The 57,671-nt window shown below is 37.1% G+C and carries 46 protein-coding genes, 3 tRNA genes and 1 pseudogene (1 of these 50 running past the window's edge); 41 read left to right on the top strand and 9 right to left on the bottom strand.

Annotated features, from left to right (window positions below; translation table 11 throughout):
• Together bafA and ndk are read left to right on the top strand one after the other, a co-directional pair.
• Positions 1 to 1,339, top strand: the 3' portion of a protein-coding gene (gene bafA / locus ACFIMM_RS05010; protein WP_375682457.1) for a BafA family autotransporter. Its footprint begins 1,250 nt before the window's first position; only the last 1,339 of its 2,589 coding nucleotides appear in the window; its start codon lies off the left edge, out of view; it ends in the stop codon at positions 1,337 to 1,339.
• A gap of 268 nt (positions 1,340 to 1,607) precedes the next feature.
• Complete coding sequence (ndk, locus tag ACFIMM_RS05005; RefSeq protein ID WP_375668193.1) at positions 1,608 to 2,030, top strand: nucleoside-diphosphate kinase; 423 nt, start codon at positions 1,608 to 1,610, stop codon at positions 2,028 to 2,030.
• A gap of 329 nt (positions 2,031 to 2,359) precedes the next feature.
• Here ndk and pgsA read toward each other — a convergent pair whose 3' ends face one another.
• The 3 genes from pgsA to ACFIMM_RS04990 all read right to left on the bottom strand — a co-directional run bounded on the left by pgsA (position 2,360) and on the right by ACFIMM_RS04990 (position 6,251).
• The gene (gene pgsA / locus ACFIMM_RS05000; protein ID WP_273723320.1) at positions 2,360 to 2,941 is read right to left on the bottom strand and encodes a CDP-diacylglycerol--glycerol-3-phosphate 3-phosphatidyltransferase; all 582 of its coding nucleotides are present in this window, start codon (positions 2,939 to 2,941) and stop codon (positions 2,360 to 2,362) included.
• 72 nt (positions 2,942 to 3,013) lie between these two features.
• Positions 3,014 to 4,993: an excinuclease ABC subunit UvrC gene (uvrC, locus tag ACFIMM_RS04995; protein ID WP_375674492.1), complete on the bottom strand. Its 1,980-nt coding sequence runs from the start codon at positions 4,991 to 4,993 to the stop codon at positions 3,014 to 3,016.
• Positions 4,994 to 5,387: 394 nt separating this feature from the next.
• Positions 5,388 to 6,251 (bottom strand): 23S rRNA (adenine(2030)-N(6))-methyltransferase RlmJ, encoded by an 864-nt coding sequence (locus tag ACFIMM_RS04990; RefSeq protein WP_375682456.1) that lies wholly within the window; start codon positions 6,249 to 6,251, stop codon positions 5,388 to 5,390.
• A gap of 1,633 nt (positions 6,252 to 7,884) precedes the next feature.
• On the opposite strand from ACFIMM_RS04990, the gene tatA reads away from it, so the two are divergent.
• From tatA to ACFIMM_RS04945, 9 genes are all read left to right on the top strand, one after another.
• Entirely contained in the window at positions 7,885 to 8,187 is a 303-nt protein-coding gene (gene tatA, locus ACFIMM_RS04985) for a twin-arginine translocase TatA/TatE family subunit (RefSeq protein WP_375612915.1), read from the top strand.
• 55 nt (positions 8,188 to 8,242) lie between these two features.
• Positions 8,243 to 8,647: a twin-arginine translocase subunit TatB gene (locus tag ACFIMM_RS04980; RefSeq protein WP_375638106.1), complete on the top strand. Its 405-nt coding sequence runs from the start codon at positions 8,243 to 8,245 to the stop codon at positions 8,645 to 8,647.
• The gene (tatC, locus tag ACFIMM_RS04975) at positions 8,644 to 9,426 is read left to right on the top strand and encodes a twin-arginine translocase subunit TatC (RefSeq protein ID WP_375612913.1); all 783 of its coding nucleotides are present in this window, start codon (positions 8,644 to 8,646) and stop codon (positions 9,424 to 9,426) included. Before ACFIMM_RS04980 ends, tatC begins: the two co-directional genes overlap by 4 nt.
• 61 nt (positions 9,427 to 9,487) lie before the next feature.
• Positions 9,488 to 10,765, top strand: a complete 1,278-nt coding sequence (serS, locus tag ACFIMM_RS04970) for a serine--tRNA ligase (protein ID WP_375612912.1) — start codon at positions 9,488 to 9,490, stop codon at positions 10,763 to 10,765.
• A gap of 133 nt (positions 10,766 to 10,898) precedes the next feature.
• A complete protein-coding gene (locus tag ACFIMM_RS04965) occupies positions 10,899 to 11,558 on the top strand; it encodes a protein-L-isoaspartate(D-aspartate) O-methyltransferase (protein ID WP_273791164.1) in 660 nt (219 codons plus the stop codon).
• A gap of 155 nt (positions 11,559 to 11,713) precedes the next feature.
• The gene (locus tag ACFIMM_RS04960) at positions 11,714 to 12,895 is read left to right on the top strand and encodes a peptidoglycan DD-metalloendopeptidase family protein (RefSeq protein WP_375611257.1); all 1,182 of its coding nucleotides are present in this window, start codon (positions 11,714 to 11,716) and stop codon (positions 12,893 to 12,895) included.
• 685 nt (positions 12,896 to 13,580) lie between these two features.
• The gene (gene yajC, locus ACFIMM_RS04955; RefSeq protein WP_375692648.1) at positions 13,581 to 14,033 is read left to right on the top strand and encodes a preprotein translocase subunit YajC; all 453 of its coding nucleotides are present in this window, start codon (positions 13,581 to 13,583) and stop codon (positions 14,031 to 14,033) included.
• 462 nt (positions 14,034 to 14,495) lie between these two features.
• Positions 14,496 to 14,882 (top strand): Mth938-like domain-containing protein, encoded by a 387-nt coding sequence (locus ACFIMM_RS04950; protein ID WP_375681186.1) that lies wholly within the window; start codon positions 14,496 to 14,498, stop codon positions 14,880 to 14,882.
• Positions 14,883 to 15,760: 878 nt separating this feature from the next.
• Positions 15,761 to 16,621: a phytoene/squalene synthase family protein gene (locus ACFIMM_RS04945; RefSeq protein WP_375692647.1), complete on the top strand. Its 861-nt coding sequence runs from the start codon at positions 15,761 to 15,763 to the stop codon at positions 16,619 to 16,621.
• A 912-nt stretch (positions 16,622 to 17,533) separates the two neighbouring features.
• Here the strand turns inward: ACFIMM_RS04945 and ACFIMM_RS04940 are convergent.
• Positions 17,534 to 19,423: a peptidyl-prolyl cis-trans isomerase gene (locus tag ACFIMM_RS04940; protein WP_375682455.1), complete on the bottom strand. Its 1,890-nt coding sequence runs from the start codon at positions 19,421 to 19,423 to the stop codon at positions 17,534 to 17,536.
• Positions 19,424 to 19,577: 154 nt separating this feature from the next.
• Between ACFIMM_RS04940 and tpiA the strand changes: the two genes are divergently transcribed.
• The 13 genes from tpiA to ACFIMM_RS04875 all read left to right on the top strand — a co-directional run bounded on the left by tpiA (position 19,578) and on the right by ACFIMM_RS04875 (position 33,507).
• Entirely contained in the window at positions 19,578 to 20,342 is a 765-nt protein-coding gene (gene tpiA, locus ACFIMM_RS04935) for a triose-phosphate isomerase (protein ID WP_375612907.1), read from the top strand.
• A gap of 82 nt (positions 20,343 to 20,424) precedes the next feature.
• The gene (gene secG / locus ACFIMM_RS04930; protein WP_375612906.1) at positions 20,425 to 20,877 is read left to right on the top strand and encodes a preprotein translocase subunit SecG; all 453 of its coding nucleotides are present in this window, start codon (positions 20,425 to 20,427) and stop codon (positions 20,875 to 20,877) included.
• A gap of 129 nt (positions 20,878 to 21,006) precedes the next feature.
• Positions 21,007 to 22,635 carry a CTP synthase gene (locus ACFIMM_RS04925; protein ID WP_375611264.1) on the top strand — a complete coding sequence of 543 codons (1,629 nt, stop codon included), beginning with the start codon at positions 21,007 to 21,009 and terminating at the stop codon, positions 22,633 to 22,635.
• A gap of 36 nt (positions 22,636 to 22,671) precedes the next feature.
• Positions 22,672 to 23,508, top strand: a complete 837-nt coding sequence (gene kdsA / locus ACFIMM_RS04920; RefSeq protein ID WP_273791141.1) for a 3-deoxy-8-phosphooctulonate synthase — start codon at positions 22,672 to 22,674, stop codon at positions 23,506 to 23,508.
• A 71-nt stretch (positions 23,509 to 23,579) separates the two neighbouring features.
• Positions 23,580 to 24,851 (top strand): phosphopyruvate hydratase, encoded by a 1,272-nt coding sequence (eno, locus tag ACFIMM_RS04915; RefSeq protein ID WP_375682454.1) that lies wholly within the window; start codon positions 23,580 to 23,582, stop codon positions 24,849 to 24,851.
• A gap of 111 nt (positions 24,852 to 24,962) precedes the next feature.
• Entirely contained in the window at positions 24,963 to 25,370 is a 408-nt protein-coding gene (locus ACFIMM_RS04910; protein WP_375612903.1) for a TM2 domain-containing protein, read from the top strand.
• A 729-nt stretch (positions 25,371 to 26,099) separates the two neighbouring features.
• The gene (locus ACFIMM_RS04905) at positions 26,100 to 26,411 is read left to right on the top strand and encodes a septum formation initiator family protein (protein WP_375612902.1); all 312 of its coding nucleotides are present in this window, start codon (positions 26,100 to 26,102) and stop codon (positions 26,409 to 26,411) included.
• Positions 26,412 to 26,546: 135 nt separating this feature from the next.
• Entirely contained in the window at positions 26,547 to 27,587 is a 1,041-nt protein-coding gene (gene pdhA, locus ACFIMM_RS04900; RefSeq protein WP_375682453.1) for a pyruvate dehydrogenase (acetyl-transferring) E1 component subunit alpha, read from the top strand.
• A 16-nt stretch (positions 27,588 to 27,603) separates the two neighbouring features.
• On the top strand, positions 27,604 to 28,971 hold the full coding sequence (locus ACFIMM_RS04895; RefSeq protein WP_375682452.1) for a pyruvate dehydrogenase complex E1 component subunit beta: 1,368 nt from the start codon (positions 27,604 to 27,606) through the stop codon (positions 28,969 to 28,971).
• Between the two features lie 14 nt (positions 28,972 to 28,985).
• Positions 28,986 to 30,329, top strand: a complete 1,344-nt coding sequence (locus ACFIMM_RS04890; protein ID WP_375681190.1) for a pyruvate dehydrogenase complex dihydrolipoamide acetyltransferase — start codon at positions 28,986 to 28,988, stop codon at positions 30,327 to 30,329.
• Between the two features lie 223 nt (positions 30,330 to 30,552).
• On the top strand, positions 30,553 to 32,013 hold the full coding sequence (gene lpdA, locus ACFIMM_RS04885; protein WP_375681191.1) for a dihydrolipoyl dehydrogenase: 1,461 nt from the start codon (positions 30,553 to 30,555) through the stop codon (positions 32,011 to 32,013).
• Positions 32,014 to 32,080: 67 nt separating this feature from the next.
• Positions 32,081 to 33,043, top strand: coding sequence for a lipoyl synthase (gene lipA, locus ACFIMM_RS04880; RefSeq protein ID WP_375682451.1), 963 nt, complete (start codon positions 32,081 to 32,083; stop codon positions 33,041 to 33,043).
• A gap of 2 nt (positions 33,044 to 33,045) precedes the next feature.
• Positions 33,046 to 33,507: a type II toxin-antitoxin system RatA family toxin gene (locus ACFIMM_RS04875; protein WP_273791149.1), complete on the top strand. Its 462-nt coding sequence runs from the start codon at positions 33,046 to 33,048 to the stop codon at positions 33,505 to 33,507.
• A gap of 599 nt (positions 33,508 to 34,106) precedes the next feature.
• Here ACFIMM_RS04875 and ACFIMM_RS04870 read toward each other — a convergent pair.
• Genes ACFIMM_RS04870 through rirA form a run of 3 tightly spaced genes read right to left on the bottom strand, consistent with a single transcriptional unit; the run spans position 34,107 to position 36,250 of the window.
• A complete protein-coding gene (locus ACFIMM_RS04870) occupies positions 34,107 to 34,595 on the bottom strand; it encodes a CinA family protein (protein WP_375628982.1) in 489 nt (162 codons plus the stop codon).
• Positions 34,592 to 35,782, bottom strand: a complete 1,191-nt coding sequence (locus ACFIMM_RS04865) for a bifunctional 2-C-methyl-D-erythritol 4-phosphate cytidylyltransferase/2-C-methyl-D-erythritol 2,4-cyclodiphosphate synthase (protein ID WP_375613044.1) — start codon at positions 35,780 to 35,782, stop codon at positions 34,592 to 34,594. Before ACFIMM_RS04865 ends, ACFIMM_RS04870 begins: the two co-directional genes overlap by 4 nt.
• A 24-nt stretch (positions 35,783 to 35,806) precedes the next feature.
• Positions 35,807 to 36,250, bottom strand: a complete 444-nt coding sequence (rirA, locus tag ACFIMM_RS04860; RefSeq protein ID WP_375682450.1) for an iron-responsive transcriptional regulator RirA — start codon at positions 36,248 to 36,250, stop codon at positions 35,807 to 35,809.
• A gap of 172 nt (positions 36,251 to 36,422) precedes the next feature.
• Between rirA and ACFIMM_RS04855 the strand changes: the two genes are divergently transcribed.
• The 8 genes from ACFIMM_RS04855 (at position 36,423) to ACFIMM_RS04820 (ending at position 47,606) form a co-directional block, all read left to right on the top strand.
• A complete protein-coding gene (locus tag ACFIMM_RS04855) occupies positions 36,423 to 38,690 on the top strand; it encodes an ATP-binding protein (RefSeq protein WP_375692646.1) in 2,268 nt (755 codons plus the stop codon).
• Between the two features lies 1 nt (position 38,691).
• Positions 38,692 to 40,050 (top strand): sigma-54-dependent transcriptional regulator, encoded by a 1,359-nt coding sequence (locus ACFIMM_RS04850; RefSeq protein ID WP_375611278.1) that lies wholly within the window; start codon positions 38,692 to 38,694, stop codon positions 40,048 to 40,050.
• A gap of 4 nt (positions 40,051 to 40,054) precedes the next feature.
• Positions 40,055 to 41,431, top strand: a complete 1,377-nt coding sequence (trkA, locus tag ACFIMM_RS04845) for a Trk system potassium transporter TrkA (RefSeq protein ID WP_375611279.1) — start codon at positions 40,055 to 40,057, stop codon at positions 41,429 to 41,431.
• A 10-nt stretch (positions 41,432 to 41,441) separates the two neighbouring features.
• On the top strand, positions 41,442 to 42,251 hold the full coding sequence (locus ACFIMM_RS04840; RefSeq protein ID WP_375682449.1) for a hypothetical protein: 810 nt from the start codon (positions 41,442 to 41,444) through the stop codon (positions 42,249 to 42,251).
• A 147-nt stretch (positions 42,252 to 42,398) separates the two neighbouring features.
• Entirely contained in the window at positions 42,399 to 43,031 is a 633-nt protein-coding gene (gene clpP, locus ACFIMM_RS04835; RefSeq protein WP_375611281.1) for an ATP-dependent Clp endopeptidase proteolytic subunit ClpP, read from the top strand.
• 182 nt (positions 43,032 to 43,213) lie between these two features.
• Complete coding sequence (gene clpX, locus ACFIMM_RS04830; protein WP_273723371.1) at positions 43,214 to 44,488, top strand: ATP-dependent Clp protease ATP-binding subunit ClpX; 1,275 nt, start codon at positions 43,214 to 43,216, stop codon at positions 44,486 to 44,488.
• Positions 44,489 to 44,671: 183 nt separating this feature from the next.
• Positions 44,672 to 47,098 carry an endopeptidase La gene (gene lon / locus ACFIMM_RS04825; protein WP_375628987.1) on the top strand — a complete coding sequence of 809 codons (2,427 nt, stop codon included), beginning with the start codon at positions 44,672 to 44,674 and terminating at the stop codon, positions 47,096 to 47,098.
• Positions 47,099 to 47,327: 229 nt separating this feature from the next.
• Positions 47,328 to 47,606, top strand: coding sequence for an HU family DNA-binding protein (locus tag ACFIMM_RS04820; RefSeq protein ID WP_375611283.1), 279 nt, complete (start codon positions 47,328 to 47,330; stop codon positions 47,604 to 47,606).
• Between the two features lie 1,056 nt (positions 47,607 to 48,662).
• On the opposite strand, the gene trmFO is transcribed toward ACFIMM_RS04820, so the two are convergent.
• Positions 48,663 to 50,075: a methylenetetrahydrofolate--tRNA-(uracil(54)-C(5))-methyltransferase (FADH(2)-oxidizing) TrmFO gene (trmFO, locus tag ACFIMM_RS04815; protein WP_375682448.1), complete on the bottom strand. Its 1,413-nt coding sequence runs from the start codon at positions 50,073 to 50,075 to the stop codon at positions 48,663 to 48,665.
• Between the two features lie 134 nt (positions 50,076 to 50,209).
• Between trmFO and ACFIMM_RS04810 the strand changes: the two genes are divergently transcribed.
• The 6 genes from ACFIMM_RS04810 to ACFIMM_RS04785 all read left to right on the top strand — a co-directional run bounded on the left by ACFIMM_RS04810 (position 50,210) and on the right by ACFIMM_RS04785 (position 56,188).
• Positions 50,210 to 50,292, top strand: a tRNA-Leu gene (locus ACFIMM_RS04810).
• A 135-nt stretch (positions 50,293 to 50,427) separates the two neighbouring features.
• On the top strand, positions 50,428 to 51,855 hold the full coding sequence (tig, locus tag ACFIMM_RS04805; RefSeq protein WP_375638121.1) for a trigger factor: 1,428 nt from the start codon (positions 50,428 to 50,430) through the stop codon (positions 51,853 to 51,855).
• Between the two features lie 130 nt (positions 51,856 to 51,985).
• Positions 51,986 to 53,485: an Asp-tRNA(Asn)/Glu-tRNA(Gln) amidotransferase subunit GatB gene (gene gatB / locus ACFIMM_RS04800; protein WP_375638122.1), complete on the top strand. Its 1,500-nt coding sequence runs from the start codon at positions 51,986 to 51,988 to the stop codon at positions 53,483 to 53,485.
• Between the two features lie 181 nt (positions 53,486 to 53,666).
• The gene (locus ACFIMM_RS04795; RefSeq protein WP_375638123.1) at positions 53,667 to 54,065 is read left to right on the top strand and encodes an NADH:ubiquinone oxidoreductase subunit NDUFA12; all 399 of its coding nucleotides are present in this window, start codon (positions 53,667 to 53,669) and stop codon (positions 54,063 to 54,065) included.
• 141 nt (positions 54,066 to 54,206) lie between these two features.
• Positions 54,207 to 54,581 (top strand): DUF2155 domain-containing protein, encoded by a 375-nt coding sequence (locus tag ACFIMM_RS04790; RefSeq protein WP_375692645.1) that lies wholly within the window; start codon positions 54,207 to 54,209, stop codon positions 54,579 to 54,581.
• A gap of 875 nt (positions 54,582 to 55,456) precedes the next feature.
• Entirely contained in the window at positions 55,457 to 56,188 is a 732-nt protein-coding gene (locus tag ACFIMM_RS04785) for a rhomboid family intramembrane serine protease (protein ID WP_375692644.1), read from the top strand.
• On the opposite strand, the gene ACFIMM_RS04780 is transcribed toward ACFIMM_RS04785, so the two are convergent.
• Entirely contained in the window at positions 56,185 to 57,015 is an 831-nt protein-coding gene (locus ACFIMM_RS04780) for a TrmH family RNA methyltransferase (RefSeq protein ID WP_375612889.1), read from the bottom strand. The genes ACFIMM_RS04785 and ACFIMM_RS04780 overlap by 4 nt on opposite strands.
• 205 nt (positions 57,016 to 57,220) lie before the next feature.
• On the opposite strand from ACFIMM_RS04780, the gene ACFIMM_RS04775 reads away from it, so the two are divergent.
• From ACFIMM_RS04775 to ACFIMM_RS04765, 3 genes and pseudogenes are all read left to right on the top strand, one after another.
• Positions 57,221 to 57,304: transfer RNA gene (locus tag ACFIMM_RS04775), tRNA-Tyr, on the top strand.
• A gap of 31 nt (positions 57,305 to 57,335) precedes the next feature.
• A tRNA-Gly gene (locus ACFIMM_RS04770) sits at positions 57,336 to 57,409 on the top strand.
• A 182-nt stretch (positions 57,410 to 57,591) separates the two neighbouring features.
• Positions 57,592 to 57,671 (top strand): annotated as a pseudogene (locus ACFIMM_RS04765) (elongation factor Tu); the annotation flags it as partial.

Here is a 57,671-nt window from a genome sequence, read left to right as displayed (position 1 = left end):
GTATTTAAGTAGAGCTTCTGGAGATACGGAAGGTTCTAATTCTGAAGTAGAGTGTGTGAATAAGAAAGCGAAGATTCCTCTTGCATTGTCTGCTGATACGGGTATACAGTCTGATCAAGGGGCTTCTTCTGAAGGAAAAAATACCGGTCCTCGTCCACTTACTAAAAAACAGCCATCTAAACCACGACCTCCACGTCATTTAAGAGGGGCACAGAATGTCTCTAGTGTTTCTGTATCTCCCTCTCAAGAAAATCAGACTCTTGTAGCGTTTCCTCTATCAGGTCTTCATCCTTTTTCTGATGAAAAACAACAAACTGCTGTTTCAACCTCTTCTCAATCTTTAGCCGATCAAATGATTTTACGTCCAGTTCATAAAGAACACCCTTTTCTACAATTGAGTGAGAAACTTTCAGTTTCTCACTTTTTGACCACTCCCTCTACAGATGCGGTATTGTCTATGTCTGTGGCGCCAGCGATGGTTTTTCAAAATGAAATGCAAACCGTACGTGCGGGAAGAGGAATTCTAGATAAAAGTAAAAAGAATACGGCTTTATGGACCTATGCGATTAAATCTAAAGAGAGTGTTGCTACAGAGCATATAGATTTTAAACTGGATCAGACCGGTATCGTTTTGGGGATCAATGGTTTAAGCGAGTGGGAAAATGGAGAGTTTTATATAGGTGGTTTTGGCAGTTATGATCGTGCTCGTGTTGCGCATGCACGGGGGGGTAACAGTGGAATCAATACTTATGGTATTGGCGCTTATGTCACTTATTTTGATCATAGTGGATGGTATCTCGATGGTATTTTAAAATACAATCATTATCAAAATACTCTAAAAGCCGTTTCAACGAATGGTTTAGAGATTGAAGGAACATATACTCAAAGGGCATTGGGAACTTCCTTTGAAGCTGGTTATCGACTTAAGACGTCAAAGAACAGTTGGTTACAGCCTTATGGACAATTTACATGGTTACAAGTTGAGGGTAAAGAAATCAAGTTATCGAATGATATGACAGGTGACATGCGTCCATTCACTTCATTACGCAGTGAGGTTGGCTTATCTTTAGGATATGAATTTGGTTTTCACATGGATTCCTCATCGCTTGCGTATATTACAGCAGCATGGTTGCGTGAGAATAAAGATGACAATCAAACGTTAATTAATCAACGGCATTCATTTACCACGGACTTATCAGGGAATGCAGGTAAATTAGGAATAGGTTTAAGCAGTTTAGTGAGTGAGAAGTTAAAGTTATATGGTGAGGCCCATTATATTAAAGGGCGTAAAACAAAACAGTCCTTTCAGGGTATTTTAGGTGTACGCTATAGTTTCTAACGACATGGTTATTTTTTGATTGATTTCAATGATAATTTTGATAGGAAGCATTTAAGATTATGAAAGAAGATTCAATATTTATTGAGATTCTGTAGCGTATCTTTATGATGGGATGAGCAATTGCAGGTATTTTTATTAAAGTTTTCTTTATAATTTATTCTATGTTTTTGAGAATTTGTGTAGATTTTTGCAGAGTCACTTGGCAAAGGGCTCCTTGCTCGCTATAGAAATGGCTAGAAAATATTATAAATGAAATAAAGGTGGTTAAATGGCTTTAGAGCGTACTTTTTCGATGATTAAACCAGACGCAACCCGTCGTAATTTGACTGGCGCAATTACTAAAATGCTTGAGGATGCGGAGCTACGTGTTATTGCGTCTAAACGTGTCTGGATGAGCAAACGTGAGGCTGAAAAATTTTATGCTGTTCATAAAGAACGTCCTTTTTTTAGTGAATTGGTTGAATTCATGTCTTCTGGTCCAACCGTTGTACAAGTTTTGGAAGGTGAAAATGCAATAGCTAAAAACCGTGAAGTAATGGGGGCTACGAATCCTAGTAATGCAGAAGAAGGGACAATTCGTAAGGTTCATGCTTTATCGATTGGCGAAAATTCTGTCCATGGATCCGATAGTGCTGAAACGGCAAAAACAGAAATCGCCTTTTGGTTTCCTGAGGTAGAAATTGTTGGTTAATAAAGCGTTTATAATAATAAAGCGTATATAAGAAGCAAAAATCCGAAACACTATGTTTCGGTTTTTTGCTTATAAGATTATAGATTTTTTTGAAAGCATATAGAGCATTAATCGTTTTTTTAGCTTTTAATATTACAGCTGCTTTTACGAAAATATAAAGCCTATTTACTCTTTTTTGAATAGCTTTTATCTACACGTCCCCCTTATTTGTAATGTGCAAAACAGTGTTTGATTGATTTATCATTAATAAAAATAAATCAATCTTATGCTATTCTTATCTCTTATTTAAGTACAAAAAGATAAATTATCATTATAAATCTCCATACTCTTCATAGGATAACGTGTTTTAAACCTGCACGAAAATAATCCCACCCTGTCCACAATGTAAGGAGGGCAGAAATCCACAACATAGTAATGCCAAACTCTACTGTGTAAGGGAAAATTTTATTACCGGCTGGTCCAGCTAAAAGAAATACAATAGCGATCATCTGTACAAAAGTTTTCCATTTTGCAAGACGAGAGACAGGAACACTAACTTTTAACTCAGCCAAATATTCACGTAATCCTGATACAAGAATTTCTCTGCAAAGAATGATAATAGCTGCCCATAGTGTCCACCCAGCGATGGTACTGTCTGCGGCAAGCAAGAGCAAACAAGCAGAGACGAGAAGTTTATCGGCAATTGGATCTAACATGCGACCAATATTGGATGTTTGTTCCCAAATACGAGCAAGGTAACCGTCAAGAAAGTCAGTAATGGATGCAACGATAAAAATAGAAACAGCAATCCAGCGAGTGATATCACTTGATTGTAGTCGCCCTTCTAAAAAAAAGCATGCAACAACCATTGGGACTGCAACAATTCGTGCATAAGTTAAAATATTTGGAAAAGAAAAAGTATGATTTTTCATGGAGCCATTTTTAATTCTTGTGAAAGAGAATATATTTCCTAAACGTAACAAGGCGAAGGTAATGAAACAAGCCTATTTTTCATGAAAATGGTTATAAATTTTTTGTGCAATTGTCATAGAGATTCCCGTAACTTTTTTTAAATCTTCAAATGAGGCACTAGCAACAGCTTTGGCACTTCCAAAATGATGAAGCAATGCACGCTTTCTTGTCGGACCGATATTTTCGATTTCATCAAGTGGGTTTTTGAATGTTGCTTTTTTTCGTTTTATCCTATGAGTTCCAATCGCAAAACGGTGTGCTTCATCACGCAGACGTTGCAAAAAATAGAGGATAGGATCACGTGGAGGAAGTGTAAAGGGGGGAATACCTTTTATAAAAAATCGTTCACGTCCCGCATGACGGTCAACACCTTTGGCGATTCCAACAACTGTGAAGAGATCATTTAATTGTAATTCAGCAAGTATTGCATGTACGCTGTTGATTTGTCCTTCACCACCATCGATTAAGATAAGGTCAGGCCAAATGGGAAAAAGATCATCATCTTTTATGTCATGACTTCTATTTGGCAGATCATACTCTTTGATAAGGCGTGAAAATCTTCGTTTAATCACTTCTTTCATCATGCCAAAATCATCGCCAGGCGTGATATCTGTTGAGCGAATGTTGAATTTTCGATATTGATTTTTAATAAATCCCATTTGACCAGCAACAATCATAGCTCCTACAGCATTTGTTCCCATGATATGAGAATTGTCATAGACTTCTATCCGGCGTGGAGGAACAGGTAGTTGGAATGTTTTAGCAAGACCTTGAAGCAATTTTGTATGGGTGGCTGTTTCAGAAAGCTTATGTTCAAGTGCTTCATGAGCATTGAGATAGGCACGATTAACAAGAGTTTTCCGTTCACCTTGTTTGGGTAAAGAGAGGGATACTTTGTGGTTTGCTTTGAGACTAAATGCTTCTGTAAGAAGTGCCTTTTCTTCAATTTCTTCAGATAAAAGGATGCTTTTGGGAAGTGGTTTATCATCGTAAAATTGGGCAAGAAAACTCGCTAAAATTTCAGTACGGGAAAAAGAGGGATCTGCTTTAGGAAAATAGGCACGGTTTCCCCAATTTTGCCCCATGCGAAAAAAGAACACTTGAATACAGGTCATTCCTTCTTTTTGCGCAATTGCAAATACATCCGCTTCTTTTATCGTTTGAGGATTAATACCTTGATGGCTTTGTATGTGAGAAAGGGCTGATAAGCGGTCACGATAGGAAGCTGCTTGTTCAAAATCAAGATTTTCTGCGGCTTTATGCATAGCTTGAACCATATCGCTTTTAATAGATTGATCTTTTCCCGAAAGGAACGCTTTTGCTCCTTTCACCAGTTCTTTATAATCACTGTCACTAATTTCATGAGTACAAGGTGCAGAACATCGCTTAATTTGATAAAGCAAACAGGGGCGTGTACGGTTTTCAAAAACTGAATCAGTACAGGTTCGTAATAAAAAGGCGCGTTGTAAAACATGAACTGTTTGTGTCACTGCACCAGCAGAAGCAAAAGGACCAAAATAGTGAGCTTTTCGTGTTCGAGCACCACGATGTTTGTAAAGTGCAGGCACTCGATGATCATCTGTAATCATAATATAAGGGAAACTTTTATCATCACGCAGGAGTACATTAAAATGTGGATGCAATCTTTTGATGAGATTGGCTTCTAAAAGGAGTGCTTCTGTTTCTGTATGGGTGACGATAAATTCCATATGATATGTTGCACGAATCATGCGGGTAATACGATTATTGTGTCCTTGTTCACGTGTATAGTTTGAAACACGTTTTTTGAGATTACGGGCTTTGCCAACATAAAGAATATCACCATTTTCATCAATCATCCGGTAAACCCCTGGCTTATGCGGAAGGTGTCTAACAAACTCTTGTATGAATTTGATACCTTGGAACTGATTTTTCTCATTGCTTTGATTGGCATTATGCCATGTAACATTAGAGAGAAAAGAAAGTTTTTCCCGTTCATTTTGCGGACAATTTGTATTATTTTTCAGGACCATTCCGTTTGTTACGAATATGTTGTTTGTTTAATATATGAAATATTCTTTTTTATTAAATAATGATTATTTATGTCTTTATAATTTTTTTCTATAAATAATATCTTATAACATAAGAGTATGATTTTAGAGAGCCGATCTTTCATAAAAAATATGAGAGTTGTTATTCTAAGACAGCTTTATGAATTTGCCCAATTTATCCATTAAAATGGATTGAAATAAGAAATCCATGATGATTAAGAGGATAGGCTTTCTAAAAAAAATAATTCACGCTGATCGTTATTAGCTTACCATTATAATATGTTGGTATTATCCAAAGAATCAAAGAACTTTATCATTTAATGCCTTTGTATTTTACAACATGATATTTGATTTAGGAAAAATATTAGAGAAAGATCTAAAATAATAGATGTTCTTTTTGAAGCCACTTATGCGTTATTTTGGCATTTTCATCTTGTCCCAGACGGTTGATAAGAAAGGGGCTGAGTTTTTTCATTTCTTCTTCCAAAAGGTAGGGAGGGTTAATAATAATCATACCACTTCCATTCATTGTCGGTGGACTTGAACTTTTTCGGATACGCATTTCAAGCTGTAGAATCTTAGGAATTCCGGTTTGATAAAGCGCGTGAAGAAAACTTTCAATTTCTTTGTCATATTTAACAGGATACCATAAAGCGTAGATTCCTCCAGAAAAGCGACGATAGGCTTTCGTTAATCCATCAATAAGGCGGGAAAACTCTCCAGTTTTTTCAAAGGGAGGGTCAACAAGGATAAACCCACGTTTTTCTTTTGGTGGTACATGAGCATTTAAGGAAAGCCAACCATCTAAATGCAGAACTTTTGTTTGATAATCTCCTGCAAAGTTTTTTGCTAAAATATGATAATCTTCATTGTGCAATTCTATTGCGGTGAGGCGATCTTGTTTCCGTAATAATTGACGAATAAGAACAGGAGATCCAGGATAAAATACAATTTCTTTTTCCCCTTTATTGAGGGCATCAATGATATCACACCATGGACAAAGGAGTGTTCTTAAATCTTCTGGGATAGGAGTTGAAAAAAGTCGTTGGACACCTTCGCGACACTCTCCTGTTTTATGTGCTTCTAAAGAAGAAAGGTCATAAATACCGATTCCAGCATGCGTATCTATAACGCGAAAAGCTTTTTCTTTGCGTTTGAGATATTCTACAATGCGAGTGACAATAATGTGTTTAAAAACATCAGCAAAATTGCCAGCATGATAAATATGCCGATAATTCATGGAGTAAACTCTATCATATGTATAACTGTACCGGATTATTAGCATAGAATAATAGAATTGATATCCATAAAAATACTCTTGTAGAAATCAAACAATACCCTCACTCCCACATTATACACTACAGAAAAAATATTAATGTCATCAGAGCATTTATTCACAGAGCTATTTTTATATAATGAGATTAATCGTTAAAATTTTAATTTTTTTATATGAAAGATAGACAAGAAGAGATCAAACATTTCAATAGAGATATTTATGTTGTAAGAGAATTTTTTTATGACCGCGGACTCTTTCAGGAAAACTATAAAAAAACTCAATTAACGAGAATATTAGTGAAGTTTGTTGAAAAATTGAAGGGTATCTTTCAAATTCATTTTGTTTAAAGATTAAAGAATTTCAAATGCTTGATAAAAACATTGTTACATTTATAAGTTTTTTTAGCAAGCGTAAAATTATGGATAGAGCAATAAAGTGCTGGTGTTATAGTGATAGATTTTTGTAAAAGTGTGAATGAATTTCATTGTTTTAAGCGGAGCCGAAGCTTTACATTATACACGCTAAATAGCTAGGTTATTGTGTATGATGCTAAAATAAAACTTTTGAAAATTGATATGTGCTCTGCAAGCTATCTCAATCAAAATGAGGAATTTTAAACTAAAGTAAATAGGTTTATCTATCTCTAACACTGTATTATCGAGCGGCTTTATGAGGTAATCTTATAAAAAAGGCTAGGATAAGAAATTCTTTTTATATGGATTATGCTTCTATACCATGCTTTTGATTGAATGTAATTTTCTATTCATGCCCATTCTGTTTTCAATACTGAGATAGGTTAAACACATGATATTATGAGAACGCATGCCCAGAATCCGGAGACTTGTAATAGTTAGAGCATACAGTGGCTTAGAGAGCTGGTTATATGGAGGTATTTTACTGAATAAAGGCACAAGCTGGTACCTTTTTTATTTTTTAGCAGTATTGCCATACCTCTTGGCACTTGAGTTGGTTCATAAAGTGCATTTTTACTCTTTCCGCTAATAGTTTTATTTACACGACAGATATTTAATTGAATACGATGATGGCTCATATTTCGTATTGTATATGGAATAATGGATGATAAAATTCCCACCCCAACGCAAAGAGTAAATGTTGTGCGTAAGATGATCGTTTTTGAAGAGACTGATGATGTGTTAAGAAAGTTTTTTAGAGATTTTTCTTTCTGATTTTTTTAATTGAATACGTAAAATGTTTTACAGCATGTTATGATTTTTATCAGTAAAGGATAATTTGGCGGAAATGTTTGTAATGATACGTACAACATTGTTTAAAAGGAAAGACATTGGCTATAGTATTTACAGGAAGATGAGTAACCTAAGAGATCAGATGAAGTTATTTTAGAAAAGTTTTTAAGTGTTTTGAACTTTGTATGAAGTGGTTTATCATTTTTGAATGGTTTGTGTTATAATACGCTAAAAAAGGATGAGAGGATAAAAAGTTCTTTTTGCAATAAAAGCGTGTAATTGCTTTTAAGTTAAGAAGAAAATATATAAGTAAGATATTATATTTGATACCTCCTTCAGAGGAAGCATGAATAAATGAAATCAAATTTAAAAGCATAAAGTTAGAGAGAATAATGGGTAATATTTTTTCACCAACGCATTTAATTATAATTTTATTGATTATCTTTGTGCTTTTCGGTCGCGGTAAAATTTCTGAATTAATGGGCGATGTTGCTAAAGGAATTAAAGCCTTCAAAAAAAATATGAAAGAAGAAGATGATAGCATTGAGGATAAAGTTGAAATGGCTCCTACTTCCCAAATGATTGATGTAGAATCTCAACAATCTCAGCCGTTATCGGTAAAACATGCAACAGCGCGCAGAAAGGTTTCTTCTGCTTCTAAAAAAAGCAAAACATCTGTTGCTAAAAAACAGTAACAAAAACGCAATCATCATTGTGCAATATTTTTTGATGAGAAAGTCGAATTAAGAGATGTTTGGGATTGACGGACCAGAGTTTATCGTAATCTTACTTGTTCTCATCATTGTCGTTGGACCAAAAGATTTACCTAAAATATTAAAGACAGTAGCAAAGATAAGAGCGTATGTGTATTCAACAGCAAATGAACTTCGTCATCAGTTTGATGATGTAATAAAACAAATCGAGCGCGATAATTTGCAAAAAGTATGTTCGGATATTAGCGATTCAAGCAAGAAGTTGGCAGAAACTTTTGATCCCACTCAAAATATATTAGAGGATATCCACGATAATTGGGATGTTAAGGAAACACATCATAAATCAAAAAAAGATAAAGAAATTTTGGAATGTGATCAAAACGTAACCAATAAAGATACGACAGTATCTATTGCTTCTAAAGATAAAGAAGATATGTCATGAATGTTAAGAAAGATGAAGTTGATGCTAATATGGCTCCACTTTTAGAACATTTAATTGAACTTCGTCAGCGAATTATTTCTGCCTTGGTTGCATTTATGATCGCTTTTATGATGTGTTTTCTTGTTAAAGATTATATTTTAAATTTTTTACTATGGCCATATCAGTGGGCAATGAAAATAGCAGAGGGTAATCCTGAGGGGATTCGTTTACAATCAACGCAAGTATGGGAAACTTTTTTAACGAAGATGAAGCTTTCTGTTTTTGGGGGAATTATTTTATCTTTTCCCTATACGGCTTTTCAGTTTTATAGTTTTATTGCACCAGGGCTTTATAAAAATGAGCGTATGGCTTTTTTACCATTTCTCATTGGGGGGCCTATTTTATTTTGTATTGGGGGAGCGTTTGTTTATGGTCTATTAGCGCCAATAATACTATGGTTTAGCCTTTCTCAACAATTTCTTCCAGATGTTCATTTAAAAATAGAGTTTATAGTGCGTATTTCTGATTATTTGGGCTTTATGACATCGTTTATCCTAATTTTTGGTTTGATTTTTCAATTACCTCTTGTCATCAGTCTTTTAACAAAAATTGGATTTGTAACATCTCATGATTTGGCGTCTAAACGAAAATGGGCTATTTTGCTCTCTTTTATCATAGCGGCAATCATAACGCCGTCGGATTTTTTTACGATGTTTGCAGTGGCTTTACCAACGATAGCACTTTACGAGATTTCAATTTTAATTGCTTACAGTATAGAAAAGAGAAGAAAATCCGCTTAAGAAAAGTGTATAATCTTATGCGATAAGGAATGAATAAAAACAATATAAATGAGGAATTTTTATGCTTGATATTAAGTGGATTCGTGACAATCCTGAGAAATTAGATAAAGCACTCGTAAGTAGAGGTCTTGAGCCACAAGCTGAAAGGTTAATACAACTTGATCTTGCACGTCGGTCGTATATTGCTAAGGTGCAATTGGCGCAGGAACGTCGCAATGCTGTTTCAAAGGAAATAGGACAGGCTTTAGCGGTATCGGATCAGCAAATGGCTGAACGTCTTAGGGCTGAAGTTGAAGAGATTAAAGCTTTTCTTTCCTCTGCAACAGTGGAAGAAAAACAGCTGACGGAGAGTCTTGAGAAACTTCTTTCAGCACTTCCAAATATTCCATTAGATGATGTTCCAGAAGGTAAAGATGAAAGTGATAATGTCGTCATTCGACATTTTGGTACACCTCCAACATTTAATTTTACACCAAAGGAACATTTTGATCTTGGTCAAGATCTCAAACAGATGAATTTTGAACGAGCTAGTCGTTTGTCTGGAACACGTTTTACAGTACTTTCAGGGGCATTAGCACGGCTAGAACGAGCATTAGGCCAGTTTATGCTTGATGTGCATGTCAATGAGAATGGTTACACAGAAGTCTCAATACCTCTTCTTGTTCGTGATGAGATTGTTTACGGAGCAGCACAATTACCGAAATTTGCTGAAGACCTTTTTCGTACAACAGATGGTCGATGGCTTATTTCCACAGCAGAAGTGCCATTAACCAATTTGGTCAACGATGAAATTCTTGAAATATCAGATTTACCACTGCGATTTTCTTCTTTATCTCCCTGTTTTCGTTCAGAGGCGGGAGCAGCCGGTCGTGATACGCGCGGTATGTTGCGTCAGCATCAATTTTGGAAAGTTGAAATGGTCTCGATTACCAGTGAAGAGCAGTCTTTAATTGAATTGGAACGTATGACGGAATGTGCAGAAGATATATTAAAGCGGCTTGGTTTGCCTTTTCGCACAGTGGTTCTTTCTACGGGTGATATGGGGTTTGCAGCGCGTAAAACCTATGACATCGAGGTTTGGCTTCCTGGTCAAGAATGTTATCGTGAAATTTCTAGCTGTTCAGTTTGTGGAGATTTTCAAGGTCGCCGTATGAATGCGCGCTATCGTAAAGAAGGCGATAAAAAATTGCATTTTGTTCATAGCCTTAATGGTTCTGGTACGGCTGTTGGACGTTGTCTTATTGCCGTACTTGAAAATTATCAACAGGCTGATGGATCAATTATTATTCCAGATGTTTTACAACCTTATATGGGAGGCATGCGCTGTATTACTGCTTAATTTTACGAAAGGAGAGACAATATGCGTTTATTGCCAAGAGGTGATGATACACAGACGCAAGTTTTTGCCATTTTAAAAGAAGCAGTTTGTCAGTATGATAAAAGTGCACCTCCATTGGAGATTGAATGATACTATGGGGCAAAAGGGTATTTTACAATTTCGTGAGGAGTTAGCCGCTCTTGTACTGAAAATGCGTAGCAAAGGCATTGATGACGTGCGATTTTTTTCGGCATTAGAGAAAATTCCGCGTCAACAGTTTGTTGCTGCTCCTTGGTTCAATAGTGCTTATGATAATAAAGTTATTCCCCTTGAGTGTGGTGAATATATGGAACGTTTGGAAGAACAACTCTTAATTCTTTCGGCATTATCGTTGAAAAAAAGGCATCGTGTCTTAGAAATTGGTACAGGATCTGGTTTTTGTACTGCTCTTATGGCATGTCTGAGTGACCGTGTGACAACGATTGATCGTTATAAAACGCTTGTTGATTTAGCACGCCAAAAATTTCAAACTTTAGGAATTGAAAATATTGTTATACGGCAGATTGATGGAAGTCATAGCGTGACAGGCTTAGGATCATTTGATCGCATTCTTATTTGGCCATCACGTTTTGATGAACCAAAGGAATTTTTAGAACTTTTAGCTGAAAATGGAATTCTCATTCAGGCGATAGGACCTGACGAAGGGGTACAAACGGTGACGCGCTATACAAAAATTGGTAGTCGATTTGAGTGTTTAGAACTGTTCCAAGTGCGTTACCAACCTTTTATTAAAGGCATTGCGGAGATACTTTAATTTTTAAAAGCTAAGAAGTTTCTGCGAATTGTCTACGTTAAATTCATTTTGATCTTATATAAAGATATTTATGAATAAAACATCTCATTTTAACTCTTCGGTAATTTAAAAAAGCTTTAATGGAGTGAGTTGATTATTGATGAGTGAGCAAAACGATGTGTCTAAAAGCTTTGGATAATATTTTCCAGCATAATTTTCAGAGAATAACTTTGTTAGCGGTGGTAACTATTGTTGCTGGTTGTAGTTCTGGTACACAGCGTTTTTCCAATACGTTCTCTCATCGTACGGTATCATCTCAATCAAATATATCAAGCACTATGTATACAGACCCGCGAATGCTATCATACGGTAGTGGTATGATACAAAGCACTGAATTGCCACCTGTGGAATCAAGCGATGATTCGTGGGGAGATGATAATTCCCCCTATAATTTTCCACATCAAGATAGGATAACTTCTTCTGATGGTCGCGTTATGGGCTCCCCTCCACGTAATCTTGGAACACTTTCTCGTTCACAAATGGATAAATCTCCTATTTTTCGGCGGAATTCTTATATTGTCCAGAGCGGAGATACACTGCTCAGTATTGCACGACAAGTAGGGGTTAGTGTTGAGGCATTAAAATTAGCAAATGGTATAAACAGCAATTCCATTTATATCGGTCAGGTCCTTGTTGTTCCAAGCAGGCGTACATTAGCAGCTTCAAATGCACACAATAATAACGATTGGGCAGTGTCAACAACAGAATCTGCATCCCAATCTCAAGTGATGTCCTCTATAAAAAACAAGAAGTCCTCTCCTATATATAAAGCTCCTGTAACAACGCCACCCTCTGCAAAGATGAACAAATCAAGTTCTGAGAAAAATTTTTCTAAACAGATGACGCAATTGAAACATGAGACTGGTTTGTCAAGTACTGTTACGAATACAGATAATATGACGACTCCGCAAGCCACAGGAATTTCTAAGATGCGTTGGCCAGTACGAGGGCGTTTATTAAGCCAGTTCGGTCAAAAAAAGGGAACAGTAATGAATCGAGGAATAGATATTGCAGTGCCTGAAGGGTCTTCGGTAAAGGCGGCAGAAAATGGTGTGGTTATTTATGCGGGAGATGGACTAAAAGAGCTTGGTAATGTTGTGATGATTCGACATGAAAATGATATTATCACTATTTATGGATGTAATAGTAAGCTTGTTGTTAACAAAGGACAAAGGATAAGACGCGGTGATGAGATTGCTAAATCTGGTGTTTCAGGAAATGTTAAAACGCCACGTGTCTATTTTGAGATGCGTAAGAATTCATTACCTGTTGATCCCCTTAAATATTTAGAAAACTAATTTATTGATGACTTTTACATTTGAATAGTCTTACAGTTTATAGAAAATTCATGAAAAACAATTGATTTTCTTAAATTAATAACATTGCAGCAAAAAATCATTGGTTTTAGAAAAGTAGTTCGTTGGGGTCGTTAGATATTACCATCTTTGTATTTATGAAAGTGTAAGACAATAGTATCATACTATTTGTCAGCTTTGAGTGTTCCAATTGCTCTTGCATTTGAGAGAAGCATGAAAAAGATATTTTCACGCCTTTCTTAAAAAGTTTTTATCTACAGGCTCATTTAATATGTGTGACGTGCAAGAAAATCGTTTTGATTAATTCAGAAGGTTTGAAATGAGAGCGTTTTATTGTATTTAGATCTGTCATTTGATATCAAAAACGATAAATTATCTATATAAATTAAGTTTGTTCATTAGAAAAATTATCTTGTATAATTTATTGAGTTAGTGAAAAGATTTGTATTGTAGGATATACAATAGGGGAAAGTGAATCTATTTTTTAAGATTTTTCTCATTGTATTTTGGTATTCTGCCTCTTAAGGATTTATTGTATTTTTGTAAAGCTGTGATTAGATTATGTAGTTATTGCTTTTTATGATAAATTCTTTAGGAATTTTTTCTGTATCGGAATTTCATTTTAATAGAGTGGGAAATACCTGAGGTTTAACTATAGGAGATAAAAATGTTTATTACGAACGCTTATGCTCAAGTTGCAGGCGATGTTTCCGGTGGAATTTCATTTGCTAGCGCTGTCCCATTCATTTTAATTTTTGCAATTATGTATTTTTTTATCATTCGTCCACAGCGTGCCCAAATGAAAAAACGCCAAGAAATGCTTAATGCAGTACGTCGTGGTGATACAGTTATAACGGGTGGTGGTATTATCGGCAAGGTTACGAAGGTTCACGACGAGAGTGGTGAATTAGAGGTTGAAATTGGTGAGAGTATGAATATTCGTGTTATTCGCTCAACATTAGCTGATGTGCGCGTTAAAGGTGAGCCGGTTGCAGAAATAAAATCAAAACTTAATGCTAAAGCAAAAAGACCACAAAAGTCTAAATCTAAAACGACAACGAAAGAAGATATGAGTATCTCTGAAGAGAAAAAAGCTATATCAAAGGAAAATGCATCTTAAGGTGTAATGGCAGTTTATTACATTTTTTAAGCATTTTTATAAAAAGCTTGGCAAGATCAAGACAATTTCATTGAAAAAGAGGCTTTTATAGTGGCTACAGAAAATGGAGTTTTTGTTTTCTTTAGATTATTAAAATAGTTGTTTTATTTATAGAATATTACGCAATTTTTTTCTGTTTTTTAAACAAGATCATTGTTTTTATAAAAAGCAATTTGTGAGTAAATAAGCTGAGGAAACTTTTTAAAAGATAGATTTATTTAAGCAGGTATAGCATTTTACCGCGGTTTATTCCCAAATTTTCATATATTTGTTGTATGAGAAGATTAGGGCATTATATAAAAATTTTTACTTCAATACTAGGCTATGTTTAACATATCAATGTTTATATCAGCCTTATTTTAATTTTTATGATGAGAAGAAGCAAAGACAATTGGATTATTCAAAAATAAAAGGTGCATATTCATGTTCGATGCAATTCAAATTCGTGAAGCACATTTTCCAAGTCGCGCACCTATTGATGCTTATGGAAATGGTGGGTTTCGTTTTGCTGATATGTCTCATAGAGGTTCTATTATTTGTGTACCATCAGGTATTTATGGCATTGAGATGGCAGTGCCTGTTCCCACTCAAAGGGATATATCTCGTATTTTAGAAGAAGCTTCTGAAATCGAAGTTTTATTAATAGGTACTGGAATTGAATTATTACGATTACCTGAAGAGTTACGGGTGCTTTTATGGGAAAAACGTATTTCATCAGATACAATGAGTACGGGAGCGGCGGTGCGTACATTTAATGTTTTATTGGCTGAAGATCGCGCTGTTGCGGCGTTATTATTTGCGGTAGAATAGAGTATTGTTTAATAAAACAAAGGCTCTGGTCTAGCATGAAAGACTTGTGTGATTATTTTCTGCGCTGTAAAATACTGTCGTTTAAGGCGGTGATATAAGGGTATAGAATATACATAACTTAACACATTAAGTGTTTTTTAAATACAGCAGCAAGTATTCAGGACAAAGTTTGCTCATAGTTCCTAATGAATCACATGAGTGATCAGCTCTTGGCACTTAAGACGGTTCATAAGAGGCATTTTAATTCTTTCTTATACAGTTTTTACCTACAAGCCAGTTCCGCTTGTGACGTGCAAGGGAATAGTTTTTATTGATGTAACATGGAATTGGTTTGAAATGAAAGTATATCTACGATATTTGGGATTCTAATTTAACATACAAAACACAAAATTATCATTATAAATCAATGCGTTTATAGTAACAGAAACGTACCGAGAGCAATTGGATTTTTTACAAATTGGTGTTGGTAAGAGCCTTTGTCTTTTAGGATGGGGAGGAGGTCAATGATTTGATGAAGTTTTTGTGATCAGTGCATTTTTTATAAAATAACATTGTCATCTATCCACTGAAAAAGTGTCTTGCATTGTTTGTTGTTCAAATTTTACTATGCATGTTACGATTGGTTTTTAGCTTTTTTATTGCAAATGAAAACTTGAAGTCCGATAAGATAAGTTTTATCAGAAAAATTATTTATTTAATTTTTTTCTTTCTAAAACGAAAAGGGATTAGAAAAGAAATTTTAATTCATAATACAGTTAAGAGACACATTTAAAAATCTTATTTTCTGAACTGTATTTGCTTATCCTTCATTTTTTAATATGAATAAAAAGAGGGTATTAATTTAATTGCTAAAAAAGGGACGTTAATAGGTTCATAGAATGATAGGCTCTCTTCCTTATTGTCTTGATATTTTACGTACCATAGATCGTGATCGCTATATATCGGTTTTATTTGCACCTACAAAAAAGCGCCAAGCATTGGCTGCTCTTTATGTATTTAATGCTGAAGTTTCTCGTATCCGCGAAAGTGTACATGACCCACTCATAGGAGAAATACGGTTACGTTGGTGGTATGATGCTATTGCTCATGGTGAAATGCAAACGAGTGGAAACAATCCGATTTTGAATGATTTATTAAAAGCAATCACTCTTTTTAATTTACCTAAGACAGCTTTTTTACGTTATTGTGATGCGCAAATTTTAGATCTTTATCACAATCCAATAGAAACACTTCATGATCTAGAGCATTATTGTGGTGAGACAGCAGGCATAATTTTACAGCTTTCTTGTCAGATATTAGATCCTGAAACTGCACAAGAGTTTACAGATATCTATGAACATGGAGGGATTTCTCAAGGATTAAGCGGTGTATTGCGTCTTTTATCATTCATGCAATCACGATATCAATATTATTTACCCACTGATATATTAAAGGCTGTAGGAGTGAATAGGGAAGATTTGGAATCTCATCGTCTCAGCGATCAACAAAAGGGTTGTATTGTTGAAGCTATGGTAGCATTATCGCGCGATCATTATACCCAATTTTACGAGTATTCTTGTACTTTACCTAGAGTTCTTAAGCCAGCTTTTCTTCCATTGGTCATTGTACCAGCTTCTCTTCAAAAAGCTATACAGCTGGGGGCAGCAATTTTTCAAGAGAGTGCAACTTTGCCATTGATGTATCGCTATTGGTTGATAACAAGGGCAGCAATAAGCGGCAATTTTCCAAAGATATTGTAAAAAAATATTACTACGTTGGAATGCGTAACATGTAGACTGATTTTTTCATATGAAGATAAAAGGAGCTATTGTGATTCCAAACCATTTTTTTGTTATAAAAAATGTTGATGTTTTGGTTGTTATGAACGCAAAAGAATAAGAAATTTTATGATCTTGAAAATACGCTGTATTTCTTCATCAGTAATATGTTTTATTCAGAGTATTGGATGGGTGAGATGCAGAGAAAGAAAAACATGAGATAAATCTTAATACATTGGTTTGTTTGAAGAAGAACTTTTAAGTACTCTGAATGTATTGATTGTATCTCATTTGCAAATGAAATGAAATTTCTATTTTATGAGAGAAGTTATCTTAGCAGTCTATAAGTCTATAAAAAACTCTTATTTTTGAGAAATTATAACATCATAATTGATGACTGTTATGATTGATGAATATATTGATTTATAATGATAATACGTTTTTTCTTATATTGAATGAGAGTCTTGAATAGAAAAAGATTTCTCCATTTTTATAATGAATTTTAAAAATAGTTTTTTTATCTATTATAAGTTGGATGTGTAAATGAAATCATTTAAGGAAGAAGCAATACGCTCCCTATGAATGAATATTAAGAGTAGCAATATAATGAGCTATGAATGAATGACGATAGGGATGATGTTTATAGCTTAATGGGCGGCAACCTTTACGACCTTTGGATGGATAATGTTTTTTAATGCATTGCAAAAACGATTCTACATTCCATTGACTATTTTCTCGCAAATCCATACATGCACTGTTTTGCGAGAAAATGAATCATTATACAAACGCTGATCCTAAGATATGCAGACAAGAAATCCGTCTTACCTCTTCAACTATAGACGAAGAGCTGATGAAAACTTTATCAATAAGTTCTTAAAATTATGCACAATCTTTTTATTGGAGAGCGTTAAAGATCTGATTATAATTTGTGCTATTAATTTCCAAAGGATGTTCTTTATTGGCAACTTGTAGCATTTCTAGCTTGAGATCTTCTCTTATCATCATATCTATATTGGCGCGGACCTCAGTTGAAAGATTATGAGACGTGATATCTTTAGGCATGGTTACAGTCTTTATTTGATAAATGATACGGTTTGTTGCAACCGGACCTTTTATGATGCCATAATGACCTTTGGGAGCGGAAAATAATGCTTTAATGCCTTCAACGCCAAGGGTTTCAGATGAGTCTTGACGCCGGAGGGTTGGTGTTGTTTGTTTTGTAACACCAAGGGTATGAGCAAGAGCAACAAGACTTTTTCCTTCCGTGAGCTGTTTGAGAGCATTTTGGGCTTTTTCATCAAGAAGACGTTGGATTTCCTCATTTTTCCATTGAGAAAGAACATCTAGCTTAGCCTCTTCAAGTGTCTTATCACGGGAAGGAATAATTTTATCGACCTTGTACCAGAGATATCCACCATTTTGAAAAGAGAGAGGATCAAGATCGACTCCTTCGTTTGATTGATAGATGGCATTCAGTAAAATATCTTTTTGAGGTAAATCCGTGAGTATTGCACCTTCAAGCGTTTTTCCCGTTTTATCAATAGTAATTGTGCGCAAAGATAACTTGTATTGGTCAGCTAACTCTTTGAGAGAAGCACCCTCAAAACGAGCATTTTCAATGGCAGCATAATTGTTACGGATATCATCAGTAGCACGATTTTTGGCAAGTATTTGGCGAATATTTTCTTCTACACTTTCAAAAGGAAGAGAGCTTGAAGGTTCAATATGCGTAACGCGAATGAGAACAGGTCCCTGTAAGTCATTTATCACAGGACTGACTTGGCCTTGTTGAAGTTCAAAAATTTCAGATGTCAGATGATTAGGAAGTTCGTTTTCTGCGAGAGGACCTTTTTTTATGTCATTAAGAGTCTTTTTTTCAGCTTTTACCAGTTCATCAAAACTCAATCCATCAGCTATTTTTTTTGCTGCATTATCGGCTTCTTCGCGTGAGGGGAATCGCAGTTCTTCGAATGTACGCTTTTCAGGCGTTACAAAACGTGAAGCATTTTGTGTATAATAGGCTTTCGCCTCATCTGTTGAGATATCTTTAGGTTTTACAAAATCATTAAGTTCCATAGATAGCAAAGAGACAGTACGGTATTCTGGAGCACGAAATTGACTTTGATGTGTTTCAAACCATTTTTGTAATGTTTCGTAATCAGGATCAGCAATTGTTTTCTTTTCTTTTAGATCAATAACGAGATAATCAGCAATACGCATTTCTCCTTGATAAAGAGCAAGTGCTTTATAAAAGAGATTTGGTGCCTTCATATCAGAAAGTAAAGCAGCAATAAGCTGATTACGCTTTTCTTGTTTGGTGTAATAATTAAGAAAAGCACTTTCACTAATACGTAAATGCTGAAGATAGTTATAAAACAAGTTTTTATCAAAAGTGCCATTTACCTGGAACATCTTATCAGAACCAATCGTATGAGCTATTGTATCTTTTGAAAGACTTATTTTCATTTTACGTGCTTGTTCATCAAGCAGTACATTTTGTTGTAATTGATTAAATACAAAAGCAGGAATTTGGTATTGCTGCATTTCATTTGTTGTAAACATTCGTCCAAGATGAGCAGCATATGCTAAACGTGCGCTTTGATCGGCGAGTGCAAGACGATAATCATCGACAGTTACTGTGGACTTTCCAGAAGTAATAAGATCTCTTTCACTTTTTTTGTGTAACTGCGGTACCCCCCATAAAAGAATGAAGCATAAGAGTAAAATAGCAAGGAAAATTCTAAAAATCCAAGAATTTGTAGCATTTCTTATGATGTTAAGCATTGTTCAAGTCCATTTTTAATGTGAGTTATTATCAAAGCTGTAATGGAATTTGCAATAAAGAGATGAAAGATGCAAGCTTTAAAGACTTGCTTTCATTTTATAATTTGGTAACTACAGATAAACAATGTATTGTAAAAGCTCTTGAGGTGAAAATATGTCTCAAAATATTCGGCCTTTTCTTGCTGGAAATTGGAAAATGAATGGAACGAGTGAATCGCTTGGAGAGTTGCGTGCTATTGCTACAGGCGTTAGCTCTGATCTAGGTCATCTATTTGAAGCCCTAATTTGTGTTCCAGCAACGCTTTTATCGCGTGCTTCTAATACGCTGAATGGTGAAAATCTCCTTTTAGGAGGACAAAATTGTCACTTTGATGATCATGGTCCTTATACTGGAGATATTTCAGCTTTTATGCTTAAAGAAGCGGGAGCAAGTCATGTTATTATTGGGCATTCAGAACGTCGTACAGTGTACCAGGAAAATGATGCGATTGTCTGTGCCAAAGTGCAAGCTGCGTGGCGAGCAGGTCTTGTGGCTCTTGTATGTATTGGTGAAACATTGGAGGAGCGTAATAATAATAAAGTACTGGATATTCTCACGCAGCAGCTTGAAGAATCTCTCCCAGATGATGCAACAGCAGAGAATACCATTATCGCTTATGAACCAGTTTGGGCAATAGGCACCGGCAATACAGCGACTCCAGAAGATATTGCAAAAGTACATCATTTCATTCGTGATAGGGTGCGCTCTCGTTTTGGTGATGAAGGCAATAAGATACGTTTGCTTTATGGTGGATCCGTAAAACCATCCAATGCATTTGAGCTTTTAAGCATTGCTCATGTTAATGGTGCTTTGATAGGTGGAGCAAGCTTAAAAGCGATTGATTTTTTAACTATTTGCGATGTTTGTCGTAAACTATAGCAGAGAAATTTGAGTTTCCCCTTGGATTGTGCGTTATTTATGTGTAAATAGCTATTAAAGAGTTATTTGAAGAGCAGGGTTTATGCAAACAGTACTTATAGTTATTCATTTTTTGATTGTGATTACTTTGGTTGGTGTTATATTAATTCAACCTTCAGAAGGTGGTGGGCTAGGTGTGAGTAATAGCTCAGGGTTGATGAAAACTCGTGGATCTCGAAACCCTTTAACACGTTTGACTGCTATTTTAGCCTGTTGTTTTTTTGTTGTGTCTATTGGACTTACCGTGGTGAGTAATATATCAAATTCTAGTTCTGATATCTTAAAGCGTATACCGGTTAATTCAGAACAGAATTCTACCAATAAAGACTCAGGATCAGTCCCATCGTCAGATGGTGAGTCTTCCCCTTCTATTCTTGAACAGCTAGGAGGCACTTCGAATTCTTCGCAGGAACAGAAACAGTCCACAAATCCTGAAGCAGAAAGTCCAGTTCCTCAGGTTCTTGAAAATACAGTTCCCGATAACAGTACAAAATAGTTTTTTAAGAAAACATAGACTTTTTAAAAAAGGTGATTTTTTTCGCCTTTTTTATTTTAGAAGAAAAATTGTTTCTTTTTGCATTTTTTGCTGGAAAAATCATTATAAATTGCTTATCACCATAAGCCCATGGCACGTTATGTTTTTATTACTGGTGGTGTGGTTTCTTCCCTTGGAAAAGGCATCGCAGCGGCGGCGTTAGCAGCGTTATTACAGGCTCGTGGCTATCGCGTACGTCTTCGCAAACTTGATCCTTATTTAAATGTTGATCCAGGTACGATGTCACCTTATCAACATGGTGAAGTATTTGTGACCGATGATGGTGCAGAAACGGATCTTGATCTTGGTCATTATGAGCGTTTTACTGGGCGTTCTGCAAATAGCCAAGATAATATTACAACAGGGCGTATTTATCGCAATATCATTGAACGAGAGCGGCGTGGTGATTATTTGGGGGCAACAGTCCAAGTTATCCCTCATGTTACAGATGAAATTAAGAGATTCATTACGATGGGAAATGAAGAATTTGATTTTGTTTTGTGTGAGATAGGTGGAACGGTTGGTGATATTGAAGCAATGCCTTTTCTAGAAGCGATTCGTCAGCTTCGCAATGAGCTACCGAGACAAAATGTCGTTTATGTCCATCTCACATTAATGCCTTATATTCCTTCAGCAGGTGAATTAAAAACGAAACCAACACAACATTCTGTCAAAGAATTGCAAGCAGTTGGTATTTCTCCTGATATTTTGCTTGTACGTGCAGATCGATCTATTCCAGAAACAGAACGGTGCAAATTATCACTTTTTTGCAATGTTCGCTCCAATGCAGTCATTCAGGCATTAGATATGCCAACAATTTATGATGTTCCTATGGCATACCATAAGGAGGGTTTGGACTCTGAAGTTCTTTGCGCTTTTGGAATCGATTCGGCACCTTCCCCCAAGATGGATCGTTGGGAAGATATTACGCATCGTATTCACCATCCTGAAGGAGAAGTTACGATTGCTGTTGTGGGAAAATATACGGGCTTAAAGGATGCTTATAAATCTCTTATTGAAGCGATTGCGCATGGTGGTTTAGCGAATAGAGTGAAGGTTAATATTGAGTGGATTGATTCGGAGCTTTTTGAAAAAGAAGATTCTGTTTCAGCTTTACAAAAAGCCCATGGAATTTTGGTTCCAGGTGCTTTTGGGGCACGAGGGGCAGAAGGGAAGATTCGAGCAATTCAATTTGCGCGAGAGCGTAAAGTTCCATTTTTAGGGATTTGTTTTGGGATGCAATTAGCTTGTATAGAAGCTGCGCGCAATATTGCACAGATTGAGAATGCTTCATCAAGTGAGTTTTGTGAAACAGACAATCCAATTGTAGGTTTAATGACAGAATGGCTTAAAGGAGACGTTCTTGAAAAACGTACAAGAAATGGTGATCTCGGCGGTTCAATGCGCCTTGGTGCTTTTGCTGCTGAATTAAAAGAAGAGAGTCATATTGCTCAAATTTATGGGGTGACCAAGATTGTCGAGCGACATCGTCATCGTTATGAGGTCAATATTGATTATAAGGATAAGTTAGAACAGTGTGGTTTGATTTTTTCTGGGATGTCTCCTGATGGTATTTTACCAGAAACGATAGAATATGTAGATCATCCATGGTTTATTGGTGTTCAATATCATCCAGAATTAAAATCCCGTCCTTTTGATCCACATCCGCTTTTTTCTTCTTTTATTGAAGCTGCTGTAGAACAAAGTCGATTAGTTTAATGCATAAATTGGGTTACTTTGCTTTTGAGGGATAAAATGACTAAACCAAATGCCCGTGTGAAAGTTGGAAATATGATTTTTTCAAATGAAATGCCTCTTTCATTAATTGCAGGGCCGTGTCAGATGGAAAGTCGTGATCATGCTTTTGAAATGGCTGGTCGTATTAAAACAATTACCGATCAGCTTGGTATCGGGTTTGTTTATAAATCAAGTTACGATAAAGCCAACAGAACCTCTTTGGGGGCGGCACGTGGTATTGGTCTTGAAAAAGCAATGTCCATTTTTTCTGATTTAAAAAAAGAGTTTAATTGTCCCATATTAACTGATGTGCATACAGAAGAGCAATGTACAATTGTTTCTTCTACAGTTGATATTTTACAAATACCGGCTTTTTTATGTCGTCAAACAGATCTTTTGGTAGCAGCCGCCAAAACAGAATGTGTTATTAACATTAAAAAAGGTCAGTTTTTAGCGCCGTGGGACATGGAGAATGTTTTAAAAAAGGTTGTTTACAGTGGTAATCCGAATGTTATGCTTTGTGAGCGAGGCACGTCATTTGGTTACAACCGACTTATTTCTGATATGCGTTCGTTGCCTATTTTACGTTCATTTGGTGCTCCTGTTATTTTTGATGCAACGCATTCTGTTCAAGAACCTGGGGGGCAGGGGGCTTCATCTGGTGGGCAGCGTCAATTTGTTGAAATTTTAGCGCGTGCAGCTGTCTCTGTTGGGGTAGCTGGTATTTTTTTAGAAACACATCAAGATCCAGATAATGCACCTTCTGATGGACCCAATATGGTTAAAGTTGATGATTTACAAAGATTGCTTGAGACTTTAATGGAATTTGATTATCTGTCAAAAAAGTTGAGTTGAGAAGAGAAAAAATATTTCATTAATAGGGCTTTATAAATGAATCGAGACTTTTATTGGATAAGGAAACACATATGACTATAATTGTCGATATCATTGGGCGTGAAGTTCTTGATAGCCGTGGTAATCCAACGGTAGAAGTTGATGTTCATTTGGAGAATGGAGCTTTTGGTCGCGCTCTGGTTCCTTCGGGAGCTTCAACAGGAGCACATGAGGCTATAGAGCTTCGTGATGGTGGTTTGCGCTATCAAGGGAAAGGTGTTGAAAAAGCGGTTGCTGCAGTTAATGGCGAAATTCTTGAAGAACTTGGTGGGCGGGATGCAACAAATCAAATTGCTATTGATCAAGCAATGATTGCTTTGGATGGAACGCCAAACAAAGCCCGTCTTGGTGCCAATGCACTTCTTGGTGTTTCATTAGCTGTTGCAAAAGCAGCTGCGGATTCATTAAATTTACCTTTGTATCGTTATATTGGTGGTACACAAGCGCATATTCTTCCAACCCCCATGATGAATATTATTAATGGTGGTGTTCATGCTGATAATTTGATTGATTTTCAAGAGTTTATGATTATCCCTATAGGAGCTCCTACTGTAAAAGAAGCTATCCGTTATGGCGCTGAGATTTTCCATGCATTAAAAAAGCGTTTAAAAGATGCGGGTTATAATACCAATGTTGGTGATGAAGGTGGTTTTGCTCCTCAATTTAAAAGTGCTGATCAAGCAATTGATTTTATTATGGAATCTATCATGATATGTGGTTATAAACCAGGTGAACAAATTGCCATTGGTTTAGACTGTGCTTCAACCGAATTTTATAAAAATGGTTCGTATTTTTATAAAGGTGAGGGGAAATGCCGAGACACCCAAGAGCAGGTAGATTATTTAGCGCAGCTTGTGAAAAGTTATCCTATTATTACAATTGAAGATGGAATGGCAGAGGATGATTGGGAAGGTTGGAAGCTACTTACTGACACAATTGGAGAAAAATGTCAGCTTGTTGGCGATGATTTGTTTGTAACGAATTCAGCACGTTTGCGTGATGGTATCAAAATGGGGGTAGGCAATTCTATTCTCATAAAAGTTAATCAAATTGGTACATTGAGTGAAACACTTGATGCTGTAGAAGTAGCACATAAAGCAGGTTATCGTGCCATTATATCTCATCGTTCAGGCGAGACAGAGGATTCTTTCATTGCAGATCTTGCTGTTGCAACGAATTGTGGACAAATTAAAACAGGTTCTCTTGCACGTTCGGATAGATTAGCAAAATACAATCAACTTATTCGTATTGAAGAAATGCTAGGAGCCCAAGCGCATTATGCTGGTGATTTATATCGTGTATAGTTGTGAGCACAAAATATGAAAGTATAAGATCATTTAGATTATGAAATTGATATTTCTTATCAAAGGCATATACGCAATAATTTTTAAGTGTTTAAATTTATAGGGATTAAGATGAGAGGTATAATTATTAGTCAAGATCAAGGAAATTATCTCGTTTCGGGTGATGATGGTAAACGTTATCAGTTTGCGACTTGGGATTGGTTGGGAAAGAATCCACCAAGGATTGGTAATGCTGTTGATTTTGTCTGTGAAGGAGGTGTTGTCAGTTCTGTTTTCCCATTGTTGAGACCAGGTACAGAGAACACAAAGATAATGTTCGCACTGCTTTGTTGGGTTGCAGGTATCTTTGGTGTCCATCGCTTTATGGTTGGTAAAGTTAGGACTGGTGCTTTAATGCTGGTTCTATCTTTATCATTGTTTGGATTGATAATTACCGGAATTTGGGCAGTTGTTGATTTTATAGTCATTCTTGGAGGAAGATTTACGGATAAAGATGGGAATCAGATTACAGATTTTTAAAAATTTTATAATAAAGAGAAAGTAATTCAGTTCGCTTTTTATTTTTATAAATAATTAAGTTGCATTATGCAAAATTATTGTACTATATTTATTTGATATGAGATATTAAAAAACATGTATAGCTAAGTAAAAGTATTGAAAAAGGCAATGCTATTTTATACGGGTAAAGAAAAGACGCAAATTAATTAAGGCGTGCATTATTTTTCTGCTTATAGCAGTGGATAGCATTGGATTATTGGAGGCTCCAAACTATCCTAATTTCACGTTTATTACGGCTGCTACAAATTGTATTTACACCGTGAGGTTAATCCGCATATTATCAAATTAGAAATAATCTCTTTATGAATAACACATAAGGAGCGTGGGTAAGGATGAAGAGTAAAATTATTGTTCAAAATCAAGGGGTTTATTTCGTTTTGGGAGGTGATGATAAGCGTTATCAATTTGAGGATTGGAATTGGTTAGGAAAAAACCACCAAGCATAGGGGATACCGTTGATTTTATCTTCATTTTAATAGGAAATTTTAGGAAAAAAGCTACAAATTAGAGGATATCCAATATTTATAATATAAAAAGTGAGGCATTCAACTTACTTTGATCGTATTAAGGGGGGGATAAATTGAAATAACAAATTATTTTGGTGTAGATTTGGTAATGAGGTATTAATCAAAATCATGCATAGTTGGGCAAAATATCAAGAAATTTGTGCTGTAAAGACTGTGCTATTTTATGTGGACAAAGCAGAAACGTCGATCAATCAAAGTACGCTTTGTACTACCTCTTATGACGGTGGGAGTCTTAAGCTATTTCAGTTATCACATTTATCATGGTGAGTATGGATTGTATTCACGCAGTGAAGTTAATCAGCATATTAGCGAATTAGAAAAGGAGCTTCATGAAATAGAAGCTGAGCGGATATTCATGGAAAAGCGTATTTCTCTTTTACGCAATGGGCATATAGAAAAAGATATGTTGGATGAGTATGTCCGAAAGAATTTGAACTTTTCTAAGCCAAATGAATTGACAATCTTAATACCTTGAAATGATACCAAAGGTAAATGAAAAATCGCTTAATTTAAACAACAATCAGCAATGATATTGTTTAAGCCGATTGATAAGGCTTGTAACTTTTGTTCGTAAAGGTTATTCCTAAATAATCATAAAAGGGAGTTTAATATGGCAGAACGACTTAAAAAAAATTCTGCGTCGGCGGCGCGCACTGCATTATCAAGCACCACAAAGAAAGCACCAATAGCAGATTTTACAAAAGAAGAAGAAATTGATGCCTATCGTGAAATGCTTTTAATTCGCCGTTTTGAAGAAAAAGCAGGACAACTTTATGGTATGGGGCTTATTGGGGGATTTTGTCACCTTTATATTGGTCAGGAAGCCGTTGTTATAGGAACATTGAAAGCGGCAAAAGAAGGTGATCAGGTTATTACGTCTTACCGTGATCATGGTCATATGTTAGCCGTTGGGATGAGTCCGCGTGGTGTTATGGCAGAATTAACGGGACGTCAAGGTGGCTTTTCCAAAGGGAAAGGTGGCTCGATGCATATGTTCTCTAAAGAAAAGAACTTTTATGGGGGACATGGTATTGTTGGTGCGCAGGTTCCCATTGGTTCAGGTTTGGCATTTTCGAATCAGTACCTTGGTAAAGATAATGTGACATTGGTTTATTTTGGTGATGGTGCTGCAAATCAGGGGCAGGTTTACGAGAGTTTTAATATGGCTTCACTTTGGAAGCTTCCCGTTGTTTATATTATTGAAAACAATCAGTATGCTATGGGAACGTCAGTTTCACGTGCATCTGCAGAAACTGATTTTTCCCGACGTGGTCTTTCTTTTGAAATTCCAGGTATTGTTGTTGACGGTATGGATGTTCGATCAGTAAAAGGAGCTGCTGATAAAGCAATTTCTTGGGCACGCTCAGGTAAAGGACCGATCATTCTTGATATGCAGACCTATCGCTATCGTGGTCATTCCATGTCTGATCCAGCAAAATATCGTTCAAAGGAAGAAGTCCAAAAAATAAAAGAGGAGCACGATCCGATTGATCAAGTAAAAAGTCGGATTCTTAAAAAAAATTGGGCGAGCGAAGACGATTTAAAATCTGTTGAGAAAGAGGTCCGTGCAATTGTTGCTGATGCGGTAGATTTTGCACAAAGTGATCAAGAGCCAGATGCTTCTGAGCTCTATACTGATATTTTAGTTTGATGCGAGGGAAGCAAGTATGTCTATTGATATTTTGATGCCGGCGCTTTCACCAACTATGGAAGAAGGTAAACTGTCTAAATGGCTCAAGAAAGAAGGTGATAAGGTTAGCTCTGGCGATGTTATTGCTGAAATTGAAACGGATAAGGCTACAATGGAAGTAGAGGCCGTTGATGAAGGTACTCTTGGTAAAATTTTTGTGCCTGAAGGTTCAGAAGGCGTAAGGGTTAACACTGTTATTGCAATTTTGTTAGAAGAAGGTGAGCGTGCTGAGGATATTTCGCAACCTACTGATACAGCACAAAAACCTAAGGAATCTGCTCTTTCTCTACCTTTGTCAGTTCCGCAGGCTGCTCCTACTTTTGATACATCTCTTAATTTTGATATTCCAGCGGGAACACAAATGGTTACAATGACAGTTCGTGAAGCGCTTAATCAGGCTTTGGCTGAAGAAATGCGGCGTGATGAAACAGTTTTTCTTATGGGGGAAGAAGTCGCGCAATATCAAGGTGCCTATAAGGTTAGCCAGGGTTTGTTGGAAGAGTTCGGGGAACGCCGAGTTATTGATACCCCAATTACAGAGCACGGCTTTGCTGGGCTGGCTGTTGGGGCTGCTTTTGGTGGGTTACGTCCTATTGTCGAGTTTATGACCTTTAATTTTGCGATGCAGGCGATGGACCAAATTATTAACTCAGCAGCCAAAACACGTTATATGTCTGGTGGACAAATGACCGCTCCTATGGTTTTCCGAGGTCCCAATGGTGCGGCTGCCCGTGTTGGTGCTCAACATTCTCAATGCTATGCTGCATGGTATAGTCATGTACCAGGTCTGAAAGTTGTCATGCCTTATAGTGCTGCAGATGCAAAAGGTTTGCTGAAAGCTGCTATTCGTGATGATAATCCTGTTATTTTCCTTGAAAATGAGATTTTGTATGGGCATCAATTTGATGTTCCTCAACTGGATGACTTTCTTTTGCCTATTGGTAAGGCGCGTATTCATAAGTCTGGACAAGATGTGACGATTGTTGCATGTGGAATTGGGATGCATTATGCTGTTCAAGCGTTACCAGAAATTGAAAAACTTGGTATTGATGTTGAATTGATTGATTTACGAACCATTCGCCCGATGGATCTTCCAACAATTCTTTCGTCAGTTAAAAAAACAGGTCGTTTGGTAACAATTGAAGAGGGATTTCCTCAGTCATCTGTGGGAACTGAAATAGCAACGCGTGTTATGCAGCGGGCTTTTGACTATCTTGATGCGCCAATTGCTACGATTTCTGGCAAAGATGTTCCGATGCCTTATGCCGCTAATCTTGAGAAGTTGGCTTTGCCTAATACTGCTGAAATTATTGAGGCCGTTAAGGCTGTGACATACAGAGCATAACGGAGGAAAGCATAATGCCCATTAAAATTACAATGCCAGCGCTTTCCCCTACGATGGAAGAGGGAAATTTAACAAAATGGAATATTAAGGAGGGAGATAAGGTTTCCTCTGGTGATGTTATTGCTGAAATTGAGACGGATAAAGCGACAATGGAAGTCGAAGCCGTTGATGAAGGTAGGGTTGCTAAAATTGTTGTTCCTGCTGGAACACAAGGCGTTAAAGTAAATGCTTTAATTGTTGTTTTAGCAGAAGAAGGTGAAGATTTAGCTGAAGCTGCAAAAGTTGCAGAAGAAATCTCTTCTTCTACAAGACAAAAACCAGAGGGCATCAAACAGACAGATTCTCTGAAACAGACGGACTCAAAGGGAATAAAAATGTCTCATGAATCATCAACTGGGCAATTAATACAGCAAGATAAAAAGGAAGCTCGTCTTTTTGCCTCTCCCTTAGCGCGGCGATTAGCATCTCAGGCAGGTCTTGATTTATCCCTTATTTCTGGAAGTGGTCCGCATGGGCGCATTATTAAGCGCGATGTAGAAAAAGCTGTGAGCAGCGATATGTCTAAAGTGTCTTATTCATCATCGATAGGGGAGCTAATAGCTACAGGTGCTTCGGACAAACAGATATTGAAACTCTTCAAAGAGGATGAATATAGCTTCGCTCCCCATAATAATATGCGTAAAACAATCGCGACACGTTTGGTGGAATCAAAACAGAGAGTCCCACATTTCTATGTAACGGTAGATTGTGAACTTGATGCGCTATTAGCACTGCGTACACAACTAAATGCTGCTGCTCCAATGGTTAAGGGGCAGGAAGAAACTCAGCCTACTTATAAGCTTTCTGTTAATGATATGGTGATCAAAGCTGTTGCACTTTCTTTGAAAACGGTTCCTGATGCGAATGTTTCTTGGCTTGAAGGCGGGATGCTTCATCATAAACATTGTGATGTTGGGGTTGCTGTTTCTATTCCCAATGGATTAATTACACCGATTATTCGCCATGCAGAGAAAAAGCCGTTATCACTTATTTCCAAAGAGATGAAGGATTTTGCAAAGCGTGCGCGCGAGGGCAAGTTAAAAATGGAAGAATATCAGGGTGGAACAACAGCTGTATCAAATATGGGGATGTATGGTATAAAAAGTTTTTCGGCTATTCTTAATCCACCGCATGCGACGATTTTTGCGATTGGTGCAGGGGAGCAACGCGCCGTTGTTAAAAATGGTGCATTAGTTGTTGCGACAGTTATGTCAGTTACGCTTTCTGCGGATCATCGTGCTGTCGATGGTGCTTTAGCAGCAGAGCTCGCGCGGACTTTTAAGAAGATGATTGAAAATCCATTAGCAATGTTGGTTTGAACTGTTTAACAGTTCTTCACGTAAATTGTGAGAGAGTGTATTTAAGAGAATAGAAACAAATTTAAAGAGTTTGAAGAGCAGAGGTATTGCTATTTCTGGTTTGGGTAAAGCATTTACGTGAAGCTTAAAGCAAAGACATAAGATAATTCTCTCATATTGTTTTACAGTCTTAAGTTCAAAAAATGCATATCCATTTTATATAGATATCCATGGAGGAATTACTGTGGCAAATCTTTATGATGTAATTGTGATTGGATCAGGTCCAGGCGGATATGTAACCGCAATTCGTGCAGCACAATGTGGCTTTAAGACTGCGATTGTTGAACGTGAACATTTGGGAGGGATCTGTTTAAATTGGGGATGTATTCCAACAAAGGCCCTTCTACGTTCAGCGGAAATGAAACATTTTGCTGAACATGCGACAAATTATGGATTAAAAATTAATGGTTCAATTGAGGCAAACATCAAAGATGTTGTGGCACGTTCACGGGGTGTTTCAGCACGTTTAAATGCTGGTGTTGGTTTTTTAATGAAAAAAAACAAAATTGATATTATCTGGGGTGAAGCAAAGCTTACTAAAGAAGCAAAGGGAAGCCTTCCTGCGGAAATTATGGTTTTTTCATCCTCCAAACCGATTATGCAACCGCAAAATCCAGTCCCTAAAGGGACGTTAGGGGAGGGAACTTATCAAGCAAAGCATATCATTATTGCAACGGGCGCACATCCTCGTGTCCTTCCTGGTATTGAGCCAGATGGAAAACTCATTTGGACTTATTTTGAAGCTATGATACCGCCAGCAATGCCAAAATCGCTTTTGGTTATAGGGTCTGGGGCTATTGGCATTGAATTTGCTTCTTTTTATCATGATATGGGGGCGACAGTAACTGTTGTTGAAATGATGCCCCATATCATGCCTGCTGAAGATATTGAAATTTCAACGTTTGCTCGTAAACAGTTAGAGAAAAAAGGTTTACGCATTCTTCGTCAAGCAAAAGTAACAAAGGTTGAAAAATCTTCCGATTCTGTAAGTGTACATATTGATGTTCAAGGTAAAATAGAGTCAATGACTGTTGACCGGTTGATTTCCGCTGTTGGGGTGCAAGGTAATATTGAGAATCTTGGTTTAGAAGCTTTGGGAATAAAAACCGATCGCGGCTGCATTGTAACTGATGAATGGAGTTGGACGGGGGTGGAAGGTATTTATGCTATTGGTGATGTAGCAGGCCCTCCTATGTTGGCCCATAAAGCAGAAGAAGAAGGTGTGATATGTATTGAGCATCTTGCAGGTTTGAAAAGCGCTCATCCACTTGATAAAAGAAAAATTCCAGGGTGTACATATTGTACACCACAGGTTGCCTCTGTAGGGCTTTCAGAAGCGGCAGCAAAAGAAGCAGGTTATGATATACGTATTGGTCGTTATTCTTTTGCTGCGAATGGTAAGGCGATTGCTTTGGGTGAAGATCAGGGGTTAGTAAAAACGATTTTTGATAAAAAAACAGGACAGCTTCTCGGGGCCCATATGGTAGGGGCTGAGGTAACAGAATTGATACAGGGTTTTGTTATTGCTATGAATCTTGAAACAACAGAAGAAGAATTAATGCATACTGTCTTTCCACATCCGACCTTATCGGAAATGATGAAAGAAAGTGTATTAGATGCTTATGGTCAAGTTTTAAACGCTTGATGACTGGATTGTATGAAAAATTTTATATTTTTGATTGTTACTTCGTATTTATAAGGCAAAGGCTTAAATGGTTACGGTTGTTGATAGAGTTGCAAATAGACGATTGCGTCATCCTGAAAAGGCACATCGTCCTGAAACAAGCGTTCAAAAAAAGCCAGATTGGATTCGTGTAAAAGCGCCAACATCACCAATTTATAAGGAAACACATAGTATTGTACGTACGCATAAGTTAGTGACTGTATGTGAAGAAGCTGGTTGTCCTAATATTGGCGAATGTTGGAGCCAGAGGCATGCTAGCTTTATGATTTTAGGTGAAATATGTACGCGTGCTTGTGCTTTTTGTAACGTTGCAACAGGTATTCCACTTGCCGTTGATGATAATGAGCCAGAACGTGTCGCTGATGCTGTTGCACGGATGGAATTAAAACATGTTGTCATTACATCTGTTGATCGTGATGATCTTGCTGATGGTGGTGCTGAGCATTTTGCAAAAGTTATTTATGCGATTCGTCAAAAAACTCCTAAAACAACAATTGAAGTTCTTACACCTGATTTTCGTCATAAGGATGGCGCTTTAGAAGTTGTTGTTGCTGCTAAGCCTGATGTTTTTAATCATAACTTAGAAACAGTTCCTTCTAAATATTTGAAGGTCCGTCCAGGGGCACGTTATTTTCATTCAATTCGTTTATTACAACGTGTTAAAGAACTTGATCCAACAATTTTTACAAAATCGGGAATTATGGTTGGCCTTGGGGAGGAGCGAAATGAAGTTTTGCAATTGATGGATGATTTGCGCGCTGCTGATGTTGACTTTATGACAATTGGACAATATTTGCAGCCTACACGAAAACATCATCCAGTTGTTCGTTTTGTGCCTCCTGAAGAATTTGAGTCTTTTGCCAAGATTGGTAAAGTAAAAGGATTTTTACATATGGCCTCCAATCCTCTAACGCGTTCATCTCATCATGCTGGAGATGATTTTGCCATTTTGCAAAAAGCGCGTGATGAAAAATTTTCCTTACAGAGATAATTATGCCGATTTTTACAATACATCGGCAGATCACCCATAGTGCCAGTGAAATGTTTGATCTGGTTTCAGATATTGAGCGTTATCCTGAATTTTTACCAATGTGTGAGTCTTTAATAATACGTTCTCGAAAAGAATATGGAAAAAAAATATTGCTTCTTGCGGATATGACCGTTGGCTATAAGATTATTCGTGAAACTTTTACGACTCAAGTATTTCTTCAGCCGGAAAAAAGTCTTATAGAAGTTAAATATATTGATGGTCCATTCAAATATCTTGAAAATCGTTGGGCCTTTCATGATATTGAAAATACCAATGCATGTAATGTAGAGTTTTTTATTGATTATGAATTTAAAAGTAAAACGCTTGGATTAGTGATGGGCTCAATGTTTGATATTGCGTTTCGTAAATTTACCGAGGCTTTTGAGAAGCGTGCGCATCAGATTTATGGCTCTACGGTAACATAGTCTATTCTGTTATTTTTTAACAATACCTATTGCTTAAACAGCGTGAAGGTGAAAACCGGTTTCCATCTTTACTATTTGTTTTTAATTCAGCTTTCAAAAGCATATTGAGGGAATATCATTTTAAATGATGAAGATGATGCACAGTTTCATGCTTTTGTTTCTCTCTTTTTTAATGGATGCACACTCGTTAAACAAAACGCCCAAATAGAACATGCTTGCGTCATACCCATTTCATAATAGTGCTCATAATAAATAGTATAGATTCTCGTAAAAGTATATAAAATCTACATCTGTACACTTATGAAGAAGTTCTCCTGTATCATTTATTTGCCATCTCTCAAGATGTTGTACCAGCTCTTAGCACTTGAGAGAGAGGTACAAGTTTCCCTTTCATTAATCATTTTATTTATACAGTTTTTTCTCTTGTGGCGTGTAAGTGAATAAATTTGATTAATTCAACCTACACAGGACTAAAGTGAGATAATTTTACGCTAGTCAGATCGTTCATTTTCAAGTTGTGATACAATAAAATTTTTTCAAGATGTTGACGATTATAGACTCGATGGGGAATAAAGAATTTTGAAATTAGTATGGGGAATTCAGTGAAGCAATTCCAGAATCATTTTAAAAGCATTTTCAACAGTTGCATGGCGGATAGCATTGCGATTAAGATGAGCAAAGTGCATTTCTTTGTGCAGGGGGGAGTGGTTTTTATAAGCTACTGCGCAATGCACAAGTCCTACAGGTTTATCAAGACTTGCACCTCCTGGACCAGCAATTCCTGTTACAGAAACTGCAATGTCAGCTTGTGAATGTTTTAATCCACCCTCAGCCATTGCAAGAGCAACTTCTTTTGAAACGGCACCATAGGTTTTTATAAGTTCAGCACAAACGCCAACAAGGCGTGTTTTAGATTCATTTGAATAAACAACAAATCCACAATCGAGAACATCTGACGATCCTGCTATATTTGTGAGGCATGCAGCAATGAGTCCCCCTGTACAAGACTCTACAGTTGTTAACAGCAAACCTTTTTGGCGAAAGGTATTAAGAACTTCATGTGCTTGTTTTTCACAAAGATATGTCATTGGGGAATTTCTCCTGAATAAAGGACGCTCACTGTTGCAAGAGCAGCAATTCCCTCACCACGACCAATAAATCCAAGCCTTTCATTTGTTGTTGCTTTGATAGAGATACGATCAGGTGTTATTGCAAGTATTGTTATAAGATTTTCTGTCATGGCATGACGATATGGACTAATTTTAGGATTTTCAGCGATAATTGTGATATCAACATTGGCGATACGACCACCTGCTTGTTTTATAATATCAAGAGCATGACGGAGAAAAATTTCTGATGATACATTTTTCCATTGAGGATCAGAGGGAGGAAAATGTGTACCGATATCTCCAGCACCTTGAGTTGCAAGAAGGGCATCTGTTAATGCATGAAGAGCAACATCCGCATCGGAGTGTCCATTTAATTTTTTATGAAAAGGGATTTTTATACCACATAATATAAGAAAATCACCATCCTCAAAAGAGTGAACATCATAACCATTGCCGGTACGAATATCAGGAAATATTTGCATTTTCTTTTGGAGATATAAATGTGCAGTATTAAAATCTTCATGCCATGTAATTTTTATGTTGTTAGGATCTCCAGGAACGGTACGCATAGGAATTCCAAACCATTCGGCAATTGCAGAATCGTCAGTGAATTCTTGTTTGCAAGCTTGTTTTGCTTGTTTATGGGCCGCTAAGATATGTTCAAAGGGAAAACACTGTGGAGTTTGTGCACTATAAAGATGGGTACGGGGAATTGTTTCTAAAACATGCTGATTATTTATACGTTTAAGGGTATCAGAGATGGGCAGAACAGGAAGAACACCTTCTTGAGGCGTGATAGTGTTGTGAATGTTATTAAGAAGCTTGTTTTCGATAAAAGGGCGTGCACCATCATGAATATGCACATATTGGGGGGCAAATTTTTTGAGTGCCTGAAGTCCATATAAGGTAGAGATTTGACGTGTATTGCCTCCTTCAACGATAATAAGGCGCTCTTTAAAATCGTCAATAGCTTGTTCACAGATTTGACGATCTTCTGGATGAATAACAAGAATAATTGTTGTGATAGCTGGATGCTGCAAAAAACAATGCACGGTATGATAAATAATTGGCTTTTGTCCTAGAAGCCGATATTGTTTTGGAATTTTATGGGGAGATCCTGCTCTTTCACCCCGTCCAGCGGCTAATATTATTGCTGCAATAGAAATACTTAATCTCCTTGTATTATAATCTTAGTTTGCTTTTTTGTCATTAATTTTAAAATGATTTTGAAAGGATGGTTGTTGTAGATCAGCAAGGGATATCACGGATAACACCTCAAAAAAAGCATTTAATGCTTTTTGAAGTGCGGTATTTAAACCACAAAAATCAAACAAGGGGCAAGTTGGTTCTGCAGTATCGAAACATTCTGCGAGGGAAAAGTTGTCTTCTGTTACTTTCACAACATCCGCGACTGAAATTTCTGCTGCGGGTTTAGCCAATCTAACTCCACCATTGCGTCCACGCACTGTTTGTATAAAACCTGCTTGAACAAGCAGCTGAAGGATTTTAAATAAAAAAAGCTCTGAAACGGCATATGCTTTAGCAATTTCTGGAATACGACTGAGAGTTCCCTGATTATCTGCACAATACATAAGCATTCGAAGAGCATAATTTGTTTGTTTTGTTAATCGCATCTCATTTCCTTCGTAAAGTATCGTCGAACACAGTCTATTTTAAAGATATTTTGCAAAATGTAGAAGTTTTTTCTCGTTGACTATATTTGCCTATTTTAAATGTAGTATTAGTATTGTCAATTTTTGCTACAAAAGGTTATATGAGAATAATGGGATAAGGGTATGTAAGCTCATGACGAATATAACATCTGTGACGAATCTTCAAGACATAGATAAAAATACTTATAACGATGAGTTGTATCGTTTAAGTAAGGTATATATTTTTTTAGGGATTACAATTATTGTATTGGCTTTACTTACGGCCTCTGTTTCATTTATTATTCTTATTGGATTAACTCCTGTTGTTCCCAGTAGAACAGTAACCCTTATTCTTATAGGAATTAATAGTTTTTGGGTTTTAGGGCTTATTGTCATCGTTTTTTATGAGATGATACCGATCATTCGTGCTTGGCGTTCAAGGCGTGCAGGATCGCGTCTTCATGTGCGCCTTATTTCATTGTTTGCACTTGTTGCGACAATGCCAGCTGTTGCTGTAGCTCTTGTATCGGGTCCAGCACTAAATTTGGGACTTGATCGATGGTTTGATACAACAACGCGGCAAATTGTGGGCTCTTCTATTGATTTAGCAAATGCTTATGCAGATGAAATGCTCCAAAATTTAAAAAATTTATCCTACGCGATGGCATTTGCACTTGATAACAAAAAACTCTTAGAACGTAATCCAGCTGAATATAGGATGCAATTGACGCGTCATGCTCTAGGACGCAATTTGCGTGGTGCATTTTTGTTAAGTTCTAGTGGAGCTATTTTTGTATCGAGTGCTCTTGGTGATGAAGATAAACTGCCAATTCCTCCTTCTCATCTTATTGAACGTGCAACCAGTGCGAGACCTTTTTCTTTTCAACCAGGCGTTCATGATTATTTTGGTATTATTTTAAAATTTACCAATATTCCAAACACATTTTTATATTTGGTGCGTGACGTTGATAAAGGTGTTTTATCTGCTTTGCGTTTGACAGAAGTTAATACAGATCGTTATCGTGATTTAAATGAGAATCGCCTGCTGACACAGATTGCATTTGGTATGCTTTATTTGTGTCTTTTGTTTAGTTTATTCTTATCAGCCATTTGGGCTGCTATTGCTGTTGCTGATCGCTTAGTACGTCCTATTCGTCTTCTCATTAGTGCTGCCGATGATGTTGCTTCTGGAAATATGGAAATTTTCGTGCCAGTACGAGCAAAAGATGGAGATATTGGGCAATTATCCAAAACTTTTAATTACATGGTCAGTGAATTGAAAAGTCGGCGTAATGAATTGATTGCAGTGCGTGATCAAATTGATGAAAGACGGCGTTTTTCTGAAGCTGTGTTATCGGGTGTAACAGCGGGAGTAGCAGGTATAGATGATAATGGTGATATCACCATTATCAATCGGTCTATTGAAGCGATGTTTGATATTCGCTCAGAGCGCGTTGTTGGAAAAAGTCTTTTATCTTTAAGCGCTGAAATTTGGCAGGTTTTTCAGTTTGTGCGTTCATTGGATCGTAAAAACCATCGTGAGCAGGTCACTTTAAACGTTGCAGGAAAAGAGCGTGTCTGTAATGTCCAAGTTACGATGGAGGAGGATGATGGACAAGGGCAATCTTGGGTTCTAACAATTGATGATATTACAGACCTTGTTGCAGCGCAACGTACAGCGGCGTGGGCGGATATTGCGCGGCGTATTGCACACGAAATTAAAAATCCTCTTACACCTATTCAGTTATCCGCTGAACGCATTCGTAAACGTTATAACAAAGCTATTACACAAGATAGAGAGGTCTTTGAGCGGTGTATTGACACAATTATTCGGCAGGTTGGAGATATTGGGCGTATGGTTGATGAGTTTTCCTCTTTTGCACGTATGCCCAAACCCAAAATGCATATTTTAGATATACGAGAATTGTTGCGCGAAGCATGTTTCTTGATAGAGGTGACGCGACATGATATTCATTTTGAGCAAGATTTAGGAACTCTACCACTTATGGGTGCATTTGATAACCGTCTCATTGTACAGGCTTTTTGCAATGTTATCAAAAACGCGAGCGAATCCATAGATTCAGTTATGCGAGAGGAAAATATTCACGGTCATATTCTTATCCGTTCTTATCGTCAGGAAGAATGGGTGGTTGTGGATGTTGTTGATAACGGGAAAGGACTTCCTAAAGAGCAAAGACAAAAGTTATTAGAACCCTATATAACAACGCGGGAAAAAGGAACAGGGCTGGGGTTAGCTATTGTGCGCAAAGTTATTGAAGATCACGGTGGTTTCATGGAGCTTCATGATGCACCGGAGAGTTTTTATGAAGGTCGTGGTGCGATGATCCGTTTGATATTTCCAGCGGATGGGGGTAAGCAGGGTAATATTATACAAGCCATAAATCATAAGATAGGGGAATAGTATGGTATCAGATATCTTGATTGTTGATGATGAAGCAGATATTCGTGAGCTTGTTGCTGGTATTTTAGATGATGAAGGTTATGAAACGCGTGTTGCTTGTAACTCTGATGAAGCATTGGCTCAAATTAGTGAGCGTATTCCAAAGCTCATTTTTTTGGATATTTGGCTACAGGGTAGTCGTCTCGATGGTTTAGCACTGCTTGATGAAATTAAAACACAATATCCGGCTCTTCCGGTCGTTATGATCTCTGGTCATGGTAATATTGAGACGGCTGTTTCCGCTATAAAGCGAGGGGCATATGATTTCATTGAAAAACCTTTTAAAGCTGATAGACTTGTATTGGTTGCAGAGAGAACACTTGAAAATTCAAATTTAAAACGTGAGCTTTTAGAATTGCGAAAGCGTTCGAACGAGACATTAGAGTTGCTCGGAAAATCGACAGTTATAAAAAATTTGCGTCAAATCATAGAAAAAGTAGCACCAACCAATAGTCGCATCATGATAACAGGTCCTTCAGGGGCAGGAAAAGAGACTGTTGCACGAGCTATTCATGCGCTCTCAACGCGTTCGAATGGGCCATTTGTTACAATAAATGCTGCAACGATTACTCCGGAAAGAATGGAAATAGAGCTGTTTGGCAGCGAAATGGAGGGAAGAGAGCGTAAAATTGGTGCCTTAGAGGAAGCTCATGGCGGTATCTTATATCTTGATGAAATTGCTGATATGCCGCGTGAGACTCAAGGGAAGATTCTTCGGGTTTTAACGGGGCAAACATTTGAGAGAATTGGCGGCACAAAACGTGTTAAGGTGGATGTCCGTATCATTTCTTCGACAGCGCAAAATCTTGAAAACCTCATTTCTGATGGGCGCTTTAGGGAGGATCTTTTTCACCGTCTTTCCGTTGTTCCTATTGTTGTTCCCCCCCTTTCAGCGCGTCGTGAAGATATTCCAGAACTTGTACATCATTTTGTAAAAACAATATCACAGCAGGTTGGGATTAAACCGCGTGCAATCAGTGATGATGTGATTGCTATTTTGCAAACGCACGCTTGGCCGGGTAATGTGCGGCAATTACGTAATAATATTGAGCGTCTTCTTATTCTTGTGCGGGATGGTGATGGTCCTATAACAGCGGACTTTCTTCCCAGTGAAGTAAGTGATTCTTTGCCACGTCTTCAAATGGATTCAGATGAAAGTATAATGGATTTGCCGTTACGTGAAGCTCGAGAATTATTTGAAAAGAGATATTTAGTGGCGCAGATTGGGCGTTTGGGTGGAAATATATCACGTACTGCTGAATTTATAGGCATGGAGCGTTCAGCTTTGCACCGTAAACTTAAAGCGCTTGGAGTTTCTTAAAGCGATGCGTATTATTATTTGTGGAGCAGGACAGGTTGGTTATGGGATAGCAGAGCGTCTTGCTGCTGAAAATCACGATGTTACTGTTATTGATATTGAAACGAGATTAATTGAAAAGATTCGCGATACATTGGATGTGAGAGGTTTTGTTGGTCACGGTTCACGGCCTGAAGTTCTTTTGGCTGCAGATGCAGACAAAGCTGATATGTTGATTGCTGTCACTTTGTTTGATGAAGTTAATATGGTAGCTTGCCAAGTAGCACATTCATTATTTAATGTGCCCACAAAAATTGCTCGTATTCGCTCACAATCTTATTTAGAACCACGTTATAAGACGCTTTTTTCCAGAGAGAATATTCCCATTGACGTGGTTATTTCGCCAGAAGTTGAAGTTGGGGAAATGGTTTTGCGCCGTATTGCTTTACCTGGTGCAATAGATGTTCTTTATTTTTGTAATGATGATATTGTGGCACTAGCTTTGGAATGCATGGAAGATTGTCCCGTTATTAATACACCTTTGCGTCAATTAACAGAGCTTTTTCCAGATCTTCATACGACGGTTACTGCTATTAAACGTGGCGCGGAATTATTGGTTGCACATTCAGAAACGCAACTACGCGTTGGTGATATAACCTATCTTGTTGTTTCTCGTGAACAGATGCGTCGTGCTGTTGGGCTTTTTGGTCATAAAGAACAAGATGCCCACCGCATGATTATTGCAGGGGGTGGTCACATTGGCCTTTATGTTGCACAGGCTATTGAAAAGCGTTTTCATAAATTAAAATTGAAGATTATAGAAGCGCATAGAGAAAGAGCCCTCACAATTGCTGATCAGCTTGAAAAAACAACAGTTTTATACGGTAACGTGTTAGATCCAGTGATTCTTCAAGATGCGGGAATTGATCAGTCCGATTTAATGATTACATTGACCAATCAAGATCAGGTTAATCTCTTAAGCGCTATTATTGCTAAAAGATTGGGCTGCAAAGCCAATATGGTATTGATTAATAATGTTGCCTATCAAGAATTTAGTCGTGCTGTTGGTGTGGATGCATATCTTAATCCCCATAGTGTTACAATATCGAGAATTTTGCAACAAATGCGCCGTGGGCGTATTCGTTCTGTTCATTCAGTTTTTAATGGCCGAGCAGAAATTATTGAAGCTGAAGTGATGCAAACATCTTCATTGGTTGGTAAGTCATTATCAGAGCTCAATTTATCAGATGGTTTGAGAATTGGTGCAATTTATCGCAATAAGACAATAATACAGCTTTCGGCAGATACGCGTATTTTGTCTGGTGATAGAATAGTGATTTTTGCTCTTGCTGATAGGGTTCGTGATGTTGAACAACTCTTTCGCGTAAGTTTAGAATATTTTTGATGTATTATCTATGGATATTTGTACTTTTTGGTATAGTGGACAATTAAGATTGGTAGATAGGCTTTGTTTGTCTTCAATGGTTAAAACTGGACAGCGCGTTAAGCTTTTTAGTTATGATAAAAAAATAGATAATCTCCCTGCTGGTGTTGAGCTGTATGAAGCCGAATCAATTTTACCACGCTCAGCAATTTATCGCCTTGATCCCGATTTTTCTGATGATAAACTAGGGTGTACAATTGTTCAGTTCTCGGATTTTTTTCGTGTTATGCTGATGAAATATCAACAAGGTGTTTGGTTAGATACAGATGTTGACCTTGTTAAACAATTTCATCCAGATGCGGATAAGGTTTGGTTGGCAAGAGAAAATAATACAAGAGTAGGCGTTTCTGCACTTTATTTTCCGCCCAATAACCCTATTATAAAAATATTTGAGGATTATTGGGCAGGTGCAGAAATTATTCCTCATTGGCTTGGGTTTAAGCGTCGTGTTTGGAGACCGTTCTGGTTAAAGAGGAAAAACATGCCGATTTTACCGGGAAATCTTGGCGTTACAATATTTGGCAATGATGGTATTTCACGATTAGCAAAACGATATGGTTTTTTTCATGAAGCAAAGGAAAAGGAAACTTTTTATTATTGGACTGGGCGAAAAACTGAACGTATTTTTGAACCAGCTTTTGGCGTAAAGCCGCTTACAGATTCACGCTTGATAGGTTTTCATATTCACAGAAAGACAAAGACTACGAAAAGACCTCAGGAAGGAAGTTTTTACCATTGGGCGGTATCTCGCATTCCGGATGTTCATCATTTGTTTAGGTAGAGTTATTATTGCTATTTTAACTATTGAGATTTTAATCTATCTTATACAATCTCTTGATTGTAGCTTGCACAAGAGAGTAATGTTAACATATGGACAAAAACATTGAATGTGTAAAGAGCGGTTGTTATATGAACGGAAAGTAAAAATATGAGTGATCCAATGAAAACAGCATTAAGCCTTGTTCCTATGGTTATTGAACAAACAAATCGTGGTGAACGGGCCTATGATATTTTTTCCCGTCTTTTAAAGGAACGGATTATTTTTATTAATGGACCTGTTGAAGATGGTATGGCAATGCTTGTTTGTGCACAATTGCTTTTTTTGGAAGCGGAAAATCCTAAAAAAGAAATTAGTCTTTATATTAATTCTCCAGGTGGTGTCGTAACATCTGGTATGGCTATTTATGATACTATGCAGTTTATTCGCCCTCCTGTTTCTACGCTTTGCATGGGGCAAGCGGCATCTATGGGGTCTTTATTATTAACGGCTGGAGCAAAAGGTCATCGTTTTACATTGCCAAACGCACGTATTATGGTGCATCAACCATCTGGTGGTTTTCAAGGTCAAGCTTCAGATATTGAGCGACATGCGCAAGATATTATAAAGATGAAACGGCGTTTAAATGAAATTTATGTTCAACATACGAGTCAAGATTATGAGGTTATAGAGAGAACTCTCGATCGCGATCATTTTATGACAGCAGAAGAAGCCAAAGCGTTTGGCTTAGTTGATGATGTTATACAATACCGTGCAGAAACTGAAAAAGAAGAAAAAGATTAAGAATTTTTATAGAAAAAACAGCTACTTTAAATCAAGAGTTTTATAAAAAATATCGCAAAATAAGAGAAACACCTAAAAGTATTGAGACATGCATGGTTTTCTATATGTCTTTTAGTTTTCATGATGAAAGGCTTCCTTTGAAAAGGCAAAGTGTTCATATATTGTGGTGAAAGGAAAGAAAAATGAGCAAAATTAGCAATAGCGGGAACGAATCAAAAAATACTCTCTATTGCTCGTTCTGCGGCAAGAGTCAGCATGAGGTGCGTAAGCTCATTGCGGGGCCTACTGTATTTATCTGTGATGAATGTGTAGAGCTTTGCATGGATATTATTCGGGAAGAAAATAAGTCTTCTGGGGTTAAGGTGCGTGATGGTGTTCCTACGCCACAGGAAATTATAACAGTTCTTGATGACTATGTTATTGGTCAGCAGCATGCAAAGCGTGTTCTTTCTGTTGCTGTTCATAATCATTATAAACGGTTGGCGCATCAGTCTAAAAGCAATGATATTGAGTTGGCTAAATCAAATATTCTTCTTGTTGGTCCAACGGGTTGTGGTAAAACTTATCTTGCACAAACATTAGCACGTATTATTGATGTGCCTTTTACGATGGCGGATGCGACCACTTTGACTGAAGCGGGTTATGTGGGAGAAGATGTTGAAAATATTATTTTGAAGCTTCTTCAAGCAGCAGATTATAATGTTGAACGTGCGCAGCGTGGTATTGTTTATATTGATGAGGTTGATAAGATTTCTCGTAAAGCAGACAATCCTTCTATTACAAGAGATGTTTCGGGGGAAGGAGTTCAGCAAGCATTATTAAAAATTATGGAAGGAACGATTGCTTCTGTTCCTCCTCAAGGTGGACGTAAGCATCCGCAACAAGAGTTTCTTCAGGTTGACACCACAAACATCTTATTCATTTGTGGGGGAGCTTTTGCAGGTTTAGAACGGATTATTTCAGGGCGTGGTGAAAAAACTTCTATTGGTTTTTCTGCGACTGTTAAGGCTCCGGATGAGCGTTGTGTCGGTGAAATTTTTCGTGATTTAGAGCCTGAAGATCTTATTAAATTTGGTTTAATACCAGAATTTATTGGGCGGCTTCCTATAGTCGCTACCTTAGAGGATTTAGATGTTAACGCCCTCATGCAAATTTTATCCCAACCTAAAAATGCGTTAGTAAAGCAATATCAGCGTCTTTTTGAAATGGAGAATGTTGAGTTAGCATTTCATGAAGATGCTTTACGTGTTATTGCAAAGAAAGCAATTGAACGTAAAACTGGTGCTCGTGGTTTACGTTCTATTATGGAGAAGATCCTTCTTGAGACGATGTTTGAGCTACCGGCTCTTGAAGGCGTTCAAAAAGTGGTTATTTCGAGTGATGTCGTTGATGGTAAAGCGCGTCCTCTTTATATTTACTCAGAACGTGCAGAAGATAAAGAAAATGTATCAGCATGACATTGTGCGATGCACAATATAAAAGGTGGTAGTGAACGGTATTTGATAGGTGTTTCTAATAATATCATTATAATGCTTGATTTATGTATGAGTAATTACCACTTCATGTACAGTGAAGAGCTGAGATTTTCTAAAGGTGGGCTAATTGTTGTAGATAGCTCATAGGCTCCAGAAAGGAGAGTTATGCAATATATTGATGAAAAGACAGATGAAGTAAGAGATGGGGTTTATGCTGTTTTACCTCTTCGTGATATTGTTGTCTTCCCCCATATGATTGTTCCACTTTTTGTGGGCCGCGAAAAATCAATTCGTGCTCTTGAAGAAACGATGGCGGTTGATAAGCAAATACTATTGGTGACACAAAAAAATGCTTCTGATGACGATCCAAAATCAGAGGATGTTTATCATATTGGTACATTTGCTAATATTCTTCAACTTTTAAAGCTTCCTGATGGTACTGTAAAGGTTTTGGTTGAAGGAACTGCACGTGCAAAAATTAGTCAATTTTCTTTAAGTGAAGGTTATCATCAGGCTTTTGCAACTGTTACAGAAGAACCTAGAGAGAGTGATGTTGAGATTGAAGCTCTTTCAAGGTCAGTGATTACTTATTTTGAAAACTATGTAAAGCTTAATAAAAAAATCTCTCCTGAAGTTGTGAATGCGATTGGCCAGCTTGATAATCCTTCTAAGCTTGCCGATACGATTGCTTCTCATTTGATGATTAAACTGGCAGAAAAACAGGAAATATTAGAGCTCTTACCTGTGCGGGCCCGTCTTGAACGTGTTTTGTCCTTCATGGAAGGAGAAATTTCTGTTTTGCAGGTTGAAAAACGTATTCGTTCGCATGTTAAACGGCAAATGGAAAAAAACCAACGAGAATATTATCTCAATGAGCAGATGAAGGCTATTCAAAAAGAGTTAGGAGCAGGTGATGATAGCCGAGATGAACTCTCTGAATTAGAAGAACGTATCAAGAATACAAAACTATCCAAGGAAGCACAGGAAAAAGCTGGAGCAGAATTGAGAAAATTACGGAATATGTCTCCTATGTCTGCAGAAGCGACAGTTGTACGTAACTATCTTGATTGGTTATTAGCAATGCCTTGGGGTAAAAAATCTAAGATTAAAAACAATTTAGATTTTGCTGAAAAGGTCATGAATAATGAACATTTTGGTCTTGAAAAAGTTAAGGAGCGAATTATTGAATATTTGGCCGTACAAAGTCGCGCGTCAAAGATAAAAGGTCCCATTATTTGTTTGTTAGGTCCTCCAGGTGTAGGGAAAACATCATTAGCGCGCTCTATTGCAAAGGCAACGGGACGTGAGTATGTTCGTATCTCATTGGGAGGTGTCCGAGATGAAGCAGAAATTCGTGGACATCGCCGAACATATATTGGCTCGATGCCTGGGAAAATTATCCAGTCTATGAAAAAAGCAAAAAAATCTAATCCGCTTTTCTTGCTTGATGAAATTGATAAAATGGGCCAAGATTTTCGTGGTGATCCTTCATCCGCTTTATTAGAAGTTCTTGATCCTGAACAAAATGGTACATTCATTGATCACTATTTGGAAGTTGAATATGATCTTTCTGATGTCATGTTTATCACAACTGCCAATACGCTTAATATTCCAGGTCCGTTAATGGATCGTATGGAAATTATTCGTATCGCTGGTTATACTGAATGTGAGAAAATGGAAATTGTTAAACAGCATCTTTTACCAAAGGCACTAAAAGATCACTGTTTATCTAAAAAAGAACTCAGTATTTCTGATGGCGCACTAAGGTCAATTATTCAGTTTTATACACGTGAGGCAGGCGTTCGTAACCTTGAACGTGAACTCATGAAAATTTCCCGCAAATCCGTTACAAAAATTCTCAAAACACATCAAAAATCTGTAAAAGTTACAGAAAGTAATATTCATGATTTCTTGGGTGTTAAACGTTATCATTACAATCAGATTGAAGGAGAAAATCAAGTTGGTGTTGTAACAGGTCTTGCGTGGACAGAAGTCGGTGGAGAGTTATTGACTATTGAAGGAGTTATGATGCCCGGCAAAGGGAAGATGACTGTAACTGGAAATTTACGTGATATTATGAAAGAGTCCATTTCAGCGGCAGCATCTTATGTACGTTCTCGTGCTGTTGATTTTGGTATTGAACCTCCACTTTTTGAAAAACGCGATATCCATGTTCATGTTCCAGAGGGTGCGACACCAAAAGATGGCCCATCGGCTGGGATTGCAATGGTGACAGCAATTGTTTCGGTCCTTACAGGAGTAGCTGTGCATAAAGATATTGCAATGACTGGTGAAATTACTTTACGTGGACGCGTTTTACCCATTGGTGGATTAAAAGAAAAACTCTTAGCAGCTCTTCGAGGAGGGATAAAAAAAGTACTTATTCCTGAAGAAAATGCAAAAGATTTGGTTGATATTCCTGATGATGTCAAAAATAATATGGAAATTATTCCGGTAAATCATGTGAGTGAAGTTTTGAAACACGCTTTGGTTCGTTTTCCAGACACTATTGAATGGAAAGAACCCTCTACAGGGGCTGTGCCAATCCGGTCAGAGAGCAGTGATAGTGAAGGAATACAGATTGCGCACTGATTCACTTATCTCATTTATAACGGCATTTTTTAGGTGGTAGAAGATGTTGTTGAGGTTATTATTCTGTTTTTTGTTGGAAAAAGTGAAAAATTCCGTGAATAACTGTGATTATTGCTAAAAAAACAATGTTTTGGATAAAAATAAGACTTCTGTTTGCTGTACTTTTCAATAAACTGACCAATAACATGATTAAGTCATGTTCAGGTAATATAGGGAAAGGAAATATTTTATGAATAAAAGTGAATTCGTTAGCTCCGTTGCTGAAAAGGCAGGTGTTTCGAAAGCGCAAGCTGGTGCTGTTGTTGATGCTTTTATGGCTTCTGTAACAGAAGCTTTGGCTTCAGGGGGAGATGTTCGTCTTCCAGGTTTTGGCACTTTTGAAGTTTCTCATCGTGCTGCAACAAAGGGGCGTAATCCTTCAACTGGTGCTGAAATCGATATTCCAGCACGTTCTGTACCCAAATTTTCTGCAGGAAAAAGCCTTAAAGAAGCAGTTAATAAAAAATAATTTAAGCTACATTAAAAAAACCCGATTTATTTATAAACGGGTTTTTTTAACACATGTGTTATGCTTGTTTTTCACATAAAACTTTGAGATCCTTGCGATATTTTTTATTTTCATGTATTGCTGAAATATATTGTTTTTAGTCTTTTCAATGAAATATTGTACTTTATTAATTGAGCGCGGGTATGGCTTATAAAATGTAATATTAACTTTTATTACGCTGAAGTGTTACGGTATTTATTTCAAAACAAGATCCGTAAATAATATGAAGCGGAAAACTCTGTAAAGTCCATAAAAGTTATTATATATCACCATTTACGCTTAATAAAAGTGCATGTTGGTGCCACCTTGCTATCTATTTTCTCAGTTCCTATAATGTTGCGACTAGCCCCAGATATCTGAGACGAGTGCATAAGGGATAGTTTTATTCTTTTACTCTTATACGCCAACCTTTCTTGTGACGCACCAAGAGGATAATTTTATTGATTTATTATAAGATCCTGAAATAAAAAAATCTTTTGATATTCAGATTTGGTTTTTAATATTGGGATTTTTCTTGGCATTTGAGAGGGGAGAGATAGCTCCAGCTCTATCCTACAAATATTTTTTCCATATCTTTATTTCACTTGTGATATGCAAGCGAGTATTTTTCCTTCATCATACAAGAGTTAAAATGAGAGAACATCACAAATTTTGAGGGAGGAAGTTAAAAAACAGAAAAATTACTCTTATAAAATAATATACATTACGTAATATAAAAACTATTAATAAAGATAGTACAGTATTACTTGTGTATCTCCATTTATTTATTTTGATTATTCATAATATGTTTATATAATTATTTTGTTTTTAGTCATTAAATCATATTAAATTATTGATAGCGGTAAAGTTTTTTTATAGCCAAAAGTTATTTTACAGCATCTACATAATTGAATAAATGATGAAACGTAGGGTAGTATTTATTGATTGGGGGAGACAGTCTTTAAAAGGCTTTAGAATGATTTTTTCACGAGAGTTATAAAGATCTATTCAGTAGGAGAGAGGCGAATCGTGTGTTTTTTATAAACAGGAGCTCTTTGATTCTTTATTTGCTAACCACTGAGTACAATCATTGAGAGCTCTCGCTGTTATGGCTTGTTTTTTTACTAATTTTTTTTCTTTACTTGGTAAGCGTTTTCCTGAATGTTTAATAGAAGCAATAGGCGGAAAGAGTCCGAAATTGATATTCATTGGCTGAAAAGATTGTGTTTCTGCTTTTTCATCTATGATGTGTCCCCCTGTAATATGATTCAAAAGGGCTCCGAATGCTGTAGTTTGTGGGGGTAGGTAAGGGGAAATATGATGATATTCGGCAGCAGCAAAACGTCCAGCAAGAAGCCCTATTGCCGCTGATTCTACATAACCTTCACATCCGGTAATTTGCCCTGCAAAGCGTAGTTGTTTTTTTTGTTTTAAACGAAGGGTTTGATCAAGAATAATTGGCGAGTTGAGGTAGGTATTGCGGTGAAGACCACCAAGACGCGCAAACTCTGCTTTTTCAAGACCGGGAATCATTCTAAAAATGCGAATTTGTTCACCATATTTCAATTTTGTCTGAAAGCCGACCATATTATAAAGCGTTCCAAGTTTATTATCTTGGCGTAATTGAACGACGGCATAGGGTTTAACTGTAGGGTTATGGGCATTAGTTAAGCCCATAGGTTTCATAGGACCATGTCTTAACGTTTCAAGTCCGCGCTCAGCCATAATTTCAATGGGGAGGCATCCATCAAAATAGGGCGTTTTTTCAAAGTCACGAAACTCTGTTTTTTCAGCATTTTTTAACGCTTCAACGAATGTTTCATATTGTTCTTTGTTGAGGGGACAATTAAGATAATCTTTTCCTGTTCCCTCAGGACCAATTTTATCATAGCGAGACTGATACCAACAAATGTTGATATCAATACTGTCGGTATGGATAATAGGTGCAATTGCATCAAAAAAAGAAAGAGCTTTTATACCGGTTATTGCTTGTAATTTTTGAGCAAGTGCAGGCGATGTAAGGGGGCCTGTTGCAATGACAACATGTTTCCAAGCTTTAGGAATTTCTTGAACTTCTTCACGTTTGATTGTTATAAGAGGGTGGTTTTCAAGTGCTGTCGTAACGGTTTTTGAAAATCCATCACGGTCAACAGCAAGAGCACTACCTGCGGGAACTTTGTTGGCATCAGCAGCTTTCATAATTAACGATTTTGCTAATCGCATTTCAGCATGTAAAAGTCCTACGGCATTTGTTAATGAATCATCGCAACGAAACGAATTTGAACAAACCAGTTCTGCCAATTTATCGGTTTTATGGGCATCTGATTTTTTTTCGGGTCGCATTTCATGCAAAACAACAGAAATTCCTGACTGAGCGATTTGCCAGCTTGCTTCACACCCCGCAAGACCGCCACCGATGATATGAATTGGGATATCAAATGTCTTTAACATAATTGACTTTTAGCGTAAGCAGTTATGTATGAAAAGCATAGATTTTGTTTTTTTTAATATATTTGTTTGCTTTTTTTCTGTAATTAATGGTATAGAAACGCCGCTTGTATAAGGTTATTAGCTTGTAAGTTTGAGCGGATGTGGCGAAATTGGTAGACGCACCAGATTTAGGTTCTGGCGGGAGACCGTGGGGGTTCGAGTCCCTCCATCCGCACCAAAGCAATCCCTTAAGTGCTACGGATTTCTACGTGTCTGAAATTCCGCTTCATGGTAAATGTAACACTCGAAGTGTTAGAATGTAATGATTATTAGAGTGGGTTGATCCCTCTCCTTAGAAAAATGAAGGTGTTTAATGCAGGTTACCGAGACGCTTAATGAAGGACTGAAGCGCGAAATTAAGATCGTGGTTCCAGCGAAAGATTTAGAAGAAAAGTTGAATGAACGATTGGATGATACCAAGGGAAAAATCAAGCTTAATGGTTTTCGTCCCGGTAAAGTGCCTAGTGGGCATTTGCGAAAAATGTATGGTAAATCCTTTATGGCGGAGATTCTCAATGAGATACTCAGTGATGCACCCCGTTCTATTTTAGCGGACCGCAATGAACGTGCAGCGATGCAGCCAAAAATTGATATAGATGAAGATGAAAAAATTCTAGATGGCAAAGCTGATTTTACTTTTAGTTTAAAGTATGAAGTTTTACCAAAAATTGACATTAAAGATTTTGAACATATTAAGGTTATCCGTGAAATTGCAACTATTCCTGAACAGGATATTGATGATCAAGTCAATCGCGTCCTTTCTTCTACGCGTAATTATTCTCTAAAAGAGGGGAATTCTGAAGAAGGTGATCGCATTACCATAGATTATCAAGGTAAGCTTGAAGGCGTTCCATTTGAAGGTGGGGCAGATAGTGATGCACAACTGATTCTTGGGTCAAAACAATTTATTCCTGGTTTTGAAGAGCAATTGGTTGGTGTGAAAGCTGGGGATGTAAAAACGATTTTTGTTAAATTTCCTGATAATTACAGTGCGGCACATTTGGCGGGACGGGAAGCAGAGTTTGACATTACTGTCAAAGCTGTCTTTAAACCAGATGAATTAAAAATTGATGATGAAGCAGCGCAAAAAGTTGGTTTAGAGTCTCTAGATCGCTTACGTGAGGTCGTTCGTGGGCAGATTGAAAGCCAATATGGTTCAGTGACACGTCAAAAAGTTAAGCGTCAAATTCTTGATGCTTTAGATGCTGATTATAATTTTGAGATTCCTGAAGAACTTTTAGAGGTTGAGTTTAACAATATATGGGCTCAGGTTAATGATGATTTGAAAAAGGCTGGGCGCAGTTTTGAAGATGAAGGTATTACAGAAGAAAAGGCACGTGAGGAATATCGTGTCCTTGCGCAGCGTCGTGTTCGTCTTGGTTTGGTGCTTTCTGAAATTGGAATGAAGGTTGGTGTTAAAGTTAGTGAGGATGAGCTAAAAGCAGCAGTTTTTGATCAGGTTCGCCAATATCCAGGACAAGAGAAAGAGATTATGGATTTTTTCCGTAAGACTCCGGAAGCTGTTGAAAATCTACGTGCTCCGATTTTTGAAGAAAAGGTCATTGATCATTTATTAGCACAGATAAAAGTCACAGATAAAGAAGTGACGGTTGAAGAGTTGATGAAAGAATATGACGAATCAGATGTCCCTGAAGAAAAGCAGGCAAAGAAAAAGTCTGAAGTGAAAGAAACGTCTACAGAGAAAAAACCAGCTAAGAAAAAGGCTCCTAAAAAAGCTTAATATTTATGCAAACAACACAAGCCCGATAAAATCGGGCTTGTGTTGTAAGATTTATATCCTAGGATTGCACTGAGAGAATGGTTTTAGATAAGCCATGAGTGAATTTTAAAATATTGGTAGTGGATTGGCAATGAGCATCATTGATACGCGTACTCCTGATTCTAAGCGTTTTATTTCTGGAGTTACAGGTGATTGGGAAGTCATCATTGGCATGGAAGTTCATGCGCAAATCATATCAAATTCAAAACTTTTTTCAGGAGCATCAACCAAATTTGGTGCAGAGCCGAACAATCATGTATCACTTATTGATGCAGCCATGCCAGGTATGTTGCCTGTTCTTAATCAAGAATGTGTTCGTCAAGCGGTTCGAACGGGGTTAGGATTAAAGGCGCATATTAATTTAAAATCTGTTTTTGATCGCAAAAACTATTTTTATCCAGATTTACCGCAGGGGTATCAGATTTCTCAATTTCGCTATCCGATTGTGGGAGAGGGAAAGATTATTATATCTGTTGGTCCAGATTCGAATGGCCAATTTGAGGATATTGAAGTGGGAATTGAGAGGTTGCATCTTGAACAAGATGCTGGAAAATCGATGCACGATCAACATCCAACAATGTCTTTTGTAGATCTTAATCGTTCTGGTGTTGCTCTTATGGAAATTGTTTCCAAGCCTGATATGCGCTCATCAGATGAAGCCAAAGCCTATATGACAAAATTGCGTACGATTGTTCGTTATTTGGGCACTTGCGATGGCAATATGGATGAAGGTTCTATGCGTGCAGATGTCAATGTATCTGTTCGTCGTCCTGGTGAAAATTTTGGAACGCGCTGTGAAATTAAAAATGTGAATTCTATTCGCTTTATTGGTCAAGCAATTGAATATGAAGCGCGTCGTCAGATCGCAATTTTAGAAGATGGAGGCGTCATAGATCAAGAGACTCGGCTTTTTGATGCCGCTAAAGGTGAAACGCGCTCTATGCGCTCAAAGGAAGAAGCGCATGACTATCGTTATTTTCCTGATCCTGATCTTTTACCGTTAGAATTTGATCAAGCATTTGTGGATGCTTTGGCAGCAGACTTACCAGAGTTGCCTGACGCTATAAAAGCACGTTTTGTTAAGGAAATGGGATTGACAGTGTATGATGCTTCCATTCTTGTGACAGAAAAGGCTATTGCTGATTATTTTGAAGAGGTAGCGCGTGGGCGTGATGGAAAAATAGTTGCCAATTGGGTGATTAACGACCTTTTAGGGGCTTTAAATAAAGATAATCGTGAGATTGAAGAGTCACCAGTATCGCCAAATCAATTGGGAAGCATTATTGATCTTATAAAAGAAGGAGTTATTTCTGGAAAAATTGCCAAAGATCTTTTTGAGATTATTTGGAATGAGGGGGGAGATGCACGCCAAATTGTAGAAGAACGAAATATGAAGCAGGTAACGGATACAAAGGCTATTGAAAGAGCTGTTGATGAGATCGTTGCCAATAATTCTGATAAAGTTGCGCAAGCAAAGCACAAACCTGCTTTAGCTGGTTGGTTTGTTGGACAGGTAATGAAAGTAACAGGTGGTAAGGCAAATCCCCAAGCTGTTAATGAATTGGTTAAGATGAAACTTGGCATAGATTAAATTTTATGGGGTGGAGAAGAAGCCATACATATGATATCTTCTTGAAATTAAAGGATAGCACGTTAACCTATCAATTGGAATTGTAGTTGAATTTACTAGTAACTTTTTCGATAATTTCAATCGTTAATAATTTTATTCCAACGATTAATTTCATGAACGCACTAAATGAATGGAATAGCAGATGGCTCGTTTTTTTAAGCAAATCTTCACATGGTGGAATGGCAATACCATTGGTACGCGTTTTTTCACATGGCGCAAAGGTAAGCGGATAGGGGAAGATCAATTTGGAAATATATATTATGAAGGAGGACTTCATAAGGATGGTTATCCGCACCGTTGGGTTATCTATAAAGGCTATTCTGAGGCCTCTACTATTCCACCAGGTTGGCATGGCTGGATTCATCATCGCTGTGAGTGTCCACCAACACAAGAGGATTATCATCCTTATGAATGGGAAAAGCCACATGTTGCCAATATGACAGGAACAAATGAGAACTATCGACCAAAGGGGGCTATCACCTCCAATGGAGAGCGTTCTTGTGTGCATGAAGATTATGATGCGTGGTCACCTAAAAAATAACATGTTTTAATGTGCGTGTGTATTTTTGTCTTATTTGACTCTATGTTATGAAAAGAATTATTTTTTAAGGTGCGATTGATTTTGATATGATGAGATTTTTTTTTATTGTTAGGGGCGAGGCATTTTTTTTATATTTTTTTTATGGAAATTTTAGTGTTTTTATCCTTAAATAATGGGGTGCGGGCTGAGCGTATTAGCAATGGAATTGCTGTTTTTGCAGGTCTTGACAAAATCACGGGACGGACCACACGTTTTGAAGTTACTCTTGGTAAAATTTATCAGTACGGCGCATTACAGGTAACACCACGTGCGTGTTATACGAGCTCTAAAGATGAACCCACGCGTACAACTGGTTTTGTTGAAGTCAATGAAGTAACATTAGATAAAAAAATACGGCGTATTTTTACAGGATGGATGTTTGCAGATAGTCCTGGTTTGAACGCTGTTGAGCATCCTATTTATGATGTGTGGTTAAAGGATTGCAAGCAGAATGCTCAAGATCTTCCTCTTCAATAATTAGTGTGTTATCTATTTATAATACATTGATTTATAATGGTCCTTTATCATTTTACAACTTAATAGCAAATTCCTATGATTACCTCATTTAATTTTTTTTATATTGAATAATCCAAACTATTCTCTTGCGCGTTACAAGTGGCGGATGTGTCAATAACACTGTCTAAAAAAGGAATAAAAAATTCCGTCATGAACTGTTTAAATTCAAAGATGCATCATTAGAATCAACATATTTTTTAAGTGTTTCATAAGAGACAGTTCTTGAATTATATCTGTTAAAGGTTGAAATGAAAGGCTTGTTTATATTTGTTAAAGAGATGAACTGACGCTTTTGCATGTATGTGGGAAACAGATTATCAAGTAAGTAATTTATCATGAAACACTAATTATTATATCTAGAGAACGCTGTATTGGTATTTTTCTCATAGAGATGTCGTTTTTCGTTCAAAGCGTAGAAGCAATGCAGGCCATATTAATGGAAAAATTGAGATTTAAGATTCTTTAAAGTTTATCAATCGAAGTATAGCTTGGTTAAAAAATGCAATAATCAATATATTTCTAGTAAGAAAATAATGTTTATATATTTTTATTATACACCACCTCATAAGTGAGTTTGTCTATTCGTAAGTTCTTGTATATTGCATGGTAACTTCACATTTAAGTAAGTAGGATACCACTAAGTTTGTAAATCATATTCTTGATATCCATGCTTTTTAAAATCTTTTGTATAAAATACACGTGTTTTCATATAGAGCTATTGAAAATTTAAAAAGGGGTTTCGAAGAGGCGTTGAGAAGATTCTGCATCACTGGGAATGGTATATTTATTTTGTATAAAGTATAACCCATTTTCTAAAAAATACGAGATTTTATACAATGAAAGTTTCTAGTCACCAACATAATGATGTTTCCCGATTGCCAAAACAACCTAAAGAACCCTTATTGAATGTTCCATTTATTATAGTTGTTTTGATAGCATTTTGTTTTTGTCTTTATTGCATTTCTCAGTATTATTTTTCTCATCATGTTTATGTTGAAAGCCTTGAGCTTTTTTCATTTATACCAGCATTGTTTAAGAGGGATCCTGTAGCATTTTGTTATACCATGGTGAGTTATTCATTTATGCATAGTAGTTTTAAACATATTGCTCTTAATATGGTTTGGCTTTTGGTTTTCGGCTCTCCTTTAGCAAGGCATTTTGGTGTTTTACGTTTTTTAATTTTTTGGGTGTTAACGGCAGTTATTTCTGTTTTGACTTATTTTACATTTCATCAAGAAAGTACCATATCACTTATTGGGGCGTCAGGTGCCGTATCTGGAATGATGGGTGCTATTGCACGTTACGGTTTTCCTAGTGGTAATCTAGCTGTCAATGCGCAGAACGAAAAACTTTTAGGACCTTTATTATCTGTCAAAAAAGCTCTGTGTTCTAAGGGGGGGCTTGTTTATATGAGTGTATGGCTGACGACTGATTTGATCATAGGTATTTCTTCTATTTTGTTTGAAGAAAATGGCATCTCAATAGCATGGGAAGCTCATATTGGCGGGTTTTTTGCGGGTTTTTTGTTGGTTGGTTTGTTTGATGTTTCACAAAAAATTAAAAACTAGAATCTAAGATATTGATGTGCCACATAAAGAGCTATTGTTGCTGCATTTGAAACATTTAATGATTTAATATTTCCAGGCATGTCAAGGCGTGTTAAAGCGCAAACGGTTTCGCGTGTTTTTTTACGTAAACCTTTACCTTCTGCTCCTAAAACAAGAGCAATTTTATTCCCTGTTAATGCTGTTTCTAGAGGTTGGTCACCTTCTGAATCGAGACCAAAGCTTGTAAAACCTGTTTGATGAAGTTCTTGAAGAGCTTCAGCAAGGTTTCGTACGGTAATATAATGAATCATTTCCAGAGCTCCAGATGCCGCTTTCGCAAGAACACCGCTTTCGTGGGGAGAGTGACGGCAAGTTGTAATAAGTGCTTTAGCTTTCAATGCAACTGCAGAGCGCATAATAGCGCCAACATTATGTGGATCGGTAATTTGATCCATGACAATGACCAGATCAGTATTGGTTAGTTCCGACAGTTTGCATGGTTTGAGGGGGAGAGTTTCCAAAACAATACCTTGATGAACAGCCTCACTTCCAACAAGCGAATCAAGATATTTGGGGGTGCATAATGTAACAGAGCAAGGATAATCTGATTCGGATATATTTAATCGTTTTAAGGCATTTTGTGTAACGTAAAGACATTTTAAAATTCTTTTTGGGTTTTCTAAAGCAGCCTGAACAGAATGAATGCCATAAAGATGGATGATCTCTTGCTGTAAAGAAGCAGCTTTCTTCTTTGGGTGTGTAAAAGATCGAGAAGGAGAGCCTTTTGTATCGCGATATCGGCGACGCAAACGAGCATAATGAGAATTTTGTGATGTTTTTTCTTTCATAGCTTCTTTATAACGTGTTAATAAGAAAAATAGAGAGAAAAAATCTATGATTTAAAATTATGAGCAGGAAATTTGTACAGAATTGTATTTATTCTGTTGACAGATACAATAGTAATCGTCATAACCACTTCGCAATCAGATTGAATTGAATGGGTATTCAAGATGGTTGTCGTGATGTCTCATTGCGCGACTTTATCGGTGTAATGGAGGGGTGCCCGAGTGGTTAAAGGGGGCGGACTGTAAATCCGTTGCGTATGCTACGTTGGTTCGAATCCAACCCCCTCCACCATTCATCGAAGGAGAGTTAGTACGTGGGTCATGCGGGTATAGCTCAATGGTAGAGCAGCAGCCTTCCAAGCTGAATATGCGGGTTCGATTCCCGCTACCCGCTCCAAATGATTATTGATGATTGGGCAAATAGGTATGATGGAGGATATTCCATTTATAGATTTGGTGGGGTTTTCCGTCTAAGAGTTGTGGTGATTCGGCTGTTTACAGTCTGGTCAGACTTAAGTTTTGCAGAACTGTCCCTAGGTGCTAATAAAATATAGGGAATAAAACAAGAGATTAATAGCAATGGCGAAGAGCAAGTTTGAACGAACAAAACCGCATGTTAATATTGGTACGATTGGTCACGTTGATCATGGGAAGACCTC

It is taken from the genome of Bartonella sp. AP258QHHD (genome assembly GCF_042196145.1).
In the GTDB taxonomy this organism is placed as follows: Bacteria; Pseudomonadota; Alphaproteobacteria; order Rhizobiales; family Rhizobiaceae; genus Bartonella.
This window is presented reverse-complemented; position numbering and strand designations above follow the sequence as displayed.

Excerpts from the sequence above, each read along its gene's own strand:
- ACFIMM_RS04870 (WP_375628982.1), bottom strand. The coding sequence starts at position 34,595 with ATGACATATCTTTGTGAAAAACAAGCACATGAAGTTCTTAATACCTTT.
- ACFIMM_RS04795 (WP_375638123.1), top strand. The coding sequence starts at position 53,667 with ATGGCTCGTTTTTTTAAGCAAATCTTCACATGGTGGAATGGCAATACC.
- trmFO (WP_375682448.1), bottom strand. The coding sequence starts at position 50,075 with ATGTTAAAGACATTTGATATCCCAATTCATATCATCGGTGGCGGTCTT.
- kdsA (WP_273791141.1), top strand. The coding sequence starts at position 22,672 with ATGACTAAACCAAATGCCCGTGTGAAAGTTGGAAATATGATTTTTTCA.
- ACFIMM_RS04855 (WP_375692646.1), top strand. The coding sequence starts at position 36,423 with ATGACGAATATAACATCTGTGACGAATCTTCAAGACATAGATAAAAAT.
- ACFIMM_RS04950 (WP_375681186.1), top strand. The coding sequence starts at position 14,496 with ATGTTCGATGCAATTCAAATTCGTGAAGCACATTTTCCAAGTCGCGCA.
- serS (WP_375612912.1), top strand. The coding sequence starts at position 9,488 with ATGCTTGATATTAAGTGGATTCGTGACAATCCTGAGAAATTAGATAAA.
- tig (WP_375638121.1), top strand. The coding sequence starts at position 50,428 with ATGCAGGTTACCGAGACGCTTAATGAAGGACTGAAGCGCGAAATTAAG.
- ACFIMM_RS04990 (WP_375682456.1), bottom strand. The coding sequence starts at position 6,251 with ATGAATTATCGGCATATTTATCATGCTGGCAATTTTGCTGATGTTTTT.
- tpiA (WP_375612907.1), top strand. The coding sequence starts at position 19,578 with ATGTCTCAAAATATTCGGCCTTTTCTTGCTGGAAATTGGAAAATGAAT.
- ACFIMM_RS04780 (WP_375612889.1), bottom strand. The coding sequence starts at position 57,015 with ATGAAAGAAAAAACATCACAAAATTCTCATTATGCTCGTTTGCGTCGC.
- ACFIMM_RS04910 (WP_375612903.1), top strand. The coding sequence starts at position 24,963 with ATGAGAGGTATAATTATTAGTCAAGATCAAGGAAATTATCTCGTTTCG.
- trkA (WP_375611279.1), top strand. The coding sequence starts at position 40,055 with ATGCGTATTATTATTTGTGGAGCAGGACAGGTTGGTTATGGGATAGCA.
- ACFIMM_RS04875 (WP_273791149.1), top strand. The coding sequence starts at position 33,046 with ATGCCGATTTTTACAATACATCGGCAGATCACCCATAGTGCCAGTGAA.
- ACFIMM_RS04890 (WP_375681190.1), top strand. The coding sequence starts at position 28,986 with ATGCCCATTAAAATTACAATGCCAGCGCTTTCCCCTACGATGGAAGAG.
- uvrC (WP_375674492.1), bottom strand. The coding sequence starts at position 4,993 with ATGGTCCTGAAAAATAATACAAATTGTCCGCAAAATGAACGGGAAAAA.
- yajC (WP_375692648.1), top strand. The coding sequence starts at position 13,581 with ATGTTTATTACGAACGCTTATGCTCAAGTTGCAGGCGATGTTTCCGGT.
- ACFIMM_RS04790 (WP_375692645.1), top strand. The coding sequence starts at position 54,207 with ATGGAAATTTTAGTGTTTTTATCCTTAAATAATGGGGTGCGGGCTGAG.
- rirA (WP_375682450.1), bottom strand. The coding sequence starts at position 36,250 with ATGCGATTAACAAAACAAACAAATTATGCTCTTCGAATGCTTATGTAT.
- ACFIMM_RS04980 (WP_375638106.1), top strand. The coding sequence starts at position 8,243 with ATGTTTGGGATTGACGGACCAGAGTTTATCGTAATCTTACTTGTTCTC.
- pgsA (WP_273723320.1), bottom strand. The coding sequence starts at position 2,941 with ATGAAAAATCATACTTTTTCTTTTCCAAATATTTTAACTTATGCACGA.
- ACFIMM_RS04965 (WP_273791164.1), top strand. The coding sequence starts at position 10,899 with ATGGGGCAAAAGGGTATTTTACAATTTCGTGAGGAGTTAGCCGCTCTT.
- ACFIMM_RS04905 (WP_375612902.1), top strand. The coding sequence starts at position 26,100 with ATGTGGACAAAGCAGAAACGTCGATCAATCAAAGTACGCTTTGTACTA.
- pdhA (WP_375682453.1), top strand. The coding sequence starts at position 26,547 with ATGGCAGAACGACTTAAAAAAAATTCTGCGTCGGCGGCGCGCACTGCA.
- ACFIMM_RS04945 (WP_375692647.1), top strand. The coding sequence starts at position 15,761 with ATGATAGGCTCTCTTCCTTATTGTCTTGATATTTTACGTACCATAGAT.
- tatA (WP_375612915.1), top strand. The coding sequence starts at position 7,885 with ATGGGTAATATTTTTTCACCAACGCATTTAATTATAATTTTATTGATT.
- lipA (WP_375682451.1), top strand. The coding sequence starts at position 32,081 with ATGGTTACGGTTGTTGATAGAGTTGCAAATAGACGATTGCGTCATCCT.
- ACFIMM_RS04960 (WP_375611257.1), top strand. The coding sequence starts at position 11,714 with ATGTGTCTAAAAGCTTTGGATAATATTTTCCAGCATAATTTTCAGAGA.
- lon (WP_375628987.1), top strand. The coding sequence starts at position 44,672 with ATGCAATATATTGATGAAAAGACAGATGAAGTAAGAGATGGGGTTTAT.
- ACFIMM_RS04820 (WP_375611283.1), top strand. The coding sequence starts at position 47,328 with ATGAATAAAAGTGAATTCGTTAGCTCCGTTGCTGAAAAGGCAGGTGTT.
- ACFIMM_RS04940 (WP_375682455.1), bottom strand. The coding sequence starts at position 19,423 with ATGCTTAACATCATAAGAAATGCTACAAATTCTTGGATTTTTAGAATT.
- ACFIMM_RS04785 (WP_375692644.1), top strand. The coding sequence starts at position 55,457 with ATGAAAGTTTCTAGTCACCAACATAATGATGTTTCCCGATTGCCAAAA.
- clpX (WP_273723371.1), top strand. The coding sequence starts at position 43,214 with ATGAGCAAAATTAGCAATAGCGGGAACGAATCAAAAAATACTCTCTAT.
- ACFIMM_RS04895 (WP_375682452.1), top strand. The coding sequence starts at position 27,604 with ATGTCTATTGATATTTTGATGCCGGCGCTTTCACCAACTATGGAAGAA.
- ndk (WP_375668193.1), top strand. The coding sequence starts at position 1,608 with ATGGCTTTAGAGCGTACTTTTTCGATGATTAAACCAGACGCAACCCGT.
- ACFIMM_RS04840 (WP_375682449.1), top strand. The coding sequence starts at position 41,442 with ATGGATATTTGTACTTTTTGGTATAGTGGACAATTAAGATTGGTAGAT.
- ACFIMM_RS04850 (WP_375611278.1), top strand. The coding sequence starts at position 38,692 with ATGGTATCAGATATCTTGATTGTTGATGATGAAGCAGATATTCGTGAG.
- tatC (WP_375612913.1), top strand. The coding sequence starts at position 8,644 with ATGAATGTTAAGAAAGATGAAGTTGATGCTAATATGGCTCCACTTTTA.
- eno (WP_375682454.1), top strand. The coding sequence starts at position 23,580 with ATGACTATAATTGTCGATATCATTGGGCGTGAAGTTCTTGATAGCCGT.
- secG (WP_375612906.1), top strand. The coding sequence starts at position 20,425 with ATGCAAACAGTACTTATAGTTATTCATTTTTTGATTGTGATTACTTTG.
- gatB (WP_375638122.1), top strand. The coding sequence starts at position 51,986 with ATGAGCATCATTGATACGCGTACTCCTGATTCTAAGCGTTTTATTTCT.
- clpP (WP_375611281.1), top strand. The coding sequence starts at position 42,399 with ATGAGTGATCCAATGAAAACAGCATTAAGCCTTGTTCCTATGGTTATT.
- ACFIMM_RS04925 (WP_375611264.1), top strand. The coding sequence starts at position 21,007 with ATGGCACGTTATGTTTTTATTACTGGTGGTGTGGTTTCTTCCCTTGGA.